We start from the raw sequence: 57671 nt of genomic DNA, 5'->3' as shown, positions 1-57671 counted from the left end.
GGATTCTGCTGCTGATCCTGACGGCGGTTTTCGGACTTGCCGGATATGCGGCAGGTCTGGTGATCACGTTCTTAAGTCTGCTTCTGAACCGTACAGTATCCGGAGAAAGTTATCTCTATCCGCTGATCCCATTTGACGGAAAACAGTTTTGCAGAAGGATTTTCCGAAAAAGAATCCGGTTTGATATCAACCTGAAAGAATAATGAAGATAACAATGGGTGTGCTTTGAAAATCAAAATCGACACGAAGGAACATGAATAAAAAAAGTACACAGGATGCATATTAAGGATGGGCATAAGAAGCTCCGAAAAAGCAAAGAAAAGGAGAAGACTATGAGAAGAACAAGAAGCATGCTGGCAGTCCTTGGAATTGTTTGTGCACTTTCCGGTATCACAGGATGCAGCAACCGAAACGGAAATACATCGGCAACGAGCGGAAGCGAAAGCAATATGCAGAACGGAAGCAATGGTACACAGGCGGAAAGCAATATGCAGAACGGAAGCAATGGTATACAGACGGAAAGCAATATGCAAAACGGAAGCAGCGGTACACAGGCAGAAAGCAACACACAGAAGAATAACAGCACAAAAAAGAAGAGAAATCAGTCGGACACTTCACAGTCACGCCGCACAGACGGAGCAGATGGAGTACTCGATGATGCAGGCGATATCGTCCGTGATGCAGGTGATGCAGTCGGAGATGTGGTTGATGACCTGACCGGTGAGACAACCGGCCGCAGTCGTATGACCGAGTAAAGATGAGGATTCGCTGAGGTAAGTCATGGGGGCAGAAACGCTGCCTCTGTGGCTTCTTTTTTGGATTTACAGCCAGATGTACGAAAATTATTTTGCTACAAAGCAATTCTCAAAAATCCGGAGAATATCTGCTGGACAAAGAAAACAGGCTTTTCTATAATGAAAACGTCAGAGGTTCTGTGTGGGTACAATGATCAGACCAGCGTGCAGATGCATAGCAATTTTGACAGGAACATGCAAAGAGACGACAGGAATCGAGGGTCAGTTTTCGAGAGTCGGATCTGAATAACAGAAAAAGAGGAGAAACGTATGAGATTTCGACCATGCATTGATATACATAACGGAAAAGTAAAACAGATCGTAGGAGGAAGCTTAAGAGACGAAGGAGATCAGGCAAAGGAAAATTTTGTGTCTACACAGGATGCGGCATTTTTTGCAGAGATGTATCAGAAAGACCGGATAAGCGGCGGACATGTGATTTTGCTGAATGCAAAAGATTCTCCGTTTTATGAAAAAACAAAAGAGCAGGCCATGCTGGCACTTCGGACGTATCCAGGAGGACTGCAGGTCGGAGGCGGCATTACCGATGAGAATGCGAAAGATTTTCTGGAAGCCGGAGCTTCTCATGTGATCGTTACCAGCTTTGTATTTAAAAACGGCGTTTTTTACCGAGAAAATCTGGAAAAGCTGCTTCGGACAGTCGGAAAAGAACATCTGGTGCTGGATTTAAGCTGCCGCAGAAAAGAAGACGGATACTCTATCGTCACAGACCGCTGGCAGAAGTTTACCGATGTAAAGTTAAGCGAGAAGGTACTTGACGAACTTTCCGGTTGCTGCGATGAATTTCTGGTGCATGCAGTGGATGCAGAAGGAAAAGCACAGGGAATCGAAAGAGAACTGGCAGATATGCTCGGAAGATGGCAGGGCATACCGGTCACCTATGCCGGTGGCGTGGGAAGTTTTGCAGATCTTCAGGAACTGAAAAAACTTGGCAGAGATCACATCGATGTTACGATAGGAAGTGCCCTGGATCTCTTTGGGGGAAGCATGCCTTACCGGGAAGTTCTGCGTGTGTGTGCCGCCAATTTGGATGAGAATTCATAAGATAGTATAAAAAAACTAAAAACTTTGCAAAAGTGATTGAAAATATTGTGGAAAATTGCTATAATGTTCACATAGCAGTTTCAACTGCAAATATAGATGCAAAGGAGTTGGGTATCATGCGTTTTACAATTCGTGGAAAAAATATCGAAGTGACAGAGGGGTTAAGAAGTGCAGTCACAGAAAAGCTTGGAAAGCTTGAAAAATATTTCACTCCTGAGACAGAGATTATTGTAACTTTGAGCGTGGAAAAAGACAGACAGAAAATCGAAGTAACCATTCCGGTAAAAGGAAATATCATCCGCTCAGAGCAGGTAAGCAATGATATGTATGTTTCTATTGATCTTGTGGAAGAAGTCATTGAAAGACAGCTTCGTAAATATAAGACAAAAATTATAGGCAAACATAAAGACGGAGGAAACCTCCGCAAAGAATTCATCGAAAAAGAGAACGAAGGTGAAGAAGAGGAAGTAAAGATCATCCGTACAAAACAGTTCGGTATGAAACCGATGTTCCCGGAAGATGCATGTGTACAGATGGAACTGCTCGGACACAGTTTCTTTGTATTCCGTAATGCAGATACAGACGAAGTCAACGTTGTGTATAAGAGAAAAGGAAATACATATGGACTGATCGAGCCGGAGTGCTAGGATCGACCGGATAAAAGAGCTACACCATCTGAAATAAAACAGTAAAATAAATCAATAGCTGCCGCAGGATGCACAGTTCAGCCGTAGATTTTTTGGTGAACGCATGTCTGCGGCAACTTTTTAAGTTCTTATCCGCTGTTCATAGGTTATTTACAAAAAATTAATTGTCTATGAAGTGATAAAGTGATAGAATGGAACTGTTTTTTAAGGTAATTAATGTGATAGGAGAATATAGACAATGAATGTGTTTCAGAAAATGTTCGGTACGCATAGTGAACGTGAAGTAAAGCGAATTATGCCGCTGGTTGAAAAAATTGAAAAACTGCGTCCGACAATGATAGAGCTCTCTGACGAAGAACTGAGAGGCAAAACAGCAGAATACAAAAAAAGACTGGCAGAAGGAGAGACTCTGGATGACCTGCTTCCTGAGGCATACGCTACCGTTCGTGAATCTGCACGACGCGTACTGAATATGGAACATTACCGTGTACAGCTGATCGGAGGTATCATTCTGCATCAGGGGCGTATCGCAGAGATGAGAACAGGTGAAGGTAAAACACTTGTATCTACCTTACCGGCATATCTGAACGCTCTGGAAGGAAAAGGAGTTCATGTAGTAACGGTCAATGATTATCTGGCACGTCGAGATTCTGAGTGGATGGGAAAAGTCCATGAGTTTCTTGGTCTGACCGTTGGATGTGTACTGAATTCCATGGACAGTGAAGAGAGACGTAAACAGTATAACTGCGATATCACTTACATCACCAACAACGAGGACGGTTTCGATTATCTGCGTGATAACATGGTTATTTATAAAGAACAGCTCGTTCAGAGAGATCTGCATTATGCGATCATCGACGAGGTGGACTCAGTCCTGATCGACGAGGCACGTACACCGCTGATCATTTCCGGTCAGAGCGGCAAGTCCACAAAACTGTACGAAGTCTGCGACATTCTGGCAAAACAGCTGGAGCGTGGTGAAGCCAGCGGTGAAGTGACTAAAATGTCAGCCATTATGGGCGAGGAGATCACAGAGACCGGTGACTATATCGTAAATGAAAAAGATAAAGTCGTAACACTGACACAGGACGGTGTTAAGAAAGTAGAACAGTTCTTCCAGATCGATAACCTTTCCGATCCGGAGAACCTGGAGATCCAGCACAATATCAACCTGGCACTGCGTGCACACAGTCTGATGCACCGTGATCAGGATTATGTAGTAAAAGATGATGAAGTATTGATCGTAGACGAGTTTACCGGACGTATCATGCCGGGAAGACGCTACTCGGATGGCCTGCATCAGGCAATCGAGGCAAAAGAGCATGTAAAGGTAAAACGTGAGAGCAAGACACTTGCAACGATCACATTCCAGAACTTCTTCAATAAATATAAAAAGAAAGCCGGCATGACCGGTACTGCACTTACCGAAGAAAAAGAGTTCCGTGATATCTACGGAATGGACGTAGTTGAAATCCCTACCAACAGACCGGTTCTCCGTAAAGACCTGGATGATGCGGTATACATGACCAAAAAAGAAAAATTCCATGCCGTTGTGGATGAAATTGAAAAAGCCCATGAAAAGGGACAGCCGGTTCTGGTTGGTACCATCACCATTGAGACATCCGAACTTCTGAGCGGTATGTTAAAGAGACGCGGCATTTCGCACAAAGTCCTCAATGCGAAGTTCCATGAGCTGGAGGCTGAAATCGTAGCAGAGGCAGGTCGTCACGGAGCCGTTACGATCGCAACGAACATGGCCGGCCGTGGTACCGATATCAAGCTGGATGATGAGGCAAAGGCAGCCGGCGGTTTGAAGATCATCGGTACCGAGCGTCATGAATCCAGACGTATCGACAATCAGCTGCGTGGACGTTCTGGACGACAGGGTGACCCGGGAGAATCCAGATTCTATATTTCGCTGGAAGATGACCTGATGCGTCTGTTCGGTTCCGAGCGTCTGATGAGCATCTTTAAATCCATCGGTGTTGCAGAAAACGAGCAGATCGAGCACAAAATGCTTTCCAGTGCAATCGAGAAAGCACAGATGAAGATCGAAGGAAACAACTACGGTATCCGTAAAAACCTGCTGGAGTACGACCAGGTCAACAACGAGCAGCGTGAAATCATTTACAAAGAGCGTCGCCGTGTTCTGGACGGAGAGAGTATGCGTGATTCTATCTTCAAGATGATCACAGACATCGTGGACAATACCGTTGATATGTGCATTTCTGATGATCAGGATACTTCAGAATGGAATCTTCAGGAACTGAACGGACTTCTGATTCCGATCATTCCGCTGCCGAAGATTGAGATTTCACAGAAAATGAAGAAAAATGAGCTCAAACAGATGCTCAAAGAGCAGGCTGTGAAGCTGTATGAGATGAAAGAAGCAGAGTTCCCGGAACCGGAACAGATCCGTGAACTGGAGCGAGTGATCCTTCTGAAAGTCATCGACCGCAAGTGGATGGATCATATCGACGATATGGATCAGCTGCGTCAGGGTATCGGACTTCAGGCTTACGGTCAGAAAGATCCTCTGGTAGAATACAAGATGAGTGCTTACGAGATGTTCGATGCAATGTCTGCGGCAATCCAGGAAGACACTCTGAAGCTTCTGTACCATGTAAGCATGGAACAGAAAGTAGAACGTGAAGAAGTTGCAAAAGTAACCGGAACAAACAAAGATGATTCCGTACAGAATGCACCTCAGAAACGTGAAGAAAAGAAGATTTATCCAAACGATCCGTGCCCATGCGGAAGCGGAAAGAAATATAAACAGTGCTGCGGAAGAAAGAAATAAACACCTCGCAGAGACTGAAAATAAAAAAGAAAGAGGTGAAGCAAGTGGTTGAATTAGATCAGTTTAAGTATGAATTAAACAATTTTAAGGAACCATTAGTGGAAGTGAGGGATTCACTTTGACCTGGCTAACAAAGAGCAGCGTATCCAGGAATTAGAAAGAGAGATGGAAGCTCCTGATTTCTGGGATAACCCGGAAAAATCACAGGAATCCATGAAAAATTTAAAGAGCATGAAAGACGATATCGCCATTTATGCCAAGTTAAAAGATGAGTTTGATGAGATCGAAACTCTGATCGAGATGGCAGCAGAGGAAAACGATGAATCTCTGATACCAGAGATTCAGGATCTTCTGGATGATTTCAGGAAAACTTATGATGATATCCGTATAAAAACACTGTTATCTGGAGAATACGATAAGGATAATGCGATCGTGACGCTCCATGCGGGAGCAGGCGGAACAGAGTCCTGCGACTGGGCGGGCATGCTGTACCGTATGTATACCAGATGGGCGGACAAACATGGTTTTGCAGTGGATGTGCTGGATTATCTGGATGGCGATGAGGCGGGCATCAAGTCCGTTACCTTCCAGGTTAACGGAGAAAATGCCTACGGCTATCTCAAATCCGAAAAGGGTGTTCACAGACTGGTCCGTATCTCACCGTTCAATGCGGCTGGAAAGAGACAGACCTCGTTTGTATCCTGCGATGTCATGCCGGATATTGAGGAAGACATCGATATCGAGATCCGGGATGAAGATCTGCGTATCGATACTTACCGTTCCAGCGGAGCCGGCGGTCAGCACATCAACAAGACCTCCTCGGCGATCCGTATCACCCATCTGCCGACCAACATCGTTGTTCAGTGCCAGAATGAGCGTTCCCAGCACATGAACAAAGACAAAGCGATGCAGATGCTGAAAGCAAAGTTGTATCTGCTGCAGCAGCAGGAGAATGCAGAGAAGCTTTCCGGTATCCGCGGTGAAGTCAAGGAGATTGGCTGGGGAAACCAGATCCGTTCCTATGTCATGCAGCCGTATACGATGGTAAAAGACCACAGAACGAATGCAGAAACAGGAAATGTGGACAGCGTGATGGACGGCGGTATTGACCTGTTTATCAATGCTTACCTGAAGTGGATCACACTTGGCGAGTCTTCCGGAGAAGCAGGCGATATGCCTGATTAAGAGCAAGAATAAAATACAGGAAACTGTATGGAACATGATAGAAGAAAATCTGTCTTCGGGCAGATTTTTTTCGCTTTTTATCAGCAAAGCAAGAAGGAGAATCTGATATGGCAAAACGTATTTTAAATATGACAGCAGAAGAAATGACGCATGCAACAAAAAATGAACTGATCGAAGCAATCGCAGGCAGCGAGGGAAGGGTTCTTGCAAGTGAGACGATCGGCATCACGATTCCTCTGCTTACCGATGTGACCAATGCAGAGTTTGCAGCTTCCATGGGAGCAGACCTGATACTTCTGAACATGTTTGATGTGCAGGAGCCAAAAATCATGGCACTGCCGGAAGTGGAAAAAGAAGAGACGGTACGAGAAGTAAAACGTCTGACCGGACGTATGGTCGGCATCAATCTGGAACCGGTGGAAGAAAGCTATGCTTCCGATAACAAAGAGACCCTGTGGGAGATGAGTGCCGGACGTTATGCAACGGTGGAAAATGCCATTCAGGCTCAGAAAATGGGCGTGGATTTGATCGTTCTGACCGGCAATCCGGGAAATGGAGTGAGCAATCCGGCGATCATTTCTTCCCTGAAAGCGATCTCAGAGGCAGTTGGAGAAAAGATCATGCTGGCGGCCGGGAAAATGCATGCCTCCGGTATCATCGGCGAAGGCGGCGAGAACATCATCACGAAAGAAGATATCCGCCAGTTTGCAGAGGCAGGAGCCGATATCATTCTGCTGCCGGCACCGGGAACCGTGCCTGGCATCACGACCGAATATGTGCGGAAACTGATCAGTTATGCACACAGCCTGAAAAAGCTGACGATCACATCGATCGGAACTTCTCAGGAAGGTGCGGACACCGATACGATCAAACGCATCGCACTGGAGTGCAAGATGGCAGGAACCGACATCCACCACATCGGTGATTCCGGATACGTGGGAATGGCACTGCCGGAAAATATTATGGCGTACGGAACCGTGATCCGCGGAATCCGCCATCAGTATCACAGAATGGCACAGTCCATCCGCAGATAAATATCAGTGAAGTTTTGTACTGCAACAAGTAAGGTACAAAATCACAGCAAAAAGCTTACAAAACAGGTCAGATGACAAAAATTTTATCATCTGGCCTGTTTTGTCAATAGAATCCCGGGCATACTAATGTTAGAATGTAGGCAATTCAGAAAGAACTGGATTGAAACAGGAAATTTCCAAAGAAAAAGAAGACAGGATGGCGGAGGCAGGAAGGTTAGCCTCAAACATTGGAAAGGTGGGCATTCAATATGAAAAAAGGGTTAAAATATACGATGGCAGCAGCAGCCGGAGCCGGAGCAGTGATGCTTCTGAGTAAGAAAACAAAAGAAAATGAGCATAAACAGAAAGAGATAAGCAAAAAAAGAGAAGACGAGAGAAAAGATTACCGCAATACCGAGCGTGGAAAATATGAAAAGAACAGCAAAGGTATTTATTACAGCAACGGTAACTACGAAGCTTTTGCAAGACCGGAAAAACCGGAAGGTGTCGATGGCAAAAATGCTTACATTGTCGGAAGCGGACTGGCATCTCTGGCAGCAGCCTGCTTTCTGGTAAGAGACGGGCAGATGAAAGGATCCCATATCCACATTCTGGAAGCAATGGATATCGCCGGAGGGGCCTGTGACGGTATCTTTGATCCGTCCCGGGGTTATGTGATGCGAGGCGGCAGAGAGATGGAAAATCATTTCGAGTGCCTGTGGGATCTGTTCCGCAGCATTCCGTCCATCGAAACACCGGGCGTATCTGTTCTGGATGAATATTACTGGCTGAATAAAAAAGATCCGAACTACTCTCTTTGCAGAGCAACTGTGAATCGTGGAGAAGATGCACATACCGATGGCAAGTTCAATTTAAGCCAGAAAGGCTGCATGGAGATCATGAAACTGTTCATGACAAAAGACGAAGATCTTTATGATAAAACAATCGAAGATGTATTTGATGACGAAGTGTTTGATTCCACCTTCTGGCTGTACTGGAGAACGATGTTTGCATTTGAAAACTGGCACAGTGCACTGGAAATGAAGCTCTACTTCCAGAGATTTATTCATCACATCGCCGGACTGCCAGATTTCAGTGCTTTGAAATTTACCAAATACAATCAGTATGAATCCCTGATCCTGCCGATGCAGAAATATCTGGAAGAAGCAGGCGTAGATTTCCAGTTCAACACCGAAGTGACAAACGTTGTATTTACCTTTAAAGAAGGCAAAAAGATCGCAACATCGATTGAATGCAAAGTGAACGGAGAAGAGGACAATATTCTCCTGACAGAAGATGACCTTGTCTTTGTCACAAACGGAAGCTGTACGGAAGGAACCATTTACGGAGATCAGAACCATGCACCGGATGCAGATGCAGAAGTACGCAGAAGCGGCTGCTGGGATCTGTGGAAAAACATTGCAAAACAGGATCCGTCCTTTGGACATCCGGAAAAATTCTGCTCGGATATCGAGAAGACAAACTGGGAGTCAGCAACGATCACGACTTTGGATGACAAGATCATTCCGTATATCACGAACATCTGCAAACGTGATCCGAGAAGCGGAAAAGTGGTAACCGGAGGAATTGTAAGCTGTCAGGACTCCAAGTGGCTGCTCAGCTGGACAATCAACCGTCAGGGACAGTTCAAAGAGCAGGATAAAGAAAAAGTCTGCGTATGGGTATATGGACTGTTTACGGATGTGCCGGGCGATTATATCAAGAAACCGATGAAAGAATGTACCGGAAAAGAGATTACCGAAGAATGGCTGTATCACCTGGGCGTTCCAACCGACAAGATCGAGGAACTGGCAGAGAACAGTGCTGTCTGCGTACCGACGATGATGCCGTATATCACTGCATTCTTCATGCCAAGAACCAAAGGTGACAGACCGGATGTCATCCCGGATGGATGTACAAACTTCGCATTCCTCGGACAGTTCGCAGAGACTCCGCGTGATACCGTCTTCACAACCGAGTATTCAGTGAGAACCGCAATGGAGGCTGTTTACGGACTGCTTGGTGTGGACCGCGGCGTACCGGAAGTATGGGGAAGCGTTTACGATATCCGTGAACTGCTTGACAGTTCCGTCAAACTGATGGATGGCAAATCACCGCTGGAGATCCAGCTGCCTGGACCGCTGAACGCACTGAAAAAACCGGTCATCAAAGTGGTAAAAGGAACTGTCATTGAGAAACTGCTGCGTGACCATGGGATTTTAACGGAAGATATGTAATCCTGCCGGATATTTCCAGACCGGAGAGAATTTTGCTTCTATTTATATGGTGGGCAGCCAATCCAGCCTTTAGCGGGACACCGGGGATGATTCCCCGGTGAACTACTTGAAAAATCCTCCAAATAGGGCTATAATACTTGAATAGACGTAAAGATGCACCAAAGTTTGTATGCATTCGAATGAAATTGGAGGAAATCATGTATAAACTGATAAAAAGAGATGGCAAGGCAAAAAGGGGTGAGTTTCACACCGTGCATGGCGTGATACAAACCCCTGTTTTTATGAATGTCGGAACGGCAGCAGCGATCAAGGGAGCAGTATCGACCGAGGACCTGCAGCAGATCGGCACACAGGTGGAGCTGTCCAACACCTATCACCTTCACGTAAGACCGGGTGATCAGGTTGTAAAAAAGATGGGCGGACTGCATAAATTTATGGTATGGGACAAACCGATCCTGACAGACTCCGGTGGATTTCAGGTATTTTCGCTGGCGGGTCTTCGAAAGATCAAAGAAGAAGGCGTATATTTTAATTCCCATGTAGACGGCAGAAAGATTTTCATGGGACCGGAACAGAGCATGCAGATCCAGTCCAATCTGGCGTCCACGATCGCCATGGCATTTGATGAGTGTCCGTCCAGTGTGGCAGAAAGAGAATATGTCCAGCGTTCGGTAGAACGTACGACAAGATGGCTGCATCGCTGCAAAGACGAGATGGCAAGACTGAACAGCCTGCCGGATACGATCAATCAGCATCAGATGCTCTTTGGTATTAACCAGGGTGCGATCTACGAAGATATCCGTATCGAGCATGCACAGCAGATCCGTGAGCTGGATCTGGACGGATATGCAGTCGGCGGCCTGGCAGTCGGTGAGAGCCATGAGGAGATGTACCGTATTCTGGATGCAGTTGTACCGGAGCTTCCGGTGGATAAGCCAACTTATCTGATGGGGGTTGGTACACCGGCAAATATTCTGGAAGCGGTAGACCGGGGAGTTGATTTCTTTGACTGTGTTTATCCAAGCAGAAACGGCCGCCATGGCCATGTCTACACGAACCATGGAAAGCTGAATCTGTTCAATGCAAAATATGAGCTGGATCCGAAACCGATCGAAGAAGGATGCCAGTGTCCGGCATGCCGTCACTACAGCAGAGCGTACATCCGTCATCTGCTGAAAGCAAAAGAAATGCTGGGCATGCGTCTGTGTGTGCTGCATAACCTGTATTTTTACAATCATCTGATGGAAGAAATCCGCGATGCGATCGAAGCCGGAAACTACAAGGCATTTAAAAAAGAAAAATTGGCAGGATTTGAAAATAATGCTTGAATAACAGGCACAGATTGTGTATGATATAAGTTAGTGACACTTTTTCGGAAAAACCCGAAATCTAAGCGAAATACGCATGACCAGGAGGTAAATATGAATTTATTAAGTACATCTTCAACAGCAGGCGGACTGGGATTCACCCTGATCTATATCGTGGTGATCTGTGCAGTTATGTGGTTCCTGCTGGTAAGACCGCAGAAAAAGGAACAGAAAAGACTGGACACAATGCTGGCAAGCCTTGCAGTAGGTGACAGCGTTGTTACAACAAGCGGATTTTACGGAGTTGTGATCGATCTGACAGACGAAGACGTGATCGTAGAATTCGGAAGCAACAAAAACTGCCGTATTCCAATGAAAAAATCAGCAATCGCTGAAGTAGAAAAGGCAGAAGAAAGCAAATAAAAGATGTGAAAAAGTACAGAGACGTGGGAATTGTTTCTGTACTTTTTTTATGCGTGTCTCCAGCAAAGCTGGACTACACTTGCCAGTGTAAGTCCGGTCACGATAATCGCCAGTGAGCCGTGTAGTAATACAGGGTGCTAAGCGAGTGGATAAAGTAACCTTGAAAAAGGGGCGAGCAATTGTATCATTCCGCCAAGAGAAACGAAAAGTGGATGCGGCACTAGACTGCTACATTATTTGCACTTTTACAAGATGGTATAACAAGAAATACCAGAGACATAATTGTATGTCAAAGGTGGGATTTGTAAGAAATAGCATTTATGGAAAAGGATTAAAGAAAATGGCTAGAGCATGACGTAATGCTGTAGAAAGAAGAATGTCGGAAAGCTGTGTGAGGGAGAAACTTATGCACGGTTTGATGAGGGGGATGAAAATTTCACCCGCCTATTCTACCTTACAATTGAGAATTTCCTGAGCAATATTTTGTTAAAATTTGTGTTTATATATAAAATTTTGCGAATATAAATATTTTTTCTCTTTATTTAACAAAAAAAATAATAATTTTATATTATATAGAAAAAAATAAACATATTTAATAAAAATAAGATTGACAATAACACTATTTCATGCTAAGGTGCAAATAACAAGTAAATGAAGTACAGAAAGGAGATAGTATGGCAAATATTAAAGGAAAAGTAAAGACGTTGGCAATGGTAAAAAACGTAGTGAATGTAAAAAATTGTACTAATTTTGGTTGTATGGCAATTGACGGAAAGAAAGCTTGGGGATTAAAAACTGCAAGCGGAAATGAGTACAGTGTTGTACATTATTGCAGTGATGTTAATGACAAAGTTTCTTTAAGATATACAACTCCTAAAGGACTTTTGGGACATGGGAACTGTATGACATGTAGCAATTCTAATTTGTTGTTTGGGGTGTCTAACGGACTTAATGGGGAGAATTATATTGTTCGTGTACCACGTGGGTTTAAAGGTGACTGGGATCGGAAAGTTATATTTAAATCTGAAAAGAAAATTCCGGCACTTGCTTTTTATAGTAATTATCATTATCTGATTCGCGTAGGAGATAGTCCGGAAAATCAAAGAGCACGATTCGGTATTGGGGTTCTGGAAGGCCAGAATACAGCTAATCCGACAGTAAAATATGATTCTTCAAACGAGTTTTATATAAATACAAAATGGACATATAAGCATGTTCAGGATATTCATTATGAACCATCTAAAGGTTTATTGTTCCAGACAATGAACGACAGCACTCTAACAATAAGTAAAATAGCAGTATATGATCTGAATGGTTCATATACTACCTATAATGGAAAGAAAATGTTTAGCCCAAAAGATATGATTACGTTTGATATGCACAATACACATACAAAATACGAAGTGGAGTCACTGGGGCTGGATGAAGACGGATACATTGTTATGGCTTGCAATATTCACTTGAAAACAGAAAGTAATGAAACGGATGCCTTCCAGAGGGTAACAAATGTAAAATACTAGAATAACACTATATAAAAAAGAGGAGATGTAGTCAAATGAAACAAAAAGGAGAATTTTATAAAGTGAAAAAATCTGGTTTTTCTATGTTGTTATTGTTGATATGTGTTTCGATGTTGTCTGTAATGCCTGTATCTGCTGCCAGAAAAAAGAGCCGTTATGACCTTCAGTTTTCAGATTTGAAAGTCAATAAAAAGAAGCTGAAAGCAGGAGAAAAATGTGAAATCAGCATGAAGGTTAAAAACAAAGGAACAGGGAAAATTCAACGTTTGACTGTTACATATCAGGGACCGAAACGTCAGTATTATGATGTTCTGCTGAAATATAAAAAGAAAAGTAAAAGATGGACGGGCAATTTTACAGTAAATAAAGGAATGGAAAAAGGGATCTGGAAGATCTGGTGTGTTACAGCAGATAAAAATTATGATGAAGAGTATCATTATAGTTGTTATAACAAAAATTTAGATAAATTGATTACACCAGGTGCGGATTTTTCAAAGGGAAATATCCAGATTAGTGGAACGAAAGCGGATTATAAAAAACCGAAGATAAGATGGAACAATTTAAAAACCTGGAACGAGCAGGTTACGGCAAAGGGCGGAATAATAAATTGCCGACTAAAGGTAACGGACAACAGTGGTATTTCTTTTGTCAGAATTATCTTTGCAAAAAGACCGGAAGAAGGTAAAAAGCTGATACCGGATATTAGTATTATAATGAAGTATAATAAAAAGACAGGCTATTACGAAGGAAGCAGTACACAGGGAAAAGGAAAGTATCTGGTGGCAGGTATAACAGCGGCAGATCTGTTCGGAAATGAAATTTTTTATTATAATTCACAATGCGAATCATACGGATATTACCAGCCTGAAAACTCAATCCGCAAAGATTTGTCAGACTTAAGTGTAAGCCTTGGAATTTCAGAAGATGATATACCACAGGAGACAGAAAAACAGACAGAAAGTGAAAGAGAACCGATTGCAAAACCAAGAAAAACAGATGTTTTTGTCAATAAGAGAAGCCCGGAGACATCTGAGTATGACTATGCGGTGGTGATAGACAAGGTGGTGTATCAGTATCGGATGGAAACCGATGATTATGCAGTCGTTGCATTTGATGAAAACAATGGAAATATGGAAGATGGAAGAAAAGTAAAAGTAAGGGCAGAGATTCTTGGAAGACCGGTAACGGAAGTTACACTCCATGGAGAATTTGATCCTCCGCAGGGAAGAGTGCATTTGATTCTTCCAGAGTCTGTCAGGAAAATTCAGATTGATGAATGTACATTCAAAGCGATTACCTTTCCATCCACTTTTACAAAGAAAAACAGTAAGAGCATTGTATCTGAATGTACGATAGGAAAGATTTATCTGGCAGGAAAGTCTGTGTATACGGGAAACATATATCAGATAAGTGGACTGAAAACTATAAAGCTTCCATCAAAATTAAAATATATAAAAGCGGGATTTTTAAAGGGGAGCACTGATCTCGAAAAAATTAGTATTCCGAATCAGGTCAGAACAATTGGAAAAGAAGCATTTGCAGGGTGCAGAAATCTGAAAATTTATATTCCGGCTACAGTGAAAAATATTGGAAAAAATGCATTTGGAAAAGGTGATGGATGCGTGAAAAAAATTTACTGTGTGAAAAATTCAGCGGCATATAAATATGCAAAAAAGAATAATATCCCTTATAAAACAGTGTCGATCAAGGAATAAAAAAGGATTTGATGTAAAAGTAATGTAAAAGGTTTTCAGATGCTATTTACAATACTATAAAAATCTAGTATTGTAAAAATAAGATATCCACGAAAGCAGGAGAGTGACAGAAATAGTGGAAAATATCAGGTAATAAACGGCTGAGCACATAAGAGGGGGGTAATATAAACGGCCGTTTTACATATCATACATGCGAAGGAAATGGATGATGTAGCATGAAAAGAAAGCGAATACAGAAAAATAAAAATATCGTAAAAAGGGGCTATATAAATTATGAAACGAACAAAGAAAATCGCAGCATTTCTGATACTGTTTTTATGTGCATCCATGCTTCTGGTTCTTCCGACCTCGGCAAAAAGCAGAAAAAAGTATGATCTTAAGGTATCGGATGTAAAAGTCAGCAGTAAAAATCTGAAGCCGGGAGATAAATGCAAAATCAGCATGAAAATCGTAAACAGGGGATATGGAAAGATGAAAAATGTTTACGTGTGCTATGATTCACCGTCAACGCAGGTGTACTACGTACCGCTTCAGTATAAAAAGAGCAACGGCAGATGGGTTGGAAATTTCAAAGTAGAAAAGGGAATGCAGAAGGGAACCTGGCGTATCTGGAGTATTGATGTGAATCGTGTTTTTGACGATATCTACGCATCCTGGTATGCGTATTATAACCACAAACTTGGAAACCGGTCCTATCCGGGAAGTGATCTCTCAAAAGGAAATATTAAGATCCGGAAGACCAAGGCAGATCATAAAAAACCGGAAATTCACGCTGACACGTTGCAGGTAGAAAAAGTGGCAGACACGGAAAAAGGTGGAAAGATCAGCTGCCGTATAAAAGTAACGGACGGCAGCAGCATCAAAAGAGTAACACTGACTTTAAAAGGGCCTGTCAGCACAGATCATCCGGTAGCAGTAGAGACGGAAATCGAAATGAAATATAATAAAAAAACAGGATATTACGAAGGAAGTGCAAACAAAGAAAAGGGTACCTATCGCGTGGAGAATGTATATGCAGAGGATGTATTTGGTAACCATGGCTGGAAAGAAATTTCCGGATATCAGTTAGAATTATAAAAGCAGAATTATAAAAGAAAAAGATGAAAGATGGATTGTATCCGGATCCATTTTACAACAACATTTCGGGGAGGGCAGCCTCCCCGTTTTTGTATTGCGACACTTTTGCGAGTTAACTTAATAAAGTGTTTTGGCAAATGTATACAGAAGCATTTGCTTACAATATGATGTTGAAATCTTCATAAAAAAATAAGAAAGATAAACAACATAAATGCATAATGTAAAAGTAATGTAAAAGTTTTCCAGATGCTGTTGACAACACTATAAATACGTAGTAGTCTGCCAGAAAAGTACGGAATATCTGCGAAAACGGAAAGACGAACAGAAATCGCAGAACCGTTTATCACTGTTTTCTTACAAAAGGAAACCAAAAGGGAAATAAAGAAGAGGGGAAGAAAATGAGAGAAAAAGAGAAATGCAGGAAAGGGAACGTGCAGTATTTTTGCATGTATACAGCCGGTTTTCTGGCAGCGGCACTTTTATTATTACTGATCTTTGCAAAGGAACATGCATCTTTTACCAAAATGGCGGACGGTGTGGCACAGCATTATGCAGTGCTGATGTGGATCCGTAATACGCTGCGGCAGTTTTTACATGGAAATTTTGCATTGCCGATGGTTGATTTTTCGGTTGGACAGGGGTTTGATGTGATCGGGACGCTGAACTATTACGGCGTTGGGGATCCCGTCAATTTGCTGACCGTATTTTTTGCGGATAACCATCTGGATCAGATGTACATGTTTCTGATCCTGTTTCGGATGTATCTTTCAGGCCTTACTTTTTCTTATTATTGCAGCACGGCCGGGATTCAAAGAAAAGCCTCGGTACTGTGTGGTTCCTGGCTGTATGTATTTTGCAGTTTTGCACTGATCGGTGGAATGAAGCATCCGCTGTTTTTAAATGGTATGCTGTATCTGCCGCTGCTGCTTGCCGGAACGGAGAAAGTCCTGCAAAAGAAAAGCATCCGCTTTTTAAGCGTATCGGTGGCACTTGCCTTTATGAGCAACTACTATTTCATGTACATGAACACCATACTGTGCGGCATTTATCTGTGTGTACGGCTTTTCGGACATTATCGGGAATACGGGATCAGAAAGATCCTACTGCTGATCTTAAAAATGGCGGCGGCGTGGATCTGGGGCATATGCCTTGGAGCAGTGATCATTCTGCCGTCCGTCTATGCCTTTCTTCACAATGCAAGAGTGGACACTGCGGTGGAAGAGGCACAGAACTTTTACAGCATTGCACACTACCGGAAAATGATCCTCGGATTTTTCCAGACACTTCCGATGACGAACGGCTGGACAGTACATGGAACGGCGATCGGCGGTCTTGCCGGTGTGCTGATGCTCTTTACGTCAAAAAAAAGGAGTCGGGAAAATTGCCAGCTGAAGATCGGATTTGTCGTGCTGCTTGTGTTGCTCTGTATTCCGTTTGGCGGAAAAATGATGAATGGTTTTGCTTATGTGACAAACCGCTGGAGTTACGGCATGGCGTTTTTATGTGCACTGATGGCAGCTCAGGCGGTTGCAGATTTAAAAGAACAGAATACAAAAATATTCCTGATCCTTGGAGCGGCAGCGGGCATCCTTGCTGCAGCATTATCCGCATCGAACGGAAAAGCCATGCGATATGCGATCGCAGCTCTTGCAGTGACCGTTCTGACATTTGCACTTGGAGCGATTCTGGAGCGAAAGCAGAGAAAAAGACTGGCAGGATGTCTGGTGTCTTTCGTTGTGTTTGCCGGTGTCTGCTGCAATCTCATCACCTTCTTTACACCGGTCGGATATTCTTATGCCGCACGTTTTACAAAAAGAGGCGTGTCGGAGTCCGTGTTACTGAACCGTGCCGTAAAAAATGTACAGAATGCAAAGCTTGCGGAAGAAGGATTTTACCGTGTGGAACTGCCGTCTTCTCTGTTCAACCGTTCGCTGGCATCCAGTCTGAATACAACAGAATTTTATTACAGCGTGATTCCAAAATCCATGAAAGATCTTTACGTTTCTCTTGGAATGGCAGAATACGAACGCCCGAATGTATTTCACGGATTGGAAAACAGGCAGATCCTGAAAAATATGCTCTGTGTGAGGTATCAGTCAGATAAAAAGAAAGTAACCTGTAACGAAGATGCTCTTCCGGTTGGCTATACGTATGATAAAATCATGAGCAAAGAAAATTATGACCGCCTGACGCCGCTTGAGTGCCAGGCAGCACTTCTGGAATATGCTGTTTTAGATGACGATGCTGAAAAAATCCTGGAAAAACAGGGGAAGACTTTTGAAAGAGGAAAGAGTCCTTCTGATGGTGCTGTTATAGGTGGAAATCTGAAAATTACAGGAGAGGATCGGGCATCCTGGAAAGATGGAACGTTAAAAGGGAAAAAACAAGGCAGAATGAAACTGAAGTTTCAGACAGAAGAAACGTCAGAAACTTATCTGGTGCTGAAAGACCTCTCTTCCAGATTAAAAGTAAGAAAAAAACATATGCTTTCCGTGCAAAGCAAAAAAGCAAGGCAGGAGATTCCGATGTGTGCAGTGAGCAATGAAAAAAAGATGAAACGGGATGTGATCGCAGTCAATCTTGGCATCAGGCAGGCGGGAACCTGCAGCCTGCATTTTCATAAATCACATACTTATAAGCTGAAAGAGATGGAGATTTATGGTATTTCCGAAAGTTTTATCAAAGAACAGACAAAAAAGCGGCGAAAAGAATCTATGACAGATGTAAAACAGAGTACAAACTGTATCAAGGGCAGGATCAGCGTATCCGAAGATAAGATTTTGCAGCTGGCGGTTCCATACAGCAGGGGATGGCACATTTTTGTTGATGGAAAAAAGGCAAAATCTTTCGCCAGTAGTGTTGCTTATACCGGGATCTTTCTTGAAAAAGGGGAGCATACGGTCGAAATGCATTATATCAGCCCGTGGATCATTCCCGGTACGGTGCTGAGTGTGGCGGCATGGATCTGGATGGCACTGTCTTTTGCCGTAAAAAAGAGAAGAATTTCGGTAGATAAGAGAATAAAATAGTTCAGATTTTTGAAAAAGTGGCTATTTGTCGTAAGGAAAATGACGGATAGCCGCTTTTTTTGTTGTTATTAAGGTTGAAATCTGTACCAAAATGCATTATCATATAGAATTAAAGCGGTAAAGTTTCAAGAGAAAAACAAGAATAATACTTTACCAGGATGTATGCAGAGATATGCAGGCATATGCAAAACTGCAGATGAGAACGGAGGAAAAGGATATGAGTTACAATATCGCAGTCATTCCAGGCGACGGTATCGGACCGGAAATCGTGCGTGAAGCACAGAAAGTGCTGGATGCAGCAGGAAAAAAATATGGTTTTGAATTAAAATATACAGAAGTTTTAATGGGAGGAGCATCCATCGATGTTCATGGTGTGCCTCTGACAGATGAGGCGATCGCAACCGCAAAAGCAAGCGATGCCGTTCTGATGGGCTCCATCGGCGGAGATGCAAAGACCTCCCCGTGGTACAAACTGGCACCGAACCTTCGTCCGGAGGCAGGACTCTTAAAAATCCGCAAAGAGCTGAATCTGTTTGCAAACTTAAGACCGGCATACCTGTACGAAGAATTAAAAGAGGCCTGCCCGCTGCGTGATGATATCATCGGTGACGGTTTTGATATGATGATCATGCGTGAGCTGACCGGCGGTCTGTATTTCGGAGAACGTCACACAACCGAGGAGAACGGAGTACGCAAAGCCGTTGATACACTTTCTTATGATGAGAATGAGATCCGCCGTATCGCTGTCCGTGGATTTGACATTGCAAGAAAACGCCGCCATAAAGTAACCAGTGTGGATAAGGCAAACGTTCTGGATTCTTCCAGACTGTGGAGATCCGTTGTGGAAGACGTTGCAAAAGATTACCCGGATGTCACACTGGAGCATATGCTGGTAGACAACTGTGCCATGCAGCTGGTGCGTGACCCGAAACAGTTCGATGTCATCCTGACCGAGAATATGTTCGGAGATATCCTTTCCGATGAGGCAAGTATGGTGACCGGTTCCATCGGAATGCTGTCTTCCGCCAGCCTGAATGAGACAAAATTCGGTCTGTATGAGCCAAGCCACGGTTCTGCACCGGATATCGCAGGCAAAGATCTGGCAAACCCGATCGCTACGATCCTTTCCGCTGCCATGATGCTGCGTTTCTCACTGGATCTGGATGAAGCGGCAGATGCGATCGAAGCAGCGGTAAAACAGGTACTCAAAGACGGATACCGCACAGGCGATATCATGTCGGAAGGATGCACAAAAGTCGGAACCGTTCAGATGGGAGATCTGATCGCAGAACGCATATAAAACCGAATCCGGCATCATATAAATGGAGGTATGTTACAATGAAAAGTGATAATGTAAAAAAAGGGATCCAGCAGGCACCGCACCGTTCTCTGTTCAATGCTCTTGGCATGACAAAGGAAGAGATGGAGCGTCCGTTAGTTGGTATCGTAAGTTCTTATAATGAAATCGTTCCGGGTCATATGAACCTGGATAAAATCGTCAATGCAGTAAAACAGGGTGTTGCCATGGCAGGCGGTACACCGGTAGTATTCCCGGCGATCGCAGTCTGCGACGGTATTGCCATGGGTCATATCGGTATGAAATATTCTCTGGTAACAAGAGATCTGATCGCAGATTCTACCGAGGCAATGGCACTGGCACATCAGTTCGATGCCCTGGTCATGGTTCCGAACTGTGACAAGAATGTACCGGGACTTCTGATGGCAGCCGCACGTATCAATGTGCCGACCGTATTTGTAAGCGGCGGCCCGATGCTGGCAGGTCATGTGAAGGGACGCAAACGCAGCCTTTCCAGTATGTTTGAGGCAGTCGGAGAATACTCTGCCGGCAAACTGACTGCAGACGATGTATGTGAATTCGAAGAAAAAGTATGTCCGACCTGTGGCTCCTGCTCCGGTATGTACACTGCAAACAGCATGAACTGCCTGACAGAAGTACTTGGTATGGGACTTCGTGGAAACGGAACCATTCCGGCTGTATATTCCGAGCGTATCCGTCTTGCAAAACATGCAGGTATGCAGGTTATGGAAATGTACCGTCAGAATATCCGTCCACGCGACATTATGACAGAGGATGCAATTTTGAATGCACTGACCGTGGATATGGCACTGGGATGTTCTACAAACAGTATGTTGCATTTGCCGGCGATTGCACATGAAATCGGCATGGATTTCGATATCACATTTGCAAATGAGATCAGTGCAAAGACACCGAACCTCTGCCACCTGGCACCGGCAGGCCCGACCTACATGGAGGATCTGAATGAAGCCGGCGGTGTTTATGCCGTTATGAATGAATTAAATAAACTTGGTCTGCTGCACACCGACTGCATGACCGTTACCGGAAAGACCGTAGGCGAGAATATCAAAGACTGCGTAAACTTAAATCCGGAAGTCATCCGCCCGGTAGAAAATCCGTACAGCAAGACCGGCGGACTGGCTGTCCTGACCGGAAATCTGGCACCGGACGGAAGTGTTGTAAAACGTTCTGCCGTTGTGCCTGAAATGATGGTACATGAAGGTCCGGCAAGAGTCTTTGAATGTGAGGAAGATGCATGTGAGGCTATTCTCTCCGGAAAGATCAAAGAAGGCGATGTTGTCGTGATCCGTTACGAAGGACCAAAAGGCGGTCCTGGTATGAGAGAAATGCTGAATCCGACTTCTGAGATCGCAGGTATGGGACTTGGTTCCACGGTTGCCCTGATCACAGACGGCCGTTTCAGCGGTGCGTCCAGAGGAGCTTCCATCGGTCACGTATCACCGGAAGCAGCAGTCGGCGGTCCGATCGCACTGGTAGAAGAAGGCGATATCATCAAGATCAACATTCCGGAAAACAGACTGGAACTGGCTGTTTCTGATGAAGAGCTGGCAAGAAGAAAAGCCAACTGGACACCGAGAGAGCCGAAGGTAAAGACCGGCTATCTGGCACGTTACGCTTCTATGGTAACTTCCGGTAACAGAGGAGCTATTCTTGTTTCAGAAAAATAATTCTGAAACAAGAATTGAAGCTAAGCAACAACAGTAAGAAAAGTAAAGGTGAGGACAGCAGGATGAAGTTAAATGGTTCAGAAATCGTAATCGAGTGCCTGAAAGAGCAGGGCGTAGACACTGTTTTCGGTTATCCGGGCGGCACGATTTTAAATGTATACGATGCATTATATAAACATGGTTCAGAGATCAATCATATCTTAACATCCCATGAGCAGGGTGCTGCTCATGCGGCAGACGGATATGCAAGAGCAACCGGAAAAGTCGGCGTATGCATGGCAACTTCCGGTCCCGGAGCAACCAACCTGGTAACCGGTATTGCAACGGCATATATGGATTCCATTCCAGTGGTTGCCATCACAGCGAACGTAGCCGTTCCGCTGCTTGGAAGAGACAGTTTCCAGGAGATCGACATCACGGGTGTAACGATGCCGATCACAAAGCATAACTATATTGTAAAAGACATCACAAAACTGGCAGATACCATCCGTGAAGCATTCCGCATTGCACAGGAAGGCAGACCTGGTCCTGTTCTGGTTGATATCACAAAAGATGTGACCGCCGCAGAGACCGAGTATGTAAAAGAAGAGCCGTTCCCGGTAGAACGCAGCACACAGTATATCAAAGAAAAAGATCTGGAACAGGCAACAGAGCTGATCAATGAGAGTGAAAAGCCATTTGTTTTTGTCGGCGGCGGTGCCGTGACATCCGGGGCTTCCAAAGAACTGATGGAGTTTGTAAAGAAAATAGACGCACCGGTTGCAGACAGCCTGATGGGAAAAGGTGCTTTTGACGGCACCGATGAGCTTTACATGGGTATGCTCGGTATGCACGGAACAAAAGCATCCAACTTAGGTGTAACAAAATGTGATCTGCTGATCACGGTCGGTTCCCGGTTCAGTGACCGTGTCATCGGAAATGCCAGCCGTTTTGCAAAAAATGCCAAAATTCTCCAGATTGATGTCGATCCGGCAGAGATCAACAAAAACATTCAGGTAGACTGCAGTATTATCGGAGATCTCAAAGAAGTGCTGACACGTCTCAATCAGAGAATTGAAAAACATGAGCATAAAGAATGGATCAAAGAGATTGAAACAATCTCCGAAGAGCATCCTCTGAAATACAATGAAGAAGGTCTGACCGGTCCGTATGTGATTGAGCAGATCTATAAAGTAACCGAAGGAAATGCCATCATCACAACCGATGTCGGACAGCATCAGATGTGGGCTGCACAGTATTATCGTTACAAAGATCCGCGTACCTTCCTGTCATCCGGCGGACTTGGCACCATGGGTTATGGTGTCGGAGCTGCAATCGGAGCCAAAGTGGGAAGACCGGACAAAGTGGTACTGAATATCGCCGGAGACGGATGTTTCCGTATGAACATGAATGAGATTGCAACCGCAGCCCGATACAACATCCCGATCATTCAGGTTGTCATCAATAACCATGTGCTCGGTATGGTTCGCCAGTGGCAGACACTATTCTACGGAAAACGTTATTCACAGACCATTCTGAATGACGGTGTGGATTTTGTGAAAGTGGCAGAAGCACTTGGTGCAGAAGGCATCCGTGTAACGAAAAAAGAAGAAGTCGCACCGGCTGTTGAAAAAGCGATCGCACTTGGCAAACCGGTTGTGATCGACTGTGTGATCGACTGCGATGACAAAGTCTTTCCGATGGTTCCGGCAGGTGCACCGATCGAAGATGTATTTGATCAGGACGATCTGAATAAAGAAGCATAAATTCGGTTCTGTAAGCCTTTTTCCAGAACTTGGAAAAAGGCTTGACTAATTTTTAACAAAGTACTATAGTAAAGTGTAGAAAATAAGTGCTGATATCTGGCGGAATTTTGAAAACAGGCATCAGCACTTGCTATAAAACTCATCACACAACAAAGTGAGAAGTCAAGGAGGATATGAAAGTGAGCAGAGTGTACAATTTTTCAGCAGGTCCGGCCGTATTACCGGAAGAAGTATTAAAAGAAGCAGCAGCAGAAATGCTGGATTACAAGGGCTGTGGTATGTCCGTTATGGAAATGAGTCACCGCTCACAGGTCTTTGACGATATTATCAAAGAAGCAGAGCAGGATCTGCGTGATCTGATGCATATTCCGGATAACTATAAAGTGCTGTTCCTGCAGGGCGGTGCTTCACAGCAGTTTGCTATGATTCCTATGAATCTGATGAAAAACAAAGTTGCAGATTATATCGTAACAGGACAGTGGGCAAAAAAAGCATATCAGGAGGCACAGAAATACGGAAAAGTAAACAAGATCGCAACTTCTGAAGATAAGACATTCTCCTATATTCCGGATTGCTCCGATCTGCCGGTCAGCCCGGATGCAGACTATGTATATATTTGTGAGAACAACACCATTTATGGTACAAAATTCAAAACACTGCCGAATACAAAAGGCAAGACACTGGTAGCAGACGTTTCTTCCTGCTTCCTGTCAGAGCCGGTCGATGTCACAAAATACGGCATCATTTACGGCGGCGTTCAGAAGAATATCGGACCGGCAGGCATGGTGATCTCCATTATCCGCGAAGATCTGATCACAGATGAGGTACTGGAAGGTACACCGACCATGCTGAAATTTAAGACACATGCCGATGCAGGTTCTCTGTACAACACACCGAACTGCTACTGCATTTATATGTGCGGCAAGGTATTCAAATGGCTGAAAAAGATGGGCGGTCTGGAAGTCATGAAAGAACGCAACGAAAAGAAAGCAAAACTGCTCTACGATTATCTTGACAGCAGCAAGCTGTTCAAAGGAACAGTAGAAAAAGATTCCCGCTCTCTGATGAACGTACCGTTTGTCACAGGTGACAAAGACCTGGATGCAAAATTTGTAAAAGAAGCAAAAGAAGCCGGACTTGAAAACCTGAAAGGTCATCGTACCGTTGGCGGTATGCGTGCAAGTATCTACAATGCAATGCCATATGAAGGTGTGGAAGCACTGGTAGCATTTATGAAGAAATTTGAAGAGGAGAATCTGTAAAATGAAATATACATGCTTAAACCCGATCGCTTCTGTAGGACTGGAGCAGTTCACAGAAGGTTACGAAAAAACAGAAAAAATGGAAGATGCAGACGCAGTGCTGGTAAGAAGTGCTGCCATGCATGATCTGGAGCTGCCGGATGGTCTGTATGCAGTTGCACGTGCCGGTGCCGGTGTCAACAACATTCCGCTGGATAAATGTGCAGAAAAAGGTATCGTTGTATTTAACACACCGGGAGCCAATGCAAACGGCGTAAAAGAGCTGGTGATCGCAGGCATGCTGCTGGCTTCCCGTGATATCATCGGCGGTGTGGAATGGGCAAAATCCGAAGCCGGAAGCGAAGATATCGCAAAAAAGGCAGAAAAAGAAAAGAAGAAATTTGCAGGATGCGAACTGATGGGCAAAAAGCTTGGTATCATCGGACTTGGTGCGATCGGTATCCAGGTGGCAAACGTGGCAGAATGTCTGGGTATGGATGTATATGGTTATGATCCGTACATTTCTGTTGATGCGGCATGGAAACTTTCCAAAGGCGTAAAGCACATCAAAGATGTGGACGATATTTACCGTACCTGCGATTATATCACGATCCATGTACCGCTGCTGGATTCCACCAGAAAGATGATCAATCAGAATGCAATCGATCTGATGAAAGAAAATGTCGTGATCCTGAACTTTGCACGTGATATGCTGGTAGATGAAGAGGCTGTTGTAAAAGCCCTCAAAGAAGGAAAAGTAAAGAAATATGTCTGCGATTTCCCGAATACCACAACCGCAGGTGTGGAAAATGCGATCATCATCCCTCATCTGGGTGCATCCACCGCAGAATCGGAAGACAACTGTGCAAAGATGGCAGTTCAGGAACTGATGGAATACCTGGAAAAAGGAAATATCATCAATTCTGTAAACTATCCGAACTGCAGTCTGGGCGAGTGCACACATGCAAACCGTATTGCGATCAACCACCGCAACGTAAAGAACATGCTGGGACAGTTTACCGACATTTTTGCAACATCTGATATCAACATCGCAAACATGGTAAACAAGAGCAAAGGCGATTATGCATACTCTCTGTTTGATCTGGACAGCGTGGCATCCGAAGAAGTACTGGATAAGATCCGTGCAGTCGAAGGTGTGCTGAGAGTCAGAGTGATCAAATAAAAAACAAAAGAATAAGAAAAATAAGAGGACAAAAGGCTGTTGCAGTTTTCTGCTTCAGCCTTTTTCAGTACGGAAGAGGCGGCTCATAAACCGAAACGCCCGGACCGTGCAGAGATGGAGGAATGATTATGGCAGAGATCAGAACATTTTGTGCTGTACATCCGGCAGAAGGACTTGCATCTAAACTCGCAGCTCTTCCTTATGATGTCTACAGCCGTGACGAGGCAAGAGAACAGGTCAAAAAAGCACCGGAAAGCTTTCTGGCGATCGACCGCCCGGAGACCCAGTTTCCAAAAGATCAGGATATGTATGCACCGGAAGTCTATCAGAAAGCACATGATATGTTAGAGGAATGGATCAAAAGAGGCTCCTTTGTGCAGGATCAGCAGAAATGTTACTATCTGTATGAACTGACGATGGATGGAAGGTCACAGACCGGTCTTGTGGCATGTGCCTCGATTGACGATTATTTAAACGGTATGATCAAAAAGCATGAAAATACAAGAGCAGAAAAAGAGCAGGACCGTATCCGACACGTGGATACCTGCAATGCACAGACCGGACCGATCTTTCTTGCCTACCGCAAAGATCAGACGATCGCAGAGGTGACAGCAAAAATAAAACAGCAGAAACCGATGTTTGCGTTTGTCTCGGAAGATGGCATCGGACATAAAGGCTGGAGAGTGGATGCAAAAGAGGATATTGCAATAATTGCAGATACATTTGCGAAAATAGATAAAATTTATATCGCAGACGGACATCACAGGGCAGCATCGGCAGTCAAAGTAGGGCAGCTTCGCAGAAAACAGCATCCGGATTATGACGGCAGTGAAGAATTCAATTATTTTCTGTCGGTATTATTCCCGGATGAGGAACTTTACGTTATGGATTACAATCGTGTCGTCCTGGATCTGAACGGACAGACAAGAGAAGGCTTTCTGAAAAACGCAGCGAAGATTTTTGATGTACAACCGGTAAATGCGGCATATCATCCGCAGAAAAAGGGTACTTTTGGCATGTATCTTAGCGGTCAGTGGTATCATCTTACGGCAAAGGCAGATCTTACAAAAGACGATCCGGTGGAAGGTCTGGATGTCGCTTATCTGCAAAGAGAATTTTTGCAGCCATATCTGAATATCCAGGATCCGAAAACATCAAAACGCATCAGGTATGTGGGCGGGATCCGCGGACTTTCCGAGCTGGAGCGTATGGTCGATCATGTAAAAGAGACGCAGCAGAAAGATGCGGTGGCTTTTTCCATGTATCCGACTTCCATGGCAGAACTGTTTGCCGTAGCCGATGCCGGCATGCTGATGCCGCCGAAATCCACCTGGTTTGAGCCAAAACTTCGGAGCGGACTGTTTCTGCATATGTTATAATTTTTTTGCTTTTTTACTGTTGGTGTTTGTGTTAAAATAGAATAATAATACTTGGGGTGCGAAGCATGGAACAATCCGCAGGTATCATAATTTAAGAAACATTATGGGCAAGCAGCAAAGCGGATTGCGAATATCCGCTTAAATACATAAGGGAGGGTTTGAAGATTATGGACAACAAATTATATGAAATGATGGACTGGGCAGCAGTAGAGGGGATTGTATATTCAGAAGAAGATCATCCGCACGATATTCTGGGGGCACATGTGACAGAAGAAGGGATTCTGATCCAGACGTTTCTGCCGACGGCAAAGAGTGTGACAGTGGTGTTGAAAGACAGCAAAAAAGAATATCCGATGGATTTAGAGGATGAGGAAGGCTTTTTCGCTGCACTGCTTCCGGGTAAAAGAATTCCGAAATATCATTATCACGTAGATTTTGGAGAAGAAGCAGACGGAAAAGAAAATATCGTAGAATACGAAGATCCATATCGTTTTGCACCACAGATCACGGAAAAAGAAACGAAGAAATTTAATGCAGGCATCTGCTACGATATCTACGAAAAACTGGGATCACATCCAATGACGGTCAATGGTGTGGAAGGTGTTTTGTTTGCAGTATGGGCACCAAATGCCATGCGTGTCAGCGTGGTAGGCGATTTCAACCTCTGGGATGGCAGACGTCTGCCGATGAGAAGACTGTGGGATTCCGGTATTTTTGAACTGTTTGTACCGGGACTTGCTGCAGGACAGCTCTATAAATATGAAATCAAGGCAAAGGGAGGGCTGACATTCTTAAAAGCAGATCCGTATGCCAATGCTGCACAGCTTCGTCCTGACACGGCATCGGTGATCACAGACCTGAGTCAGTATGCATGGAAAGATGAAGCATGGCTGAAACAGAGAAAAAATGCAGACAGTAAGAAGGTTCCGATGTCCATTTATGAGGTACATCTTGGCTCATTCCGCAAGCCGGAGGACGGCAGGGAGTTTTACAATTATCGTGAACTGGCTGTGATGCTTGCGGACTATGTAAAAGAGATGGGCTATACGCATATTGAGCTGATGCCGGTTATGGAGCACCCGTTTGACGGTTCCTGGGGCTATCAGGTGACCGGATACTATGCACCGACCAGTCGTTACGGCACACCGGAAGATTTCATGTATTTCATGGACTATATGCATGCACAGGGCATCGGTGTGATTCTGGACTGGGTACCGGCACATTTTCCGCGTGATACGTTTGGACTGGCTGCCTTTGACGGAACCTGCCTGTACGAGCATCTCGATCCGAGAAAAGGTTCCCATCCGCACTGGGGCACACTGATCTATAATTACGGTCGTCCGGAAGTCAAGAACTTCCTGATCGCAAACGCACTGTTCTGGGCAGAAAAGTATCACATTGATGGTATCCGTATGGATGCGGTGGCTTCCATGCTCTATCTTGATTATGGAAAGAACGAAGGAGAATGGGTGCCGAATATCTACGGCGGAAACGAGAATCTGGAAGCAGTCGAATTTTTCCATCATCTCAATTCCATCTTTAAACAGAAGGAGCCGGGGGTTCTGATGATCGCCGAAGAATCCACAGCATGGCCGAAAGTAACGGGAGCCGTTGAGGATGAGGGTCTTGGCTTTGACTACAAATGGAACATGGGCTGGATGAATGACTTCATTTATTATATGTCACTGGATCCGATTTTCCGTACCGCAAATCATGGGGCACTGACGTTCAGCATGGTTTATGCGTACAGTGAAGATTATATCCTGACCTTGTCACATGACGAGGTTGTACACGGCAAAGCATCCATGATCGGCAAGATGCCGGGTGACCGTGAGCAGCAGTTTGCAAACTTACGTGCCGCTTATGGATTTATGCTGGCACATCCGGGCAAAAAGCTTTTGTTCATGGGACAGGATTTTGCACAGTATGATGAGTGGGCAGAGGACCGGTCACTGGAGTGGGAGCTTTTGCAGTATGATGAGCACAAGCAGATGCAGAATTATGTGAAAGCACTCAATACATTTTACAAAGAGCATCCGGCACTTTACGAAATGGACTATGATCCGGATGGATTTACCTGGATCAATAACATTTCTGCCAATGAAAATATGGTAGTCTTTACCAGAAACACAAAGAAAAAAGAAGAGACGCTGCTGATCGTCTGCAATTTCTCACCGCTGACTTACGAAAACCACAAGATCGGCGTTCCATACCCTGGAAAATACAAAGAAATCTTTAACAGCGACAGCAAAGAATTCGGAGGCAGCGGAGTCGGTAATCCGAGACTGAAACAGTCAAAAAAATCAGAATGCGATGACAGAGCGGATTCGATCCTGATCACGGTTCCGCCGATGAGCATTACGGTTTTTTCTTATACAAAAGCGGCAGCCGGAAGAGCGGTCAACAAAAAAACGGCAACAAAGAAAACAGCCGAGAAAAAAGTTACCGAAAAGAAAACAGCCGAAAAGAAAGTGGCTGCTGTAAAAGAAACGGAAAAGAAAACAGCTGAGAAGAAAAGCAGTGAAAAAGTAACTTCGATCAAAGCCGCTTCTGAGAAAAAAGCAGCTGCAAAGAAAACAACCGCAAAACAAGGAACCGGTAAGCAGGCAACCCCAAAAGCAGAGCTGGAGATGGCAGCTGCAAGTGAAGAAAAAGTGACAAAGACGGCAGAAAAAGCACCGAAAAAAAGCCTCAAAGAAGAACTGGAAGCCAAAATCGCAGAAAGTGCAAAGGCAGAGGAAGAAAGAAAAAACAAGACAACGGGCAGAAAACCGGCCGCAAAGAGCAGACGAAACAAGCAGCAGGAGAAATAGCAGATGGAACAAATAGCAGAGAATACGGCAGATTCGCTGACCGAAAGTGTAAAAGAAGTCAATCAGTTTACACAGTATTTTCAGGGGAAAATGCCGGGGCTTATGGATCTGGGCATCAAACTGGTCATTGTCCTGATCGCATTTTTTGTCTGCCGCAAGATCATTCAGCTGATCCTGAAGATCTTTGGCCGGTCCTTTGAACGAGCCGGGATGGAGGCAGCATCCGCACACTTCACACTTTCCATTATGAAAGCCATCATGTACGTGATGGTGGTGGCAGTCATGGCCACTTTTCTCGGAGTGTCCGGAGCGTCGGTTGCTGCACTGATCGGCTCGATGGGAGTCGGCGTTGTGCTGGCGTTAAAAGAATCGCTTTCGAATATTGCGGGGGGATTTATCTTATTGTTTATGAAACCATTTGTCAGCGGAGATTATATCCACGAAGACACCCATGGAAATGAAGGAACCGTGGTGAAGGTGGATCTCTTTTATACGACACTTCTGACGATCGATAACCGTACCGTATCGATTCCAAACGGAATCATCACCAACAGCAGTCTGACGAACATTTCAAAGCAGGATAAGCGGCAGCTGCGTGAAAAGGTAGGGATTTCCTATCGAAACGATATCAATGAGGCAAGGAAAGTGCTGCTCGCTATTTTGCAGAAGGATGCGGCCATTCTGAAAGAAGAGAAGATCGAAGTGGTCGTTGAAAGTCTTGGAGACTCCGGTGTGATCCTCGGGTGGCATGCCTGGGTAAGACCGCAGGATTATTTTCCGGCAAAATGGCGGATCACCGAAGAAATCAAATACAGATTTGATGAAAATCAGATTGAGATCCCATATCAGCAGATCGATGTGAAGATCAGCCGGTAAGAATATCCGGTAAAAGCAGGAGGAGTACAGAGTTTCCTGCCTGTGTCGGTCAATGTAGAAAAATGACAATGACAGAGGAAGAAAAACAGAAATAAGGGGCAAGTTACAGGAGGATAAAATTTTATGGAAACAAAGAAAAACGGTGTGCAGGCGGAAGCTCATACAAAAGAGCAGACTTCCGGCGGACATGCCCACAGTCACACGCATGTGCTGGAGGACGGAACAGTTGTCACGCATACGCATACGCACAGTCACGAACATACAAAAGCAGTGCTAAACCGTCTCTCCCGTGCGATCGGACACCTGGAGTCCATCAAGAAAATGGTGGAGAACGGCAGAGACTGCAGCGAAGTGCTGATCCAGCTTTCCGCAGTCAAAGCGGCGATCAACAATACCGGAAAAGTCATTCTTCAGGACCATATCCAGCATTGCCTGGTAGATGCGATCGAGTCCGGAGACAGGAAGGAAATCGAAGAATTGAATAAGGCAATTGACAGGTTCATTAAATAGTGTATAATAATTCAGTAGACTTTTTAACGATGAATTTCATTAGAATCTGCTGCAGAAGATGCGGCCGAAGAGGAAAGCATGAAGAAAGACAAAACACGCAAGAAAAGTTCTGCATATAAAAAATATCGCAGACACAAGATTTTATTTATCACAGAACTGATTATTTTGATTCCGCTGCTGGTATTTGGCTTTTTGTATGTACAGTTCGAAAAGAGACTGGGAAATATTGATACCGTGAACATTCAGTCCGGTGATATCCAGGTGAACGAAGAAGTGGAGAACAATGCAGTTCTGCATGGCTATACCAACATTGCCCTGTTCGGTGTTGATTCCCGTGACGGAAGTATGGATTATACAAACACCGATACGATCATCATTGCGAGCATCAATAACGACACGAAAGTGGTAAAATTGGTATCCATATACCGTGATACCTACCTGAATATCGGTGAAGACCGTTATGGAAAAGCCAATGCAGCCTATGCGAACGGCGGTTATAAATGGGCGATCAATATGCTGAACCAGAACCTGGATCTGGACATCACGGATTTTGTAACGGTGAATATGAATGCACTGGTAGAAGTAGTAGATGCACTTGGCGGTTTTGATTTTGATCTGACAGATGAAGAGGTTGTACATATGAACAACTACTGTGTCGGAACTTCTGAAATCACAGGAAAATCTTATGAACGTATTGAGCCGGAAGTGGCGGGCACGTATCATCTGAACGGTGTGCAGGCAGTATCCTACAGCCGTATCCGTTATACAGCCGGAAACGATTACAAACGTACCGAACGCCAGAGAGAGCTGATCGCCAAAATCGTGGCAAAAGCAAAAAAAGCAGATATGAAGACGCTGGTAGATATCATGGACAATGTGTTCCCGATGATCTCCACCAGTCTCAGTAAATCGGATATTGTATCTCTGGGAATGAATATGTTGTCTTATCAGCTGGGGGATACCTGCGGATTCCCGTTTGAACACCGTACAAGTGATCTGAGCGGAGATTCCGAAGTTCCGGTTACCTTATCCTGGAATGTTACCAGACTGCATGACTACCTGTTTGGCATCAAAGATTATGAGCCGTCCGCAGGTGTACAGGAGCGAAGTGCTCATATCGAAGAAGTCAGCGGATTCAGCAAAGGCAGTGCCGTCAGCAAAGAGAATTATACGCTGAACGGAGAAGAAGCCGGAAAAGATGTCGATGACAATATCCCTGGTATCCAGGAGACCGAGTCTGAGACAGAAACCCAGACGCAGGAAGCGGCAGTCAGCGATAATGGTGACGGCAGTGTTTATGATGATAATTCTTACGATAATTCTTACGATCAGGAGCAGTATAACGATTACAGCCCGGATGGATATAATTACGATGAAGAATATTGAGTCGAGCAGATATCTGCAATGGAAATGGGAAATGTATTTGACTTAGTTAAATTGTAATTATTTTTGTGAAAATACTTGCAAAACAGACAATAATCATGTATAATAATTTGAGTCAGCAGCAATGCTGCTGACCGATGCTGGAATAGCTCAGTCGGTAGAGCACTTCACTCGTAATGAAGGGGTCGAGGGTTCAAGTCCCTTTTCCAGCTTGACAGAAAAAGCCCGAAAATACGGCAAAAACAAAAGAAAGAGCATCCTGTGAAAGGGTGCTCTTTTTGACCTTTGGTTAACATTTGGTTAACGTTTCTTTATTTTGCCTGCTGCAGTAAATGATCCCTATGCCTCCCTCTTGCGAGAACTCAATGATAAGGTGAGCATTATTTCGGAGTAATTGTTTGAAATATATAATTTGATTATGAGGACAGTTAGTAAGTGATGCTTAAAGTGCCCGCAATAGTGATTTGTGCTAAAATACAGACTATATTTTGCAGGGACAGGGCGGCTATTTCTTATGTATGTAAGAATTGAAACGATTAAACTGGCTGTTGTCAGAATATAGAAAGCGAGTGATAACATGAAAATATTAATCACAGGTGCTCATGGTTTTGTGGGCAATCGTCTGATGCAGGATCTGGATGATACGGTTGCGGCACCGTCCATGCGAGGTATGAGCGAAGAACAGATCCGAAACATGATTGAGAAAAGCAGAGCAGACGTTATCATCCACACAGCAGCAATCTCAGATGTCGGGACGTGTGAAAAAGATCCGGGGGCATCTTATGAAGCAAATGTGCGTCTGCCGTTGTTTCTTGCAAAAGCAGCGAAAGAACAAAAATTGATCTGTTTCAGTTCGGATCAGGTATACCGCGGATGTGCAGGTGAAGGTCCATATAAGGAGGAAGATGCCAGTCCCTGTAATGTTTATGGCAGGCATAAGCTGGAGATGGAACAGCGGGTTCTGGATGTAAAGCCGGATGCAGTGATGCTGCGGGCAGAGTGGATGTATGATTATCCGACAAAGCGGTCGAACTATCTTCGTATGCTGTTAAACGAAAAGCAGGTTCTGACTTTTGGAAAACAGTACCGGGGGATCACCTATCTTCGTGAAGTTGCAGAAAATATGCCGAAGATTTTTATGCTTCCGGGAGGCGTTTACAATTTTGGAAGTGAAACGAAGCAGACGATGTATGATATCACCTGTGAAATGCTGCACTTCCTGAAAAGTGACAGGAAACCGGAAGAAGTGCCGCCGGCACATAATCTGTGGATGGACTGTACAAAAGCAAAGGAGAGAGGAATCCTTTTCAGTGATGCGAAGGAAGGGCTGAAACGATGCCTGAAAGATTATCATTTAACAAAAGACAGGGAATAATAGAACCGGGGATTTCTCACACGAGAAATCCCCGGTCTTTTATACAGAATCAATCAGAAATAAGCATACTTTCTGAGATGATCTGCAGATAGTTCATGTTTTGTGCAAATCTTTTACAATGCGATGGAATGTCCGCTTTCATAAACCTGTCCATTGACAGAAAGGTAAATATCCCAGGTCTTGCCTTCCAGGCCAACCGGGGAAACCCATCCGGAAACGGTAACTTTTGTTGCATCGTCACCGGCAGTGCCATACTGGGTCAGTGCGTAAGCTTTTGTCTCATCTCCGCTTACTAAGATCACGTAAGCATCTTCCAGTGCATCGGAAGCTTTGTCTGTAGTGTAAGCACCTTTTAAGGAGAATTTCGCATCATCCAGGGTGAATGCCCATCCTTCCGGAAGTGCTGCGGCATTTTCAAGATCTGCCGTGTAATCTGCGGTGGCAGTTTCGCCGAGTGTTCCAAGCAGCTCGCCTTTTGCATTTACATCAAGTGTGGCTCCTTCGGTATAGAGCGGCAGGCGGAGAGAACGGTAAGTCAGGGATGCATAAGTATCGCCGGAGATCAGGATCTCGTAAGCAAGTGTGCCGTTTGATACCTGGTCGATATGGGTGCGTTTGATCAGTCCCTGCTTCATCATGTCGGTCGGATAGTGATCATAGCGGTTGTTTTCTTCATCATAGAGGTTGGCACCGGCTGTGATCCAGAGCTGGTCTTTTGTGCCATCCAGGGAAATTACACCGGAGATCCAGTCAGAATACCACTGCGGACCACGTTCTTTTCCATACTCAAAGACCTGCTCGATCGTCATATCATCGGTGTTGATATGGTAAACGACGGCTCTGGAGTAGATATCATCACCGGAAACACGGTTGTCATTATCGCTTAATTTTACTTTTGCAGTACCATTGTCAAACATCATAATATCACCGTTATCAAGCATAGTGATCTGATGCTGTGCATACTGCCATTCAAAATCATCACCGGTCGGGGTGAAGAAATATTTTTTATCTACGCCATTCCAGTTGGCAGGATCACCGAGGATCCAGGCAAGGGATTTGTCCGATTTGTGGATGGCGATGATCGCATCTTTATGGCGTGCAGAAAGCAGAACCAGATCATTTTTCTCATCGTACCACAGAGAATTATTATGGAACCAGTCAATCTCATCGGAACCGTCAGTTGCAATCGAAGCGGATTGTCCGTCTTCTTTGCCAATCAAATCAGCTGCGTTTAATTCCCAGACAACCTCGCCGCTTTCACGGTCGATCTCCACAACATAATCTTCTACGGTGGAAAGATCCGGACTGTCTCCGGCAACCAGCAGATTGCCGTCCGGCAGTTCCTGGAAATCGTGGTGCATACCGCCCGGGATCATGTACTGGTGATAAATCTTACCGCTCAGATCGATTTCCTGAAGGCCTGCTTTGTAGTACATACTCTTCAGAAGAAAAGAAGTCGGCATCATCAGATGACCATTCTTCAGCTGATGAACGCCAAGTATTCCGCCATCTGTGAAGTACCAGCGGATGTCACCGGCACTGTCCAGTGCGTAGAGCATACCGGCAGAAGAGCAGACAAAGGTCAGATTGGAATAATCATAGGCAGAATCATCACTCATGGTTGTCTCGATCGTGCCGACGTTGATATCAGTTTTTTCGGTGGTAACTTCTACGGTTGTGGAAGTGCCATCCTCCAGTGTCAGGACTACTTCTGTTGTAGCGCCATTATACAGCCCGTAGATCGGGACAAGATGATCCGTCGCAGCTTCGAAAGTTCCGGTAATGTCATTTTTTTCATCTTTTCCTTTGACGGTGACCGTGCCGCCAAGCTCTTTATCTGTGTGGAAGGCAGCGACAGCAGTCAGCGGAGAATTGCCGTAAGGATTGACGATCACATTTGGTTCTTCAAAAGAATATCCGGCGGATGCCTCCTGCTGCAGGGCTTCATCAATGCTGTTCTGCTGCTCAAACAGATCCGTTTTTTCAAGAGAAGCAAAGGAAGCGGAAGCAGTCGTTGCAGATTCACTTTCAGAAGATGTTTCGGAAGCTGTTTCCGAAGAAATGCTTTCTGTTTCACTGTTGTTTGCTGTTTCGGAAGTCGAACCGGCGGAAGAACAGCCGGCAAGCAGAGAAACAGTCAGAGTACAGATGCAAAGACGGGATAAAAGCACTTTGTTTTTCATAAAAACACTCCTTGTATCGTGATATTTGCGGCAAAAATGCCATAGAGATCATAGTTTCAGGTTCTTGTTTGAACTTCCGAAAAACAGTTACTGAAGATCCGGTAATTCACAGGAATAAGTTTCGGATTCAAACGGGTAAGATAAGGTAAGACCAGAAGCATCTTCCTTGATCTCGAAAGCGATCCAGCCTTCGTTGGAACCAAAGTTCAGCTTGGTACCTGCCATACGTGTCATGCCGAGGTTGGTCAGAAATTCATCGTCGATACGGGTGTATTCATTTCCATCGCTGTCGGTCAGTTTCAGGGAAGCCCAGTCGATAGCTTCCGTGCTGCCATCTTTGTTGATCTGCATTTTGATCAGATAATAAACGTTTCCGTCAGAAGCTTCCTTCACATAATCATTTGTCTCAACGCCGGTGTATCCAAGGTCAACGCTGACGTTTTCCAGAGATTTGTTCTTTTCCAGTTTTTCGACAACGAACTGCCATCCGGCAACCGTGGTATCGGAGATATCAGCGGCAGCTTCGGTTGCTGTCACATTTTCAGAAGATGCCTCGGTATCAGCAGCCTCAGATTCAGCAGCTGTCTCGGAATGGTCAGCAGTATCCGCAGCAGTTTCAGATTCTGCGGCACTTTCAGTTGCAACGACTGAATCGGCAGCAGAACGGGAAGAAGCGGTTGTACCGGCGTTGTCAAGATTTGAGCATCCGGTCAGTGCAGACGCACAGAACAGTGTGGCACACAGTAGCATAGCAATTTTTTTCTTCATAATAAAAGACCTCATTTCTTATTAATTAATAAATTTCGGAAACTATTTACAGGGCATCTGTTGCCCCCGACATCATGGAAAATCTGCTCATGATGCTGCGGGCAGAAGATGCCGTAAAGGATTAGGAATCCGCAGATATTTTAACACAAAGCATAAGAAAATACCACGTTATCATAAGATAAAAAAGTGAGAAAAAAATGGAGAAATCTCAGTTGTTTACCAGTAAAGAGTGACAAACACAGCAAAAAGCGACAAACAAAAGATAAAGAAAATGAAAAAAATATAAAGTCGTTGACAGATACCGGGCATGGTGCTATATTCTCGTTGAACAAATGTTGAACGAAAAGTTACAGGAGGTGTGAAAATGAGCAGTCAGGGGACAAAAAATCAGAGACAGGAGCAGGCGGCGGCAACCAGACAGAAACTGCTCACATCGGCACAACATCTGTTTGCACAAAATGGTTATAAAGGAACGACGGTCCGTATGATCAACCGCAGTGTGGATCTGGCGGACGGACTTCTGTATCATTATTTTCCAGGTGGGAAAAAAGAAATTTTCAAAGAAGTCATCACCGGCAATATGCAGGAAATGTTTCAGGAGCTTCAGGAGCCGGAAAAGCAGGATGTATACGAAAAACTGCCGCTGGATGCGGCATTGGATGCAGCCTATATCAATTTTATGACGGTGATCGATGAGCATTTGGAATTTATCCGCATGATGGTGCGTGAGAACGGTGTCAGGGAATTTCTGTCAGAAGAAGAGGTCAGAAGCATCTGGAAGAACCGGATTCCGTGGCTGCCGACACTTCTGAAAAGAAAGATGGAAGCCGGGGAAGTCAAAGAGATGGATTTTGAGATGGCAGCCCTTTCCGTAAATTCTATTCTGATGCATTATGTGATGAAACGCGTTACCGATACCGGACACAGTACACTGGATGACAAGGCCTGGAGAAAGCGGCTGGTCGATTATCAGGTAAGTGTCTGGTCTGTGGAAAAACAGCCGGAAAATGAAAAAGAGCAAGAATAAAAAATACCGGAAAAAATCTGGAAGATAAAGAAGAAAGAAAGGTGAATCATATGTGGCATTTGTTGAAAGATATGCGAAAGAAGGACAAAGGACTTGCGTTTCTTGCCGTTCTTCTGATCGCAGGTCAGGTGTTTCTGGATCTGAAACTGCCGGACTATACAAAAGAAATCACCGTTCTGATCAGTTCTGAGAGCAATACGATCTCAGATTATCTGTTATCAGGCGGGAAGATGCTGGCATGTGCACTCGGAAGTGCCCTGCTGGCGGTAATTGTCGGTTATCTGGCTGCAAAGATTGCAGCAGATTTCAGTCACAATGTCAGAGGAAAAGTATTCCATAAGGTATTTGATTTTGGGGCGGGCGAGATCAGCAAATTTTCTACCTCAAGCTTGATCACACGTACGACAAACGATATCACGCAGATCCAGATGCTCGTAGCCATGGGACTGCAGGTGATGATCAAAGCACCGATCATGGCAGCCTGGGCGATCGTGAAGATTGTCGGCAAGAGCTGGCAGTTATCCGTTCTGACGGCATCAGCAGTCGTGCTGATCATGGTCGTGATCGGAACCCTGATGGCAGTGTTGCTTCCGAAATTCAAGACTGTACAGAAACAGGTCGATGACGTCAACCGTGTTACCCGCGAGAATCTGACCGGACTGAAAGTGGTTCGTGCATTCAATGCCGAAAAATATCAGGAAGACAAATTCGAAAGCGTCAACGAAAATCTGATGAAAACGCAGATGTTCACCATGCACGGCATGGCATTTCTGTTCCCGGTGATGATTTTTGTACAGAGTGCATTATCTCTTGGTATTTACTGGCTGGGAGCAAAACTGGTTGATGACATTTCAATTCCGTTAAACGGAACAATGACGGAAATATTCACGGCCATCGGTTCAAGGGCGGATATGCTTGGTGATGTAGTGGCATTTAATTCCTATGCCCTGTATGTAGTTATGGCATTTGTGCTGCTGCTTATGATTTTTGTCATGCTGCCAAGAGCACAGGTATCTGCAGGCCGTATCAATGAAGTGCTGAACTCCGATATCGCAGTCAGAGAAGGAAAAGATGACGGCAGACAGACGGAAGAAAAAGGCAGCATCACATTCAACGATGTGTCCTTCCGCTATCCGGGAGCCGCAGAAAACTGTCTGGAACACATCAGTTTCCAGGTAAACCAGGGCGAGACACTTGCCATCATCGGAGCGACCGGTTCCGGAAAATCAACGCTTGCAGGTCTGGCAGCAAGACTTTACGATGCCAGCGAGGGCGAAGTGCTGATTGATGGCAAAAATGTAAAAGATTACAGTTTCCGCGGACTGTATGACAAGATGGGATATGTTACACAGAAAGCAGTCCTGTTCTCCGATACGATCGAAGGAAACGTTGCGTTTGGTGAGGCGGCACAAGCGATCACCGAAGAGGATGTAAAGAAAGCCATCGATATCTCGCAGGCACAGGAATTTATTGATAAAATGGAAGAAGGTCTTTACAGCCATATCGCACAGAGCGGCGGCAATGTTTCCGGAGGTCAGAAACAGCGACTTTCGATCGCACGTGCGATCGCCAGAAATCCGGAAATCCTGATTTTTGATGATTCGTTTTCAGCCCTGGATTATAAAACAGATAAAGAACTGCGAAGAAGACTTTCCACCGACCTTAAAGGTACCACCTGCGTGATCGTGGCACAGCGTATTGGAACGATCCGCCACGCCGACAAGATCATCGTACTCGATGACGGAAAGATGGCAGGTATCGGAACCCATGAAGAACTGATGAAAAACTGTGAAGTTTATCAGGAAATTGCTTTATCTCAGCTTTCAAAAGCGGAACTTGCGTAAAGGAGATGCGGAATCATGCATAAAAAAAGACAAAAACCAAAGAATCTGAAAGCCGCATTGAGCAATCTGTTCTCTTACTGCAAAAAAGAAGCAGGTATCATTTTATTTGCACTGATCATGGCGGCATTAGGTGCAGTTCTGACGATCGCAGGACCGAATCAGATCAGTAAGATCACAGATTATATATATAACGGACTGACCGGCGGGATTTCCACCGAAGCAGTCCAGGAAGATATCCAGAAACAGATCCAGTCCGGACAGATCAATATCATGGACTATCTGCCGGAGGGAACCGATCCGTCAAGTATTGATTTTCAGAATCTCGACCTGACGGACAAAAACTCCGAGCTTGCACAGAACATCGTGAACAACATCCGTTTAAGCGATGAGTTCCGGGCAGCCCATCAGGATGACGGCATCGATATGAACGGCATTTTCAAAGTGGCAGTTTTTCTTCTCGGACTGTATCTGATCAGTGCCCTGTGCAGTTTCTCACAGCACTTTATCATGGCAACGGTGACACAGAAACTTTCCAAGCGTATGCGAAAAGATATTGACGGAAAGATCAACCGCCTGCCACTGAAGTATTTCTCAGAACATTCATATGGGGATGTGCTCTCACGTGTGACGAACGATGTGGACACGATCGGTCAGGCATTTTCTAACAGCCTTGCAGCGATCGTATCAGCAGTGGCACAGTTTATCGGCTGTCTGATCATGATGTACTACACCAACTGGATTCTCGGAACGACCACTGTTGTGACCACACTGCTCGGTCTGGTGCTGATGGTGCTAATCATGAAACACTCCCAGCGCTACTTCACCGACCGACAGAGAAGCCTGGGTGAGCTGAACGGCTACATCGAAGAAATGTATGCCGGTCATGATGTGATCCGTATTTCCGGAGCAGAGGGACAAGTCAGAGAACGTTTCGAAAAATTAAACGGAGATGTCAGAACGGCAAACTACAAATCACAGTTCTTATCCGGACTGATGCAGCCGCTGATGACGTTTATCGGAAACTTCGGCTATGTGGCAGTCTGCATCATCGGTGCCCTGCTCGTTATGAAAGGTCAGATCACCTTTGGCGTGATCACGGCATTTCTGATCTATGTGCGTCTGTTTGAACAGCCGCTGCGTCAGATCTCCCAGGGTATGACAAACATCCAGTCCGCGGCAGCCGCTTCCGAGCGAGTTTTTGAGTTCCTTTCCGAGGAAGAGCTGGAAGATGAATCCGCAAAGATGGCAAATGTAGAAGAAGTAGAGGGCGATGTGGTATTCTCCCATGTGAAATTTTCCTACCCGAGCGTGCCGGACAAAGAGATCATCCACGATTTCTCCGTTCACGTAAAACCGGGACAGAAAGCAGCCATCGTCGGTCCGACCGGTGCCGGAAAAACGACACTTGTCAACCTGCTGATGCGATTCTTTGAGCCAACCGGCGGTACCATTACGATTGACGGTGTGGACACAAAAGATATGACAAGAGAAAATGTCCACAGAAAATTCGGCATGGTGCTCCAGGACACCTGGCTGTTCGAGGGCAGTGTGCGTGAGAATCTTCTATATAATAATGAAAATGTATCCGAAGAAACGATGATAAATGCCTGCAAGGCGTGTGGCATCCACAGCTTCATCAAAGCACTGCCGCAGGGCTATGATACCATTCTGACAGACAATACTTCGATTTCAGCCGGACAGAAACAGCTGCTCACGATCGCAAGGGCAATGATCCAGAACAGCCCGATGCTGATCCTTGATGAGGCAACCTCAAGCGTCGATACGAGAACGGAGCTTCTGACCCAGAGGGCGATGGATCAGCTGACTCAGAAACGAACCAGTTTTGTGATCGCACACCGCCTGTCCACGATCAAGAATGCGGATATCATCCTGGTCATGCGTGACGGTGACATTGTAGAGCAGGGAAATCATGAAGAACTTCTGGCAAAAGGCGGATTCTATGCAGATCTGTATACCAGCCAGTTTGAACAAAGTGAGGTACAGGCATAATGAGAGGAAAAACGATCGTAATTGACAGAGAATACGGAAGCGGCGGCCGGGAGGTCGCAAAGCTTCTCTCAGAGAAACTTGGAATCCCGTTTTATGACGGTGAACTGCTGGTACTTGCCAGCGAAAAATACGGCATTGACCTTGGCATGATGAAAGATTACGACGAGAAACGTATGGGAAGCATCCTGTACAGTATTGCCATGGCGACCAGCTATGCCAGCGATTTTGACAAGATCACAAAACCATATGAGATCTACGAGGCTCAGGCAAAAGTCATGCGTCAGCTGGTGTCCGAAGGACCGTGCATTTTTCTTGGAAGATGTGCGGCTGAAATTTTGAAAGACAAAACAGAGCTTTTAAATGTCTTTATCTACAGTAGCGACCAGCATGCAAAAACAGAACGCATCATAAGAGTGGATGGTGTTGCACAGAGCAATGCGGTCACGGAATTACATAAAAGAGATGTTCAGCGGGGCAATTATTATCATTATTTTTCAAAAAAAACCTGGGGTGACCGTAATCATTATGACCTTTGCCTGAATACCGCAGAATTAGGTTATGAGAAAGCGGCAGAGATCCTGGCAGCTGCCGCAAAATAAGACCTCATTTATCAGTGACGGGATATGGTCTTGCATCTGATATGGCTTTCAACGGATGAAAGAGGTTCCAGATGAGAAATTGTTTCCTTTACATTACTCTGCTTTTTGTATATAATATGTCTGTAAGTTCATACTAACAAGAAAAGAAAAGGAGGCAATAAAATTATGAAAATTTTGTTTTTTGGTGCGAAAAGTTATGACATAAAATCTTTTGATGCGTATCTGGACAAAGAAGAATACAAAGATCTGGATGTTGTATACATTGAGCCGAATCTTACTCCTCAGACAGCAATGCTGGCTGCCGGTTATGAAGCCGTGTGTGCATTCGTAAATATGGACTTGAGTGCGGAGACAATCGATATTTTAAATACATGCAAGGTAAAACTGATCCTGATGCGTTGTGCAGGCTTCAACAACGTAGATCTCGAGAGAGCAAAAGGCTACGGCATGACCGTAACACGCGTACCGAGCTACTCACCGGAAGCCGTTGCAGAGCATGCGATGGCACTGGCTCTGACGGCAAACCGCCACACGCACAAAGCGTACATCAAAGTACGTGAGAACAACTACAGTCTGAACGGACTGATGGGTGTCAACCTCTACAAAAAGACCGCAGGTATCGTCGGAACCGGAAAAATCGGTGCTGCGATGGCACGTATCTGCCACGGATTTGGTATGAAAGTGATCGGCTACGATATGTACCCGAACAAAGATCTGGATTTCGTAGAATATGTTGATCTGGATACGTTGCTTTCACAGTCTGACCTGATCTCCCTTCACTGCCCGTTGATGGAAGAGACACATCACATGATCAATATCGACACGATCCAGAAAATGAAAGACGGTGTGATCCTGGTCAACACCTCAAGAGGCGGACTGATCAAGACAGATGACCTGATCCAGGGAATCCGCGAGAACAAATTCTTTGCCGTTGGTCTGGATGTGTACGAAGAAGAGAACGGTTCCGTTTACGAAGACATGTCCGAGACGATCCTGGAGCACTCGACCGTTGCAAGACTGTTATCCTTCCCGAATGTTATGGTGACATCTCATCAGGCATTCTTTACCGAAGAAGCACTGGCAGCGATCAGTGAAGTGACACTGGATAATGCCATGAGTTATCTGAAAGGCACACCGAACGGAAACGAACTGTAAGGTGCGTTTGCTGAAAGCGGATGACAGAAACAATATGAAATAGAATGATATAAAATAAGAAGAAAGAGGAATTTTTGAAGAAGAGTTCCACTTTCTTCTTATTTTTGTTCAGGCAGAATACACGTGAAAGCCAGTATTTTGTATACAGAGTACGGAATCCGGTAAAAAGAGATGTGATCCGAAAAATCTGATGAAAAAGGGAGCATCTGGAAAAATATTTCACTGGATTATAGCTGGAAAGCATGATATACTTACAGACAGTGCAGTTATTTCGCACAGTGAAAAGCAGTATCTGTGAAAAGCTGCAGCATAAAATCAAAAACAAGGAGGATCCAAATGGGAGATTTTAAAGAATGGTTATCGGATAACCTGCGTTATTTCCTGGTCGGTGTTGTCGTGATACTGATCATCGGCGGTTCAATCCTGGGACTGAAGATTTATTCTTCAAAGGTCAATGGAAACAGTGATCCGGCTGTGATCCGTAAAAATACAGAGGCACAGACAGAGACCGGAAAAGAAACTGAGACAAAGAAACAGACTGAAAAAGAAACGAAAAAGCAGACAGAGAAAGAAACGAAAAAACAGACCGAAAAAGAAACCAAAAAACAGACGGAAAAAGCGACAGAAAAGCAGACCGAAAGTTCAACATCTTCCAATGCAGGTACAGACAGTAAAGGAAGTACAGCAGATAACAGCCAAAATGGCAGCAATTCCGCAAACAATGCTTCACAGAACAGTGGCGGCACATACAGTAATGGCTCACAGAGCAGCGACGGTACATATGATAATGCAGGCAATGATGCAACGACCGATGGCAGTGACTACAGCAATGACACGCAGGATGTGACAACGCCGCAGACGGATGCTGCCCAGCCGGTTTACATGACAATCAATTCCGCATGCTACATGCGTTCTTACCCGGACTACGGTGACAACATCATCGGTCAGTTTGAGGCAGGTACGACCGTAGAGTTCTTAGGAGATGAGGGCGGATGGTACAAGGTTTCCGTAAATGGCCAGGTGGGCTATATGGGAGCCAGATTTTTTAACTGACAGACGTTGACAAAGCAGCATGGCTGAGGTATGATAACAAGAAGACAGAGAGGTCGGATTCTGGACTTCTCTGTCCTTTTTTATCAAATTTAAAATTTAAAATGTAAAGGAAAACTGTCACGGCAGGTTTCCTGGATTGAAAGGGAGAGCGGAACAATGAAGAAAAAAGCATTAGCAGCAGTACTTGTAGCAGCAGTAACGATGTCTATGGCAGGATGCGGAAGCAAGCAGGCAGCATCCACAGATGGCGGAAGCAAAACAGAAAGTGAAGCAGGAAGCGATGCGGCAGCAGCGGATTCCGGGGAAAAGAAAACCCTGCGTGTCGGCATGGAATGTGCCTATGCACCGTACAACTGGACACAGAGCGATGATTCCAACGGAGCCGTTCCGATTTCAGGTTCTTCTGATTATGCATACGGCTATGACGTTATGATGGCAAAACACATCTGTGAAGAGCTTGGCTGGGATCTGGAGATCGTAAAGATGGACTGGGACAGCCTTCCGACATCGGTAAGTTCCGGAGCCATTGACTGTGCGATCGCAGGACAGTCTATTACCGCAAAACGTCTGGAATCCGTAGATTTCACAGACCCGTATTATTATGCATCCATCGTGACATTGGTAAAAAAGGACGGACCGTATAAAGATGCAAAAGGTCTGGCAGACTTAAAGGGTGCAACGGCTACTTCTCAGATCAACACCGTATGGTATGATACCTGCCTTGATCAGATCGAAGATGTAAACAAACTGCCGGCTTATGAAACCACAGGAACGATGCTGGTATCTCTGGAATCCGGAGCATGTGACCTGATCTGTACTGACCAGCCGACTGCAATGGCAGCCTGTGTGGCTTATCCGGATATGGAAATGCTGGATTTCTCCTCTTCGGATGACAATTATCAGGTATCTGACGAAGAGATCAACATCGGTATCTCTGTAAAGAAAGGCAATCAGGAACTGGTGGATGAGATCAACAGCGTTCTGGAAAAAATGACAAAAGAAGACTATGAGCAGATGATGAACGAAGCGATCTCCGTACAGCCATTGTCTGAATAAACACGTTTGGGAGGAAATGTATTATGAGCAGTACTTTGCCAACAGACTATTGGGCCAGAGTCGTTTATCTGGTCACACACTACAGTGCATCCTTCCTTCGCGGGGCAGGAAGCACCCTGCTGATCGCCCTGGTGGGTACCTTTGTCGGATGTCTGATCGGTTTTGCGGTCGGCATCGTGCAGACCATTCCGGTGTCCAAACAGGATTCCATCATTAAAAGAGCCCTGTTGTTTATCGTAAAACTGATCCTGAACATCTACGTGGAAGTATTCCGCGGAACACCTATGATCGTCCAGGCGATGTTTATCTATTTTGGTGCCATGCAGTATCTCGGCATCACTATGGGAATGTGGTTCGCTGCATTCTTTATCGTGTCGATCAACACCGGAGCCTACATGGCAGAGACCGTGCGAGGCGGTATCTTATCGATCGATCCGGGACAGACCGAAGGTGCAAAAGCAATCGGTATGACGCACTTTCAGACGATGCTGTACGTCATTTTCCCGCAGACGCTGCGAAACATCATTCCGCAGATCGGCAACAACCTGATCATCAACATCAAAGATTCCTCGGTACTGTCCGTAATCGGTGTTATCGAGCTGTATTATGCGGCAAAACAGACAGCCGGAGCTTATTACTGGTGGTTTGAGGCAATGACTGTAGCGATGGTCCTCTATCTGATCATGACCTTTGTCTTTTCAAGACTTCTGCGCTTCTGGGAGTCCAAACTGGACGGACCGGCAAGTTTTGATCTGGCAACGACCGATCAGCTGGCACATACGAGCGGAAATTACAGTTATCCGGGAGAAGGAAGCTTTGACAAAGAGAGAAATATCGAAACTGATGTGAACGGAGGAAGAGACAAATGAATAGAGATGCGATTCTGGAAGTAAAACACCTGTCCAAATCTTTTGGTGCCAACGCCGTTCTCAAAGACATTGATTTTGTTGTACATCCGGGCGATGTGACATCGATCATCGGTTCTTCCGGTTCCGGCAAATCCACACTGCTTCGCTGCATCAACCTTCTGGAGACACCGACCTCCGGGGATGTGGTATTTCATGGAGACAGCGTGGTGGATAAAAAGGTCAATGCGGCAGCATACCGTGCAAAAGTAGGCATGGTATTTCAGTCTTTTAATTTGTTCAACAATATGTCGGTTCTTGAGAACTGCATCATCGGACAGACAAAAGTTCTGAAAAGAAACAAAGAAGAAGCAAAAGAAAAGGCCATGCAGTATCTGACAAAAGTCGGCATGAACCCGTACATCAGTGCGAAGCCGCGTCAGCTTTCAGGCGGACAGAAACAGCGTGTGGCGATCGCCCGTGCTCTGGCGATGGAGCCGGAGATCCTGCTCTTTGACGAACCGACATCCGCACTGGACCCGGAAATGGTAGGTGAAGTACTGGAAGTTATGCGTGGACTGGCAAACGAAGGCATGACCATGCTGGTCGTTACACACGAGATGGCATTCGCAAGAGACGTTTCCAACCATGTCGTTTACATGGCGGACGGTGTCATCTGCGAAGAAGGCAGTCCTTCGGATATTTTTGAAAATCCGCAGAATGCAAGGACAAAAGATTTCCTGGCCAGATTCCGTGCAAAATAAAAACAGAGACAAAAAAGAGAAATATAAAAAGAAAAACCAGAAAAAGCTCTCAGGCAATGTCATAGGGACAAAGCCGGGGAGCTTTTTGCGTGTGTGCAGGCGGCAAAGAGATCAGAACATGAGCCGGATCAGCATTTTTCGTAGGCAAGACGCGGATCACCGTTTGCAAGATGGATGATGCCGCATTTGCGGAATCCGTTTTTTTCAAGCACATGCTGCATGATCTTGTTGTCGTGGTGTGTGTCGATGCGAAGATGGGAAGTCTGCGGCTCGCAGAAATCCAGCACGTTTCGCAGAAATCCGTGCACCTGCCCGTCACTTGCGACCATGTGGATCACGCCGTAAGGGGCATCGGATAACCAGCTGCCTTCTGAGATCTGTGCATAAGTCGGATCGTTTTCGATGGCAAAATAAAAACAGCCGCAAATCTGCGAAAAATCATCGGGATCCGTGAAGACAAACAGCTTCTGTGCGAGGATACATTCCCGGAGCAGATCAGCGGAAGGATGTCCGTCTGCCCACTGGGTCGGGTTCCCGGTTTTTGCCATAAAAGCCCGGGCAGTTGCATAAATATTCAGGATGACAGGAAAGTCATCCATAACAGCTTTTCGTACCATAAAAAACCTCCAAAGTATAAAAAATCCACAAAAAAAATTGCAGACGGATGCATTCGATTTTGTAAACATTCAAAATCCGCATCTTTCCTGCGGAAATAATTATAAATGATAGCATGGAAACAGAAGAATGTAAAGAGAGCACAGGCACTCTGCTGCCGATTTTGAGAAATATGCAACAAGCCTTGTATCGCAGGAAAAAATAAAGTATAATGCTTAAATGCGGAAGAATGACGCACCGTTTCTACAAGTGGATGTCTCTCCGACTAAAATGATAAAAAGGATGATAACATGGACAGCAGAGAGTATCTGAACTATGTTTTAGATAAATTGCAGGAGCGTATCCGCAAACTGGATGATGCGATCCTGCACGGACAGAAAGAAATCGAAAATATGCATGAGTACTACTGGGAAAACTACACGGAGATGGACCAGTATGGCTACGAAGATTTTGATAATCAGCAGGCACTGCTTGGTCAGGTCAATGCCAACAAGGAGAAGCTGGATCTTCGCCGGAGATTCAAAAAGATGCTGGATTCCCCGTTTTTCGGGCGGGTGGATTTCATCTATGACGGCGAAGAAGAGGCAGAAACGTTTTATATCGGCATCGGCAATTTTTCAAAAGAATCCGGAAGACTGCCACTGGTCTATGACTGGCGTGCCCCGGTTTCCAGCCTGTTTTATGACTACGACAAAGGAGAAGCTTACTATGATGCCCCGGCAGGACGCATGGAGGGCGAAGTACTTTCCAAATGGCAGTACAAGATCCGTGGCGGGAAGATGATTTATGCATTTGAGAGTGATGTCAAGATCGATGATGAGGTTTTAAAACAGGAGCTTGGCAGCCACGGGGATGTCAAACTGAAAAACATCATCAAGACGATCCAGAAAGAACAGAATGCGATCATCCGCAACACACAGGACCGGATCCTGGCGATCCAGGGCGTGGCCGGAAGCGGCAAAACTTCCGTGGCACTGCACCGCATTGCTTATCTGCTCTATCATGACCGGGAAAATCTCAAGTCCTCGAATGTACTGGTACTTTCGCCAAACGGCGTATTTTCAGACTATATTTCCCACATTCTGCCGGAGCTTGGCGAGGAAAATATCCGGGAGATGAGTTTTGATATGTTTGCCTACAGGGAGCTCCGGGATACGGTCAGCGACTGCGAAGACCGCTGTGACCAGATCGAAAAAGAGCTTCTCGATGAAAAGTATGCAGAAAGCTGCCGCAAAAAACAGTCAATCGATTTTGTATTGCAGCTCAATGAGTTTGTGCTGGGACTGGAAGACCGCCTGATGCGTTTTTCAGACCTGAAATACAAGGGCATGACAAAGAGCGAACGTCAGCTGACGGAGATGTTTTATTACCGTTTCCCGGATATTCCGCTGCTGGAGCGTATGCAGGCTGTCATGGATTACGTGGTTGATGAGTACGAAACGCTGATCGGCAGAGATCTCGGCGATGACGAGATCGAGATCGTACGCGGCAAATTCATGAAAATGTACCGCAGTACGGATCTGTACGTGTTGTATAACTGGTTCCTGAAAGAATACGGCTATGAGACACTGCCGCAGGTTTCTTATGAGAAACGCTTTCTGAAATATGAAGATGTTTATCCGATGTTGTATCTGAAATATCTTCTGAAAAGTCGCAGGATGGACCGAAACATCCGTCATCTGGTGATCGATGAGATGCAGGATTATTCCTACATGCAGTATCTGATCCTGGATAAGATGTTCTCCTGCAAGATGACGATCCTCGGAGATAAAGCCCAGACCATGGAGGAGGAAACGAGGGATGTTTTAAGTTTCCTGCCGCGTGTTTTTGGTCGTGGCATTCGAAAGATCAATATGAACAAGAGTTACCGCAACACCATGGAGATCGCATCTTATGCCAATTCCATTTCAGATGTATCCGATATGGAGCTGTTTGAGCGTCATGGAAAACCAGTGGAAGAGCAGACATTTTCAGACAGAAAGGCGGCACTGGAAGCCGTTCTTGAGAAACTGCGTCTGGAAGAGTTTGAGACGGCCGCTGTGATCGAGATGACACAGGAGCGTGCAAAGAAAAGTGCCGCTTATCTGAAAGAGCGGATGGAAGAGCTTGGCATGGATACAGAGAATCGTTTTTCAGTGGTAGATCGTGACAGCACCCACTTCAAAAAGGGACTGACCGTCACGACCTTCTATCTTGCAAAAGGTCTGGAATTTGACCAGGTATTTGCACTTTATACGACGCAGGACAATACGCCGCTGCACCGGCAGGCCAGATACATCTGTGCGACAAGGGCACTGCATGAATTGTATATGTATGAAGTAAAAGCAAGTCAGGATTAAAGAAAGGCAAAATCAAATAAGTTCAGATGCAATCTGGCGTTCTCGTTCTTTTTTTGAGAACACGCAGCCGCAGTAGTCCTGCCGGTACAGACCATAAAGAGCTGAAAGCTCGACGGAACGTTTATAACCATTTTTCTTTTTGAAATCGGAAGGAAGCCATGGGATACCGTAAGTATCTGCAAGTTCCTCTCCGATTTCATTTAATTTCTGGGCGTTTTTTAAAGGACTGATCGAGAGTGTCGTGCAGAAATAGTCAAATCCATGTTCCTTTGCAAGCTGTGCCGTTTTTTCCAGACGGAGCCGATAGCACTGAAAACAACGTTCGCCGCCTTCGGGGATCTTTTCCAGTCCCTTTGCCATATCATAGAATCGTTCCTTGTCAAAGTCTCCCTCGAGAAACGAGACCGGATACTTCTGCGGAATCTGGCAGATCAGATGCTGCTGTTCTTTTACACGGTGCAGATACTCTTCGTCCGGGTAAATATTCGGATTGTAATAAAAAACCGTGATCTGAAAATAATCCGATAAATATTCGATCACGTAACTGCTGCACGGTGCACAGCAGCTGTGCAGAAAAAGAGAAGGGACGCGTGCCTCACGCTGATTCTGTTCCAGAAGTTTATCCAGTTCTTTTTGAAAATTTATCTTATTAGCCATAAAAGCCATCCTTTCTGTAATACTTATAATAAAAAATAATATTGTCATTAAAGAATACCATACGAATGGTTCCGTACTTCGTACTCGTAGTTGCAGACTTTTGTCCCTGCTGTTCTTAGTTTATCACAATCCCGGAAAGCAGACAATTCATAATCAAAACTTCCCCATGCATCATAAAATAAATTAGAAAAAAAGAGAAGGAGACCGTGATGTCAGAGCTTTTGGAAGTGAATCATGTCAGCTATGCCTATCACAGCATAGATGGCGAGACGGAAACATTGGCGGATATTTCTTTTCATATAAAAGAAGGGGAATTTGCAGCAATTGTGGGTCCGAGCGGCTGTGGAAAATCCACGCTGCTTTCACTGATCTGCGGACTTTTAAAGCCGGAAAAAGGCGAGATCCTGCTCGATGGCAAAAGCATCGCAGGCGAAAAAGAGCGGATCGGCTATATGCTGCAGAAAGATTATCTGTTTGAGTGGAGGAGTATTTACAGCAATGTGATGCTGGGGCTGGAGATCCAGAAGAAAAAGAGTGAAAAATATACGAAACGCGTGGATCAGATGTTAAAAGACTATGGATTGTGGGACTTTCGGAATGTAAGGCCGTCGCAGCTCTCAGGCGGGATGCGGCAGAGGGCGGCACTGATCCGCACACTGGCACTTCAGCCGGAATTGTTGCTTCTGGATGAGCCATTTTCGGCACTTGATTATCAGACTAGACTTTCGGTCTGTGAAGATATTTACCGGATCATCAAAAAAGAACAGAAGACGGCGGTGCTGGTGACGCATGATCTCTCTGAGGCGATCAGCATGGCAGACCGGATTTTTGTGCTGAGCAAACGCCCGGCAGGGATCAAAAAAGAAATCAAACTTGATTTTAATATGAAAGAACGCACGCCGATGCAGGTTCGAAATGCACCGCAGTTTCGGGATTATTTCAATCTTATCTGGAAGGAGCTGAATGAACATGACTAAGCCTTCCGAATCGCAGAAAAACTATATCCGGACGGTAAGAAGGAGAAGACGCACCGTGCAGTTCATGCGTCTTTTTCTTTTCCTGTTTTTTGTGATTTTATGGGAAGTGGCCGCAGAATTTTCGTGGATCGACAGCTTTATTTTCAGCAGTCCGCTGCGGATCGCAAAAACCGCCTGGCAGATGCTTCAGGATGGAAGCCTGACCATGCACATCGGTGTGACGCTCTCTGAGACATTGATCAGCTTTGCCCTGGTGGTTATCTGCGGAATCCTGCTTGCCATTCTGCTGTGGATGCTGCCGATGGTATCGGAGATCCTGGAGCCGGCACTTGTGGTGCTGAACAGCCTGCCGAAATCTGCACTGGCTCCGCTTCTGATCGTGTGGCTCGGTGCCAACATCAAAACGATCATTCTGGCGGGCATGTCGGTGGCTGTTTTCGGGACGATTTTAAATCTTTATACCTGCTTTTCGCAGAGTTCACCGGAGAAAGAGAAACTGATCTATACGCTTGGAGGAACAAAAAAAGATACGCTTCTGAAAGTCGTGCTGCCTGGAACGGTGCCGAACATCTTAAGCATTATGAAAGTCAACATCGGACTGTGTCTGGTCGGTGTCGTGATCGGGGAATTTATCGGGGCGAGAAGAGGACTTGGCTATTTAATCATCTACGGCTCCCAGGTGTTTAAACTGGACTGGGTGCTGATGTCGATCGTGATCCTATGCGTGATCGCCATGCTTTTATATGCACTGCTTGGCAGGCTGGAAGCAGCCTGCCTGAAAAGATTATAAAAGGTATGATATACAGAAAAATCAGAGTGCTTTGCGGTGTTTTTTGCGGTACTCCGCCGGAGAAAGCCCGGTTTCACTTTTGAACATCCGGGAAAATCCGGAAAAATTGGAGTACGAAAGCGAGGAGGCAATGTCGCTGATGCTTCTTGTAGTGTCGGTCAGAAGACATTTTGCCTCCTGTAGTCGCACTTCCGATAAATAATCACTGATCCGCTTGCCGGTCTCTTTTTTGAAAACTTTTGCCATGTAATCCGGGCTTAAAAATACCTGGCTGGCAAGCTCTTCACGCGTGATCGCCTTGTTTTCTTTCACCAGTTCAAAGATCTTTTTGACGATCATGGCAGATTTTTCCGTATCATCGCCATCACCAAGGCTTTCTGTGGCAGAAGAGGCCTGCACAAGAAGCAGATCCGCCTGCCTTTGCAGCGTCAGGTAATCGCCCTCCTCACCGGTCAGGATCTGCAGGGATGCACCGAATTTCTGACGGAAAAACTGGATCAGATCACTGCAGTATTTGTCAAAGACTTCCCGGTCAAGAAAGAGATCCGGAGATACAAAAGACAGGAAAAAGCAAGGCTTTGGCTCGATTGCCGGAGGCCAGCCCGGATCTTCGACAAAAAATTCGTTCAGGGCATTTTTCACACAGTAAGAGAGCACGCCAAGATCCGTATTTTCAGACGGAAGCGAGCTGATGTAAAACAGACAGGGAACATAGTGAGCATCCTTATCAAAAAAGACGCTGTTTCTGGAGGCATCCCAGAGAATATAGTCGGCATCGCTGTTCTGATAGGAACCGCTGACCAGCTGCAGCCAGAAGTGCTCCGAAGCGAGCAGACGTTCCGGTGGCTGGGAGGCAAGGAGCGAGCGGTTCAGTTTCTGACGGTTTCTGGACTGCTGGACGGCTTCTTCTACTGCCTGGCTAATCTCTTCGATATCAAACGGTTTTAAGAGATAGGCAAACGCATGGTAGGAGATGGCCTCTTTTGCAAAAGAAAAGTCAGAATGACAGGTCAGGAACAGGATCAGAAGGTCAGGATAGTTCTCTGACAGCCATTTTGCGAGGTCAAGCCCGGTTCCGTTTGGCATCTCAATATCACAGATCATGATCTGGATATCCGATTCCTGACAGATTTGTCTGGCAGCTTTGATATTACCACAGGTAAAGACCTGATCAATTCCAAGAGATTTCCAGTTGATTGCATGTTCCAGTGCCTCAAGAGCAAAGGCTTCATCGTCTACAAGAAGCAAATTCATAAGATTACACTCCAATCTGATTTCTCATAGTTGGAGAAGACTCCAACTTTTATAAATGGTGAATAACAAATATTTCCGTTTGCCCTTTGGTTTCAGGCTGAACCTACATGAAATTTGCTATTCTGCGGCAAAAGCAGGTTGATCTTTGCTCCGCCCTGTGAGCGGTTTTCAAAACGTAAAACATAATTGCTTCCATATATATAGGAAAGTCTCTGTCTTACATTGCGGATGCCGATGTGCTTTTCACCGGTCTTCTGAGAAGGAACTTCCGGTCTGGAGAGAGTTTCCAGAGCTTCTTTAGAGAATCCGGTTCCATTGTCTTCAATGGCAAGAGAAAGATAAGTCGTTCCATCTTTTATGAGAGGGGCGGCACTGATCACAATCTGCATCTTTGCAGAGTCGGAACAGCCGTGCTTAAAAATGTTTTCTACAAAAGTGTGCAGAGTTAGCACGGGGATATGCATTTTTTCAGCCTGTGGATCAATATTAAACGCTGCATCCAGGTCATTCTGGAAGCGGATCTGCTGGATGTGCAGATAATTCTGCACATGTTTCAGCTCTTCAGAGAGGACGACCATGCTGTCGGAGCTTTTGAAAAGGTAGCGGAAATACTTCATCAGGGTAGCGGAAAAATCCACGACCAGCTCAGAGCGGCCACTCAGCCCAAGACTGTAGATCAGGTTCAGGCAGTTCAAAAAGAAATGCGGCTTGATCTGCAAGGTCAGGTACTGAAGTTCGGCGTAAGCCTGGTTCAGCTTCTCTTCGTAGATCTGCAGCTTCAGGTCGTGGATCTGCCCGATCATATAGTTAAAGGTTTCCGTCAGCTCTGCAAATTCATCATGAGTATCCGGGATCGGCAGATGGCTGTCGAAATCTCCCTGTTCGACAGCCTCCATTGCTTTGATGATTCGAAGCACCGGAGAAACCATCTGTCGCCAGGTGATGATCAGCATTGACGTAACAAACGAAAAACTGACAAGTGCGATGATCAGGATCGCATACTGGAACCAGGAGAAAGCTCCCAGTACATAAGCAGTCGGGATATAGAGGATGATCCGGTAATGGTTTCTGGCAGAATCAACCGGGATCTTCACGCAGCGACTGCGGTCCAGCTCCTTTGCACCGTAAAGGAAATCTTCCCCGGCATCCTGGTTGGAGAGAATCAGGGCACCATGCGTGCTGGCAGTCAGATCCCTGAAATCTTCAAACACGTATTCGCTGGATGCAAAAGCACCGACGTAGACATTTTTGTATTCCATCAGATCTATAAGATAACTTTTCTGCGTCATACGCAGGAAGGTCCAGCCGCTGATCTGCGGTTTTGTGACCGGAAATGTACGAGAAAGACAGGCCTGGCGGATGTATTGCCGCATCTCCATGCGTTCCGGATAAGAATCATAGTTTGCACTCTGAAAGATCAGGATATCCTGATCTGGAATATAGAAAAACAGGCTGGCAGTGCTGGTGTACGTGTCCAGATAATTCGTAAAATCGGCAAGGATCGCACGCTGCTCATCCGGAGCATCCTCCCCGCTTTGCAGTCCGTGGTAATTGTTCTCATCCAGAAGAAACGAAGCCAGGTAGTTCGAAATATGGTCAAGCGAAGTATCCACAGTTGCCAGCTGCAGAGAAAGCGTGTTATGATTGTACTGTATACTTTGCTGCCGCAGAAGACGTTTGCCGTACTCGCTTCCGAGCAGAATACAGACAAGCAGAGGGATGCTGGTGACCAGATAAACCCAGAGCAGCCGTTTCTTTGTGGCAGATTTGAAAAATAAGCTTTTATGTTTTTTCATAAAGACCTCCAATGGTCTTATTTTACCGTATTTACCCTTAGAAAGGAAGAAAAAATTATGAAAATTCACGAAAGAATGTCCGAAAAAAGATGTTTTTATATGATAGTGTTTCTTGCTGTAATACTTTTTGTGCTGTCCGGATGTGAAAAACAGCAGCAGGAAAGCGAAAGTGCAGATTCCATCCCGACCATCAACATCGGTATTTCGGCGAGAACCGGACTGAGCAAAAACCTTTCGGAAGTCAATCAGACGCTTGGAGATCTGACGGAAGAAAAGATCGGCGTGCGTGCCCGGCTTGTCTGGACCGGACTGAACAGCAGCCAGGGAAACAGTTATTATAAAAACAGGCAGCTCGGTGTGGATATCCTCAACATTTATTTCAATCAGTTTGAAAACTACCGTCAGAAAAACCTGCTGCTGGATATGGAGCCGTATATGGCAGATGCACTCGCCCTGCAGGAAGTGCTGGATGAGAAAACAGATCTGCCGGAGGATGAAAGAGAAGGCGTTTATGGGATCCCAAAGCCGTTAAGTGATATCCATACGAACGGCGTGATCCTGAACCGCACCTATGTGGAGAAGTATCATATGGACATTTCCAATATCCATAAACCGGAAGATCTGGAGCCGCTGCTTGACATCATAAAGAAAGAACGCCCGGATGTTGTGCCGTGGGCATTGGAAAAAAGGGGAAATGCCGTGGTCGAGCGTTCCCCGATCGCCGATACACTGGACGGGTGTCTGGCAGGTATATTATATGAAGGAACGGATGATACCGTCTGCAATATTTACGAGAGCGATGCCTACACAAAACGGGTGGAGTTGGCAAAACGCTGGCAGGAGAAGGGCTATCTGGCAAAAGATGTGATCACAAACATTGAATCAGGACAGTCACAGGTGATCGCCGGGGATGCATTTGCCGCAGAATTTGTCATCAAACCGGATGAGATGCAGTACGAAGAGAGCCTCTACGGAGACAAAGTCATTATTATCCCATTTGACAATCGGCCGGTTCTGGATACCGAGGATGACTGGGTGACTGTCTGGAGCATTTTTTCGGAGACAAAGTATCCGGAAGAGGCCGTCAAAGTGCTCAATCTTCTGTATTCGGATGAAGATGTGCTGAACACGATCCTGTACGGTGTGGAGGGGATGCACTACGAAGTGCAGGAAGATGGAAGTTTTGCATTCCCGTCCGGCATCAACAGTAGCAACGTCGGATATTTCTGTTCCACGAAATGGCAGTTCAATACGCCAAAAGCCGGTATCTGGAGCGGCATGTCCGATGATCTGGAGGGAGATTTTAAAACCTTTATCGCTTCCGCAAATATTTCACCGGCGTATGGATTCTGGCTGGATGAGAGCAAGATCACGGTGGATATCCAGAAACTGAAAGAGATCGTATCTCGTTACAAAAAGAACCTGAATATCGGGCTAGGAGACGACGGCAAAGATGTCGATACTTACCTGGAAGAATTTCGAAAAGAGCTCCGGGAAGCCGGAAGTGAAGAGATGGTAAAAGAAGTGCGGGATCAGTATCAGGCATGGAAGACGAAAAAAGAGTATGATGTGGGTGTCAAAAGTCCCCAACTATGATGCCTACGGATTGTTCCGTG

At 45.2% G+C, this 57671-nt stretch carries 44 protein-coding genes and 1 tRNA gene (1 of these 45 running past the window's edge); 39 read left to right on the top strand and 6 right to left on the bottom strand.

Annotated features, from left to right (window positions below):
• The 26 genes from ACLTL4_RS01220 to ACLTL4_RS01095 form a co-directional block, all read left to right on the top strand.
• On the top strand, nucleotides 1-203 hold the final stretch of the coding sequence (locus ACLTL4_RS01220) for a spore germination protein (protein WP_330592678.1). 1222 nt of this gene lie to the left of the window's left edge; only the last 203 of its 1425 coding nucleotides appear in the window; its start codon lies off the left edge, out of view; it ends in the stop codon at nucleotides 201-203.
• 129 nt (nucleotides 204-332) lie between these two features.
• Nucleotides 333-755, top strand: a complete 423-nt coding sequence (locus ACLTL4_RS01215; protein ID WP_173897160.1) for a hypothetical protein — start codon at nucleotides 333-335, stop codon at nucleotides 753-755.
• A 309-nt stretch (nucleotides 756-1064) separates the two neighbouring features.
• Complete coding sequence (gene hisA / locus ACLTL4_RS01210; RefSeq protein WP_147631063.1) at nucleotides 1065-1859, top strand: phosphoribosylformimino-5-aminoimidazole carboxamide ribotide isomerase; 795 nt, start codon at nucleotides 1065-1067, stop codon at nucleotides 1857-1859.
• A gap of 116 nt (nucleotides 1860-1975) precedes the next feature.
• Nucleotides 1976-2506, top strand: coding sequence for a ribosome hibernation-promoting factor, HPF/YfiA family (gene hpf, locus ACLTL4_RS01205; protein ID WP_022119004.1), 531 nt, complete (start codon nucleotides 1976-1978; stop codon nucleotides 2504-2506).
• A 238-nt stretch (nucleotides 2507-2744) separates the two neighbouring features.
• Nucleotides 2745-5306 carry a preprotein translocase subunit SecA gene (gene secA, locus ACLTL4_RS01200; RefSeq protein ID WP_022119005.1) on the top strand — a complete coding sequence of 854 codons (2562 nt, stop codon included), beginning with the start codon at nucleotides 2745-2747 and terminating at the stop codon, nucleotides 5304-5306.
• Between the two features lie 44 nt (nucleotides 5307-5350).
• A protein-coding gene (gene prfB, locus ACLTL4_RS01195; protein ID WP_408610701.1) for a peptide chain release factor 2 occupies nucleotides 5351-6491 on the top strand; the annotation gives its coding sequence in 2 pieces (ribosomal slippage) (nucleotides 5351-5413 and nucleotides 5415-6491; 1140 coding nt in all).
• A 107-nt stretch (nucleotides 6492-6598) separates the two neighbouring features.
• Nucleotides 6599-7525 (top strand): haloacid dehalogenase-like hydrolase, encoded by a 927-nt coding sequence (locus ACLTL4_RS01190; protein WP_412290771.1) that lies wholly within the window; start codon nucleotides 6599-6601, stop codon nucleotides 7523-7525.
• A gap of 248 nt (nucleotides 7526-7773) precedes the next feature.
• Complete coding sequence (locus tag ACLTL4_RS01185) at nucleotides 7774-9741, top strand: oleate hydratase (protein WP_147631066.1); 1968 nt, start codon at nucleotides 7774-7776, stop codon at nucleotides 9739-9741.
• 197 nt (nucleotides 9742-9938) lie between these two features.
• Nucleotides 9939-11069 (top strand): tRNA guanosine(34) transglycosylase Tgt, encoded by a 1131-nt coding sequence (gene tgt / locus ACLTL4_RS01180; RefSeq protein WP_412290773.1) that lies wholly within the window; start codon nucleotides 9939-9941, stop codon nucleotides 11067-11069.
• A gap of 93 nt (nucleotides 11070-11162) precedes the next feature.
• Nucleotides 11163-11471 (top strand): preprotein translocase subunit YajC, encoded by a 309-nt coding sequence (gene yajC, locus ACLTL4_RS01175; protein WP_022119010.1) that lies wholly within the window; start codon nucleotides 11163-11165, stop codon nucleotides 11469-11471.
• A gap of 674 nt (nucleotides 11472-12145) precedes the next feature.
• Nucleotides 12146-12991 carry a hypothetical protein gene (locus tag ACLTL4_RS01170; protein ID WP_147631068.1) on the top strand — a complete coding sequence of 282 codons (846 nt, stop codon included), beginning with the start codon at nucleotides 12146-12148 and terminating at the stop codon, nucleotides 12989-12991.
• A gap of 35 nt (nucleotides 12992-13026) precedes the next feature.
• Nucleotides 13027-14706: a leucine-rich repeat domain-containing protein gene (locus ACLTL4_RS01165; RefSeq protein WP_147631069.1), complete on the top strand. Its 1680-nt coding sequence runs from the start codon at nucleotides 13027-13029 to the stop codon at nucleotides 14704-14706.
• Nucleotides 14707-14979: 273 nt separating this feature from the next.
• Nucleotides 14980-15783, top strand: a complete 804-nt coding sequence (locus ACLTL4_RS01160) for a hypothetical protein (protein WP_173896893.1) — start codon at nucleotides 14980-14982, stop codon at nucleotides 15781-15783.
• A gap of 398 nt (nucleotides 15784-16181) precedes the next feature.
• Entirely contained in the window at nucleotides 16182-18812 is a 2631-nt protein-coding gene (locus ACLTL4_RS01155; RefSeq protein ID WP_173896894.1) for a YfhO family protein, read from the top strand.
• 217 nt (nucleotides 18813-19029) lie between these two features.
• Nucleotides 19030-20112 carry a 3-isopropylmalate dehydrogenase gene (leuB, locus tag ACLTL4_RS01150; protein ID WP_173896895.1) on the top strand — a complete coding sequence of 361 codons (1083 nt, stop codon included), beginning with the start codon at nucleotides 19030-19032 and terminating at the stop codon, nucleotides 20110-20112.
• Nucleotides 20113-20150: 38 nt separating this feature from the next.
• Entirely contained in the window at nucleotides 20151-21818 is a 1668-nt protein-coding gene (ilvD, locus tag ACLTL4_RS01145) for a dihydroxy-acid dehydratase (RefSeq protein WP_022118792.1), read from the top strand.
• 62 nt (nucleotides 21819-21880) lie between these two features.
• Complete coding sequence (gene ilvB, locus ACLTL4_RS01140) at nucleotides 21881-23563, top strand: biosynthetic-type acetolactate synthase large subunit (RefSeq protein ID WP_173896896.1); 1683 nt, start codon at nucleotides 21881-21883, stop codon at nucleotides 23561-23563.
• Nucleotides 23564-23742: 179 nt separating this feature from the next.
• A complete protein-coding gene (gene serC, locus ACLTL4_RS01135) occupies nucleotides 23743-24825 on the top strand; it encodes a 3-phosphoserine/phosphohydroxythreonine transaminase (RefSeq protein WP_147631074.1) in 1083 nt (360 codons plus the stop codon).
• A 1-nt stretch (nucleotide 24826) separates the two neighbouring features.
• On the top strand, nucleotides 24827-25987 hold the full coding sequence (locus ACLTL4_RS01130; RefSeq protein ID WP_412290775.1) for a phosphoglycerate dehydrogenase: 1161 nt from the start codon (nucleotides 24827-24829) through the stop codon (nucleotides 25985-25987).
• A gap of 128 nt (nucleotides 25988-26115) precedes the next feature.
• Entirely contained in the window at nucleotides 26116-27366 is a 1251-nt protein-coding gene (locus ACLTL4_RS01125) for a DUF1015 domain-containing protein (protein WP_412290777.1), read from the top strand.
• Nucleotides 27367-27533: 167 nt separating this feature from the next.
• On the top strand, nucleotides 27534-30179 hold the full coding sequence (glgB, locus tag ACLTL4_RS01120) for a 1,4-alpha-glucan branching protein GlgB (protein ID WP_412320163.1): 2646 nt from the start codon (nucleotides 27534-27536) through the stop codon (nucleotides 30177-30179).
• 3 nt (nucleotides 30180-30182) lie between these two features.
• Nucleotides 30183-31055 carry a mechanosensitive ion channel family protein gene (locus tag ACLTL4_RS01115; RefSeq protein ID WP_022118786.1) on the top strand — a complete coding sequence of 291 codons (873 nt, stop codon included), beginning with the start codon at nucleotides 30183-30185 and terminating at the stop codon, nucleotides 31053-31055.
• A 123-nt stretch (nucleotides 31056-31178) separates the two neighbouring features.
• A complete protein-coding gene (locus ACLTL4_RS01110) occupies nucleotides 31179-31565 on the top strand; it encodes a metal-sensing transcriptional repressor (RefSeq protein WP_147631078.1) in 387 nt (128 codons plus the stop codon).
• A gap of 78 nt (nucleotides 31566-31643) precedes the next feature.
• Nucleotides 31644-32951: an LCP family protein gene (locus ACLTL4_RS01105; RefSeq protein ID WP_412290500.1), complete on the top strand. Its 1308-nt coding sequence runs from the start codon at nucleotides 31644-31646 to the stop codon at nucleotides 32949-32951.
• Nucleotides 32952-33087: 136 nt separating this feature from the next.
• Nucleotides 33088-33160 (top strand) — tRNA-Thr (locus tag ACLTL4_RS01100).
• A 365-nt stretch (nucleotides 33161-33525) separates the two neighbouring features.
• The gene (locus tag ACLTL4_RS01095; protein WP_412290499.1) at nucleotides 33526-34323 is read left to right on the top strand and encodes an SDR family oxidoreductase; all 798 of its coding nucleotides are present in this window, start codon (nucleotides 33526-33528) and stop codon (nucleotides 34321-34323) included.
• A 113-nt stretch (nucleotides 34324-34436) separates the two neighbouring features.
• On the opposite strand, the gene ACLTL4_RS01090 is transcribed toward ACLTL4_RS01095, so the two are convergent.
• Both ACLTL4_RS01090 and ACLTL4_RS01085 read right to left on the bottom strand, forming a co-directional pair.
• The gene (locus ACLTL4_RS01090) at nucleotides 34437-36506 is read right to left on the bottom strand and encodes an aryl-sulfate sulfotransferase (protein ID WP_412320162.1); all 2070 of its coding nucleotides are present in this window, start codon (nucleotides 36504-36506) and stop codon (nucleotides 34437-34439) included.
• A gap of 87 nt (nucleotides 36507-36593) precedes the next feature.
• Complete coding sequence (locus ACLTL4_RS01085; RefSeq protein ID WP_022118781.1) at nucleotides 36594-37274, bottom strand: DUF4352 domain-containing protein; 681 nt, start codon at nucleotides 37272-37274, stop codon at nucleotides 36594-36596.
• Nucleotides 37275-37638: 364 nt separating this feature from the next.
• Between ACLTL4_RS01085 and ACLTL4_RS01080 the strand changes: the two genes are divergently transcribed.
• The 9 genes from ACLTL4_RS01080 to ACLTL4_RS01040 all read left to right on the top strand — a co-directional run bounded on the left by ACLTL4_RS01080 (nucleotide 37639) and on the right by ACLTL4_RS01040 (nucleotide 47627).
• Nucleotides 37639-38301 carry a TetR/AcrR family transcriptional regulator gene (locus ACLTL4_RS01080; RefSeq protein WP_022118780.1) on the top strand — a complete coding sequence of 221 codons (663 nt, stop codon included), beginning with the start codon at nucleotides 37639-37641 and terminating at the stop codon, nucleotides 38299-38301.
• A 50-nt stretch (nucleotides 38302-38351) separates the two neighbouring features.
• On the top strand, nucleotides 38352-40145 hold the full coding sequence (locus tag ACLTL4_RS01075) for an ABC transporter ATP-binding protein (protein ID WP_412290497.1): 1794 nt from the start codon (nucleotides 38352-38354) through the stop codon (nucleotides 40143-40145).
• Between the two features lie 15 nt (nucleotides 40146-40160).
• Nucleotides 40161-42155: an ABC transporter ATP-binding protein gene (locus ACLTL4_RS01070; protein ID WP_173865524.1), complete on the top strand. Its 1995-nt coding sequence runs from the start codon at nucleotides 40161-40163 to the stop codon at nucleotides 42153-42155.
• Complete coding sequence (locus tag ACLTL4_RS01065) at nucleotides 42155-42754, top strand: AAA family ATPase (RefSeq protein ID WP_022118777.1); 600 nt, start codon at nucleotides 42155-42157, stop codon at nucleotides 42752-42754. Before ACLTL4_RS01070 ends, ACLTL4_RS01065 begins: the two co-directional genes overlap by 1 nt.
• Nucleotides 42755-42919: 165 nt before the next feature.
• Nucleotides 42920-43909, top strand: a complete 990-nt coding sequence (locus ACLTL4_RS01060; protein ID WP_022118776.1) for a 2-hydroxyacid dehydrogenase — start codon at nucleotides 42920-42922, stop codon at nucleotides 43907-43909.
• Nucleotides 43910-44245: 336 nt separating this feature from the next.
• A complete protein-coding gene (locus tag ACLTL4_RS01055) occupies nucleotides 44246-44962 on the top strand; it encodes an SH3 domain-containing protein (protein ID WP_147631085.1) in 717 nt (238 codons plus the stop codon).
• A gap of 156 nt (nucleotides 44963-45118) precedes the next feature.
• Nucleotides 45119-46018, top strand: coding sequence for a transporter substrate-binding domain-containing protein (locus tag ACLTL4_RS01050; RefSeq protein ID WP_022118774.1), 900 nt, complete (start codon nucleotides 45119-45121; stop codon nucleotides 46016-46018).
• Nucleotides 46019-46053: 35 nt separating this feature from the next.
• The gene (locus ACLTL4_RS01045; RefSeq protein ID WP_173865554.1) at nucleotides 46054-46887 is read left to right on the top strand and encodes an amino acid ABC transporter permease; all 834 of its coding nucleotides are present in this window, start codon (nucleotides 46054-46056) and stop codon (nucleotides 46885-46887) included.
• Nucleotides 46884-47627, top strand: coding sequence for an amino acid ABC transporter ATP-binding protein (locus ACLTL4_RS01040; protein WP_412320161.1), 744 nt, complete (start codon nucleotides 46884-46886; stop codon nucleotides 47625-47627). The genes ACLTL4_RS01045 and ACLTL4_RS01040 overlap by 4 nt, the downstream gene beginning before the upstream one ends.
• Before the next feature lie 128 nt (nucleotides 47628-47755).
• Here ACLTL4_RS01040 and ACLTL4_RS01035 read toward each other — a convergent pair whose 3' ends face one another.
• A complete protein-coding gene (locus tag ACLTL4_RS01035) occupies nucleotides 47756-48244 on the bottom strand; it encodes a GNAT family protein (RefSeq protein ID WP_173896162.1) in 489 nt (162 codons plus the stop codon).
• 288 nt (nucleotides 48245-48532) lie between these two features.
• On the opposite strand from ACLTL4_RS01035, the gene ACLTL4_RS01030 reads away from it, so the two are divergent.
• Entirely contained in the window at nucleotides 48533-50581 is a 2049-nt protein-coding gene (locus ACLTL4_RS01030) for a HelD family protein (protein WP_173865527.1), read from the top strand.
• Between the two features lie 12 nt (nucleotides 50582-50593).
• Here ACLTL4_RS01030 and ACLTL4_RS01025 read toward each other — a convergent pair whose 3' ends face one another.
• Nucleotides 50594-51238: an epoxyqueuosine reductase QueH gene (locus ACLTL4_RS01025; RefSeq protein WP_022118769.1), complete on the bottom strand. Its 645-nt coding sequence runs from the start codon at nucleotides 51236-51238 to the stop codon at nucleotides 50594-50596.
• Nucleotides 51239-51447: 209 nt separating this feature from the next.
• Between ACLTL4_RS01025 and ACLTL4_RS01020 the strand changes: the two genes are divergently transcribed.
• Both ACLTL4_RS01020 and ACLTL4_RS01015 read left to right on the top strand, forming a co-directional pair.
• Nucleotides 51448-52215, top strand: coding sequence for an ABC transporter ATP-binding protein (locus ACLTL4_RS01020; protein ID WP_412290492.1), 768 nt, complete (start codon nucleotides 51448-51450; stop codon nucleotides 52213-52215).
• Complete coding sequence (locus ACLTL4_RS01015; protein WP_022118767.1) at nucleotides 52208-53005, top strand: ABC transporter permease; 798 nt, start codon at nucleotides 52208-52210, stop codon at nucleotides 53003-53005. The genes ACLTL4_RS01020 and ACLTL4_RS01015 overlap by 8 nt, the downstream gene beginning before the upstream one ends.
• A 21-nt stretch (nucleotides 53006-53026) precedes the next feature.
• Here the strand turns inward: ACLTL4_RS01015 and ACLTL4_RS01010 are convergent, their stop codons facing one another.
• Both ACLTL4_RS01010 and ACLTL4_RS01005 read right to left on the bottom strand, forming a co-directional pair.
• Entirely contained in the window at nucleotides 53027-54259 is a 1233-nt protein-coding gene (locus tag ACLTL4_RS01010; protein WP_412290490.1) for a response regulator, read from the bottom strand.
• Between the two features lie 92 nt (nucleotides 54260-54351).
• Entirely contained in the window at nucleotides 54352-56055 is a 1704-nt protein-coding gene (locus ACLTL4_RS01005) for a sensor histidine kinase (RefSeq protein ID WP_412290488.1), read from the bottom strand.
• 57 nt (nucleotides 56056-56112) lie between these two features.
• On the opposite strand from ACLTL4_RS01005, the gene ACLTL4_RS01000 reads away from it, so the two are divergent.
• Entirely contained in the window at nucleotides 56113-57651 is a 1539-nt protein-coding gene (locus tag ACLTL4_RS01000) for a DUF3502 domain-containing protein (protein ID WP_412290487.1), read from the top strand.
• The last annotated feature ends 20 nt before the right edge of the window (nucleotides 57652-57671 follow it).

It is taken from the genome of Hominisplanchenecus sp. (genome assembly GCF_046967715.1).
GTDB lineage: Bacteria > Bacillota > Clostridia > Lachnospirales > Lachnospiraceae > Hominisplanchenecus > Hominisplanchenecus faecis.
Note: the sequence above shows the minus strand (reverse complement) of the source record. Positions and strands in the feature narration are given on the sequence as shown.

Coding starts and splice junctions, on each gene's coding strand:
- ACLTL4_RS01215 (WP_173897160.1), top strand. CDS start 333: ATGAGAAGAACAAGAAGCATGCTGGCAGTCCTTGGAATTGTTTGTGCA.
- hisA (WP_147631063.1), top strand. CDS start 1,065: ATGAGATTTCGACCATGCATTGATATACATAACGGAAAAGTAAAACAG.
- hpf (WP_022119004.1), top strand. CDS start 1,976: ATGCGTTTTACAATTCGTGGAAAAAATATCGAAGTGACAGAGGGGTTA.
- secA (WP_022119005.1), top strand. CDS start 2,745: ATGAATGTGTTTCAGAAAATGTTCGGTACGCATAGTGAACGTGAAGTA.
- ACLTL4_RS01190 (WP_412290771.1), top strand. CDS start 6,599: ATGGCAAAACGTATTTTAAATATGACAGCAGAAGAAATGACGCATGCA.
- ACLTL4_RS01185 (WP_147631066.1), top strand. CDS start 7,774: ATGAAAAAAGGGTTAAAATATACGATGGCAGCAGCAGCCGGAGCCGGA.
- tgt (WP_412290773.1), top strand. CDS start 9,939: ATGTATAAACTGATAAAAAGAGATGGCAAGGCAAAAAGGGGTGAGTTT.
- yajC (WP_022119010.1), top strand. CDS start 11,163: ATGAATTTATTAAGTACATCTTCAACAGCAGGCGGACTGGGATTCACC.
- ACLTL4_RS01170 (WP_147631068.1), top strand. CDS start 12,146: ATGGCAAATATTAAAGGAAAAGTAAAGACGTTGGCAATGGTAAAAAAC.
- ACLTL4_RS01165 (WP_147631069.1), top strand. CDS start 13,027: ATGAAACAAAAAGGAGAATTTTATAAAGTGAAAAAATCTGGTTTTTCT.
- ACLTL4_RS01160 (WP_173896893.1), top strand. CDS start 14,980: ATGAAACGAACAAAGAAAATCGCAGCATTTCTGATACTGTTTTTATGT.
- ACLTL4_RS01155 (WP_173896894.1), top strand. CDS start 16,182: ATGAGAGAAAAAGAGAAATGCAGGAAAGGGAACGTGCAGTATTTTTGC.
- leuB (WP_173896895.1), top strand. CDS start 19,030: ATGAGTTACAATATCGCAGTCATTCCAGGCGACGGTATCGGACCGGAA.
- ilvD (WP_022118792.1), top strand. CDS start 20,151: ATGAAAAGTGATAATGTAAAAAAAGGGATCCAGCAGGCACCGCACCGT.
- ilvB (WP_173896896.1), top strand. CDS start 21,881: ATGAAGTTAAATGGTTCAGAAATCGTAATCGAGTGCCTGAAAGAGCAG.
- ACLTL4_RS01130 (WP_412290775.1), top strand. CDS start 24,827: ATGAAATATACATGCTTAAACCCGATCGCTTCTGTAGGACTGGAGCAG.
- ACLTL4_RS01125 (WP_412290777.1), top strand. CDS start 26,116: ATGGCAGAGATCAGAACATTTTGTGCTGTACATCCGGCAGAAGGACTT.
- glgB (WP_412320163.1), top strand. CDS start 27,534: ATGGACAACAAATTATATGAAATGATGGACTGGGCAGCAGTAGAGGGG.
- ACLTL4_RS01115 (WP_022118786.1), top strand. CDS start 30,183: ATGGAACAAATAGCAGAGAATACGGCAGATTCGCTGACCGAAAGTGTA.
- ACLTL4_RS01110 (WP_147631078.1), top strand. CDS start 31,179: ATGGAAACAAAGAAAAACGGTGTGCAGGCGGAAGCTCATACAAAAGAG.
- ACLTL4_RS01105 (WP_412290500.1), top strand. CDS start 31,644: ATGAAGAAAGACAAAACACGCAAGAAAAGTTCTGCATATAAAAAATAT.
- ACLTL4_RS01095 (WP_412290499.1), top strand. CDS start 33,526: ATGAAAATATTAATCACAGGTGCTCATGGTTTTGTGGGCAATCGTCTG.
- ACLTL4_RS01090 (WP_412320162.1), bottom strand. CDS start 36,506: ATGAAAAACAAAGTGCTTTTATCCCGTCTTTGCATCTGTACTCTGACT.
- ACLTL4_RS01085 (WP_022118781.1), bottom strand. CDS start 37,274: ATGAAGAAAAAAATTGCTATGCTACTGTGTGCCACACTGTTCTGTGCG.
- ACLTL4_RS01080 (WP_022118780.1), top strand. CDS start 37,639: ATGAGCAGTCAGGGGACAAAAAATCAGAGACAGGAGCAGGCGGCGGCA.
- ACLTL4_RS01075 (WP_412290497.1), top strand. CDS start 38,352: ATGTGGCATTTGTTGAAAGATATGCGAAAGAAGGACAAAGGACTTGCG.
- ACLTL4_RS01070 (WP_173865524.1), top strand. CDS start 40,161: ATGCATAAAAAAAGACAAAAACCAAAGAATCTGAAAGCCGCATTGAGC.
- ACLTL4_RS01065 (WP_022118777.1), top strand. CDS start 42,155: ATGAGAGGAAAAACGATCGTAATTGACAGAGAATACGGAAGCGGCGGC.
- ACLTL4_RS01060 (WP_022118776.1), top strand. CDS start 42,920: ATGAAAATTTTGTTTTTTGGTGCGAAAAGTTATGACATAAAATCTTTT.
- ACLTL4_RS01055 (WP_147631085.1), top strand. CDS start 44,246: ATGGGAGATTTTAAAGAATGGTTATCGGATAACCTGCGTTATTTCCTG.
- ACLTL4_RS01050 (WP_022118774.1), top strand. CDS start 45,119: ATGAAGAAAAAAGCATTAGCAGCAGTACTTGTAGCAGCAGTAACGATG.
- ACLTL4_RS01040 (WP_412320161.1), top strand. CDS start 46,884: ATGAATAGAGATGCGATTCTGGAAGTAAAACACCTGTCCAAATCTTTT.
- ACLTL4_RS01035 (WP_173896162.1), bottom strand. CDS start 48,244: ATGGTACGAAAAGCTGTTATGGATGACTTTCCTGTCATCCTGAATATT.
- ACLTL4_RS01030 (WP_173865527.1), top strand. CDS start 48,533: ATGGACAGCAGAGAGTATCTGAACTATGTTTTAGATAAATTGCAGGAG.
- ACLTL4_RS01025 (WP_022118769.1), bottom strand. CDS start 51,238: ATGGCTAATAAGATAAATTTTCAAAAAGAACTGGATAAACTTCTGGAA.
- ACLTL4_RS01020 (WP_412290492.1), top strand. CDS start 51,448: ATGTCAGAGCTTTTGGAAGTGAATCATGTCAGCTATGCCTATCACAGC.
- ACLTL4_RS01015 (WP_022118767.1), top strand. CDS start 52,208: ATGACTAAGCCTTCCGAATCGCAGAAAAACTATATCCGGACGGTAAGA.
- ACLTL4_RS01010 (WP_412290490.1), bottom strand. CDS start 54,259: ATGAATTTGCTTCTTGTAGACGATGAAGCCTTTGCTCTTGAGGCACTG.
- ACLTL4_RS01005 (WP_412290488.1), bottom strand. CDS start 56,055: ATGAAAAAACATAAAAGCTTATTTTTCAAATCTGCCACAAAGAAACGG.
- ACLTL4_RS01000 (WP_412290487.1), top strand. CDS start 56,113: ATGAAAATTCACGAAAGAATGTCCGAAAAAAGATGTTTTTATATGATA.